Raw genomic sequence first — 57671 nt, forward strand, 5'->3', positions numbered from 1 at the left:
CGGAATGCGCGGATCAGCTGGTAGCGCCCAAGGCCGGCTTCGCGGGCCAGCACCTCCAGGCACAGTTGCGCGGGGTCTTGCCCTTCGAGGCGCGCGATCAACCCGCTCAACGCAGTCGCCCCCAAGGCGGGGGCTGCTGCCAGAGGGGCTTGTGCGGAAAAGTCCAGGTCACCCACAAAGGTAATCAACGCCGCATCCTTCTCACGGTTGCTGGCGCTGGAGAACAGCAACCTGTTCAGCTCGCAGAACTGCCCATACACCGCCGGCGCCCGGCAGATACGCGCCGGCTCGCCGGGCCCGGCGCCGCCCAGCCCCGACTCCAGGCGCACGTGTGCCAGCCAGTCGGCATCCACATGCAGCATCTGGTAGCTCCAGGCGTGGCCGGGCTCGGGGTTGCAGGCATGTACGCGGTGGGCTGGCACCAGCACCAGCGTGCCGGGCGTCAGCCGTTCCTGCCCATGCGCGGCGCCGCTGAAATGGCTGTGGCCGGCATCCACCGCACCGATGGAAAATGTCGGGTGACTGTGGGCCTTGTAACAGGCCCGGCTATGACAGGCGCGGCGGCTTTCCACATGCGGGAGTGCCGGGTCGCGCCACAGCGCGGCGTGGGAGCGGGGCATCACAAGGTCCTCTATTTCGCCGGCAGCGTAACAGGTGCCGCGTACCCATACAGTTTTTATCGCTGGCTGTAACTTGACCGCAAGGCCGGGCACACGCCGAAATAGACGCCTGTTGCCAAAGGAAAACAACAATGGACCTTTCAAGCCTGCTGCTTTTCATCCCCGCCTGCTTTGCCCTGAACATGGCGCCGGGGCCGAACAACCTGCTGTCGCTGCACAACGCCAGCCGCTATGGCCTGCGCACGGCCTGCGTGGCCGGGGGTGGTCGCATCGTCGCCTTCAGCGGCATGATCGCCCTGGCGGCCATGGGCCTGGCCGTGGTGCTGCATACCAGTGAATACCTGTTCCTGGCCATCAAGGTAGTGGGTGCGGCCTACCTGTTCTACATCGCCTGGCAACTGTGGCGTGCACCGGTAGGCGAGGCAGTGGTGGCAGCGGACCACCCGTGTGGCACCTGGCGCCTGACGCGCCAGGAGTTCTGGGTGGCGGCCGGCAACCCCAAGGCCATCCTGATCTTCACCGCATTCCTGCCGCAGTTCGTTACGGTCGGCAGCGCCACCCCGGTGAGCGAGCAGTTTCTTTGGCTAGGGGTGTTGTTCCTGCTGTTGGAATGGGCGGCCATTGCCCTCTATGCAGGCCTGGGCGCCTACATGCAGCGCTGGTTCAGCCAGCCTGGCCCGCGCCGCGTGTTCAACCGGGTCAGCGCCTCCCTGCTGGGCTGCGCCGGCCTCGGCTTGCTGGCGGCGCGCCGCTAGAACTGCCAGCGCACCCCCAGGTTGACGCCGCTGGCTTCCTGCTGGCGGCTGTCCAGGTTGGCGGTGTACTGCACGCCGCCATGCAGGCTCAGCGCTTGGCTGACCTGCGCCACCACGCCGCTTTCCAGTTGCACTGAGGTATAGCGGTAGTCGGTCTTGACCTTGTCGACACCATCGAAGGTCAAGGTGTCGCGGCCACCGTCGTCGTGCCACAGGTTAACCTGCGCATAGGGCTGCAGCAGGCGCCCGCTGCTTCCCGTGAACGCACCTTCCAGGCGCACACCCAAGCGCCCGGTAAGCTCGACCTGAGCGTCATGGCTGATGTGCGAGACACTATCGTTTGCGCTGTCGAGCGAGACTTTTTGTGCAATCAGCTGGGCTTGCGGCTCCAGCGTCCAGCGTTCGGACAGGGCGATGGGGTAGCCGGATTCCAGCGACGCCGTCCAGGCGTGGCCATCGATGTCCAGCTTGTCGCCGCGGTGCGAGCGGGCACGTCCATCTAGACGGGTGTACTGCAACACTGCATCCAGATACGCGCCTTGTGGCCCGACCAGCGTCCAGTAAGTGCCGACGCTGTCACCATCAAGTTTCAGGTCACCCACGCTGCGATCTTGCTCGGCCAGGGCGAAACCTTTGACGTCGGCGTCCAGGCGGCTGTGGCTGACGTAGATACCGACATGCTGACGGTAACCGTTGTCGCCGACCTTGGCATACAGGTCCTGGCCCACCTTGAAACCGTACAGGTCGCCATCCAGGCTCGGGCTGACCGTACCGCTCCATTGCTGGCGCAGGGTGCCGCCGTAGGCCTGCCCCCAACTGGCAGGCAGGGCGCCTTCGCCTTTGAGCAACTGTTGGTCGCCCTGGCGTTGATGGAAGGTGCCCAGGGCCTGGCGGGCGATAATCGCAGCGCCTCTTGGGGCGGCAGCGTAAACCGGCACCTCCGGGCGATACAGCGGCAGGCTTTCGCCTTGCACGGGGGCGGGCAGGTCAACCTGGCCAGGTGCCGGTGCGGCAACAGGTGGTGTCTGGGCCGGTGCTATCACAGGTGGCTCGCCCGGCTGTGAAGGTTGTGTGGGTTGTTCGGGCTCGGGTACCGGTGCTGGAGCGGGTGGCGCGACCAGCGTCGAGCGCAGGTACCAGCTGTTTTCGCTGCCAGCGGTTACACCGCCTTTGAACAACCGGTAGTCATAGGCACCCACCGATAGCGTTTGCGTCTGCACGAATGCAGTGGCCGTGCTGGTGGCGCCGTCACGGGCTTCGACAACCTGGATGCCGTTCTGTGCAGTTGCTGCCCCCGCGCCATTGAGGTTGTTGACGAGCAATTGCGTGGAGCCGCTAATGGCGCCACGGCTGACCACCAGGCGGTCGGAGGCAGCGCCATCGCCTGCCAGCACGCTATTCAGGCGCAGGGTGCCGTTGTTACCGGTGTAATCGCCCTGAACGGTCAGGCGGCCTTGAGCGTCGTTGCCACGACTCAGGTCGATGGTGCCGGCGTTGACTACCGATACCTTGCTGTCACTCTGGATGCTGACGATGCTGCCCTGACGGCTGTTCAGCGTGCTGCTTGCATCGATTTGCAGGGTCCCGGTCCCAGTGGCCGGGATCACGCGCGGCTGATCGCTGCCCAGGTCTCCCAGCGTAAGGGTGTCGTTGAGGGTGAGCCGGCTGCCTTGCTGGAGGTTGATGGACTCCCAGTTTATGTACGACGCACCTTGGCCGACCTGACTCTGCTCGAATGTCAGTGTGTCCGTGCCGGTACCGCCGTCCAGGATAACGGCAGAGTTGCCCAGGTCGAGGGCGCGGACGATGGCGGTGTCATCGTCATTCTCCATGATGACCCGCTTACCGATCTGGCCACCCGTCCAGGTAAATTCATCCTTGCCGTTGCCAGTGCGTATTTCGCCTTTGAGCGTGCCGCCGCTGATGGTTATCTTGTCAACGCCGCTACTGGTACTGATATCACCGCCGACGGTGCCGCCCGTCATGATGATCGTGTCGTTGCCAAGCCCGCTGACCACGTTGCCAACAACAACGGTTTCGACACCGAGCCCTTGGGAAATCTCGAGGAAGTTGTCAGCGAGCTTGAGATCGATTCGGCCAATGCTGCCGCCTTTGAACCACGCCGTGTCACCATCTTCAAAAGCGCCCGTGATGGTGCCGCCGGTCATGGTGAACGTGTCCATGTCACCACCTTGGTTCAATGACCCGAGCGTGCCGCCAGACATGGTGAAGGTGTCTTGGCCATTGCCTTGTTGCAATGACTGGACCGTTCCGCCGCTGAGGGTGAACTCATCAGCGGCATCGGTTTGCACGAGGGCGCCAAGGGTCTCACCGGGGGTAACCGTCAGGGATTGGGAATGAGCCAGTAATGGCAGTGCCAGCAGGGGGATGGGCAGCAGCAAGCGGGGGCATCGCATAGGCAGGTCTCCGGGTCCATTCAAGGGTCCACTACCTGAAGCGACGCCAGCAGGACGGCTTCGGCCCTGCCGGAGTTGTATGCAATGTAAGGTGACGGGACAACTGGCAAAAATGTCAGGTGGCCCGCTGCCATCAATCGCGGTAGAACGTTTGCACCAGGTGGTAGCCGAACTTGCTCTTGATCGGCCCGTGCACCACACGCAAAGGTTTCTTGAAAATTACCTGGTCGATAGCGCCGACCATCTGGCCCGGGCGGACTTCGCCCAGATCGCCGCCGCGCTTGCCCGAAGGGCAGATAGAAAACTTTTTGGCGAGCACGTCGAAAGCCTCGCCGTTGGCGATGCGCTGTTTGAGCTTTTCGGCTTCGTCAGCGGTCTTGACCAGGATGTGGCGGGCTTGGGCTTTCATGAGGTACCTGTGCTTCGGGCGCGAAAAAAGGGGCGCATTATGCCTGATAGATTCGCCTTGTAGGAGCGGCACAAGGCCGCTCCTGCAGGGACCGCGGTATTACTCTGCTTTGGCCTTTTGCACGTCCTGCGACGCCGACCAGATGCGGTAGCGCACCTCGACATCCTTGGGCACATACACCACCACCGGCAGCTTGCTGTTGTAGCGCAGCATGAAGCCGTCACCGATTACCGGCACGAAGGCCTTGGTCTTCTTGCCATCCGGGCAGGCCATCAGGGTGCTGGCTGGGCCGCTGACTTTGTCCAGGCGGTAGTAGTTGTAACCCCAGCCTTCCAGGGTGCGTTCTTCCAGGCTGCCGCCCAGGCGCTGGCGATTGCAGTCGACCTGCAACGTCTTGCCGGCGAGGATTTCCAGTTTGTAGGCCGATTCATCGGCCTGTGCCGGCAGGTGGATAACCTGCCGGGTAAAGCCTTTTTCCGCTGCGGGGTAAGGCGCGACGTCCTTCAGGCTGGCCGCCATCACAGGCGTGGCGGCAGCCAGGGTGAGGGCCAGAATTGCGGTCATCGGGGTAGGGCGCATAGGGCCTCCTTGCAGATAAACGAATGCGAACCCGCCGCCAGGCCCGGGCTGCCCGTCACTGGGCCAACCAGCCACCATCGACGTTCCAGGCGGCGCCGCGAACCTGGCTTGCGGCCTCGCTGCACAGGAATAGTACCAGTTCACCCAGGTGCTCGGGGGTGACAAACGCCAGCGACGGTTGCTTTTCGGCCAGCAGATCATGCTGTGCTTGCAGCAGATCGCCACCGTTGGCAGCACGATCGTCAATCTGCTTTTGCACCAGCGGGGTCAGCACCCAGCCGGGGCAGATGGCGTTGCAGGTGACATTGCTGGTCGCGGTTTCCAGCCCTACCACCTTGGTCAGGCCGATCATACCATGCTTGGCTGCCACGTAGGCCGCCTTGCCGGTCGAGCCGACCAGGCCATGCACCGAGGCAATGTTGATGATGCGCCCCCAGTTGCGCGTGCGCATGCCCGGCAGGGCCAGGCGCGTGCCATGGAACACGGCTGACAGGTTCAGGGCAATGATCTTGTCCCAGCTTTCCAGCGGAAACTGCTCCACCGGCGCTACATGCTGGATGCCGGCGTTGTTGACCAGGATGTCGACGCCACCGAATTGGCGTTCGGCCAGGGCGAACAGCGCTTCAATCTGGGCCACGTCCGACAGGTCGGCCGGGTGGTGAACCACCTTCACGCCATGGCGGGCGATGTCGGCAATAGCCGGTGCCGGGTCGCCAAAGCCGTTGAGCACGATATTGGCGCCAGCGCGGGCCAGCACTTGGGCGATACCCAGGCCGATGCCGCTGGTGGAACCGGTGACGAGTGCAGTCTTGCCTTTGAGGGTCATGCAAAGCTCCTTGTCATGTAAAAGCCGAGCGTGAAAATTCATCCTCGGGGATCAAACGCTTCGCGCAAGCCATCCCCGATAAACACCAGCAATGACAAGATCACCGCCAGCGCAAAAAACGCCGTAAAGCCCAGCCACGGCGCTTCCAGATGTTGCTTGCCCTGGGTCACCAGCTCACCCAGCGAGGCACTCCCGGCCGGCATGCCGAAACCGAGAAAATCCAGTGCAGTCAGGGTGGTGATTGCCCCGGTCAGCATGAACGGTACATAGGTCAGCGTGGCGTTCATGGCATTGGGCAAGATATGCCGCAGCATCACCTGGCTGTCCGGCAACCCCAGCGCGCGAGCGGCTTTCACGTACTCCAGGTTGCGCCCACGCAGGAACTCGGCGCGCACGACATCGACCAGGGCAAGCCAGGAGAATAGCGCCATGATGCCCAGCAGCCACCAGAAATCCGGCTCGACAAAACCGCTGAGAATGATCAGCAGGTACAGCACCGGCAACCCCGACCACACCTCCAGCAGGCGTTGCCCGAGCAGGTCCACCCAGCCGCCGTGGTAGCCCTGCAACGCGCCGGCCACTACGCCGATAAACACGCTGACCACGGTCAGTGCAAAGGCAAACAGCAGCGATACCCGCGTGCCATACAGCACCCGAGCCAGCACATCGCGGCCCTGGTCGTCGGTGCCTAGCCAGTTGCTCGCGCTGGGCGGGCTGGGGGTGGGTACCAGCAAGTCGTAGTTGGGGGTGTCGGCGCTGAACGGGATGGGCGCGAACAGCATCCAGCCGCCCTGGCCTGCGATCAATTGCCGTACATAGGCACTGCGATAGTCGGGCTGGAATGGCAGCTGGCCGCCGAATTCCTGTTCGGTGTAGCGCTTGAGCGCCGGTACGTACAGGTCGCCCTTGTAGCCCAACAGCAGCGGCTTGTCGTTGGCCACCAGCTCAGCGCACAGGCACAACAGCAGAAGGCCGGCGAACAGCCACAGCGAGACCCAGCCGAGGCGGTTGCGGCGAAAGCGTTGCAGGCGGCGGCGCGAGACGGGCGAAAGCATCAGTGCGCCCTCGTGTCGAAGTCGATACGCGGGTCGAGCAGGGTGTACGACAGGTCACCGATCAGGCGGATTAACAGGCCTGCCAGGGTGAAGATGAATAGGGTGCCGAACACCACCGGGTAATCTCGCGACACGGCGGCCTCGTAGCTCAGGCGGCCCAGGCCATCGAGGGAGAAGATCACCTCGATCAGCAACGAACCGGCGAAAAACACCGTGATCAGTGCCTGCGGTAACCCGGCCACCACCAGCAGCATGGCATTGCGCAGCACATGGCCGTACAGCACCCGGCGCTCACTCAAGCCTTTGGCGCGGGCGGTGACCACGTACTGGCGGGAAATCTCGTCCAGGAAGGCGTTCTTGGTCAGCAACGTAAGGGTTGCGAAACCGCCAATCACCAAGGCCCCGACCGGCAGCACCAGGTGCCAGAAGTAGTCGGCCACCTTGCCCACCAGGCTGAGTTCGTCGAAGTTTTCCGAGACCAGGCCACGTACCGGGAACCAGTTGAGCGAGGTGCCGCCGGCGAACAGCACGATCAGCAGCAAGGCGAACAGGAACGAGGGCAGGGCGTAGCCGATCACGATCAGTGCGCTGCTCCAGGCATCGAAACGGCTGCCGTGGCGCACCGCCTTGCGGATACCCAGCGGGATCGATACCAGGTAGGTGATCAGGGTGGCCCAGAAGCCCAGCGACAGGGTGACCGGTAACTTGTCGAGGATCAGGTCGGTGACTTTGGCACCACGGAAGAAACTGCTGCCAAAGTCCAGGCGGGCATACTGGCCGAGCATCAACCACAGGCGTTCGGGGGCGGACTTGTCAAAGCCGTACTGGCGCTTGATCTCTTCGATCAGTTTCGGGTCCAGGCCGCGGGCGGCCCGCGACTCGCTGTGCACCACTTCCGCCCGGGCGCCGGGTGCGCCGCCACCCAGGCCTTGCAGCCGCGCCACGGCCTGTTCCACCGGGCCACCCGGGGCGGCCTGGACGATGGCGAAATTCACCAGCAGGATCGCCAGCAGCGTCGGGATGATCAACAACAGGCGGCGCAGGATATAGGTGGTCATGGCGAGGTCTTCCGGCGTTCGGCCATTTGCGCGTTGGTCAACGGGGTGGGGCTAACCTCCCACCAGGTGTCCAGGCCTTCGTCAAAGGCGGCCTGGACTTTGGGCAGGCCGAAACGGTTCCACCAGACGGTGGAGCTGCCCGGCGGGTAATAGTTGGGGATCCAGTAATAGTTCCATTGCAGCACCCGGTCCAGGGCATGGGCGTGCTGCAGCATGTGGGCCTGGGTGTCGGCGCGCACCAGGCCGTCGATCAGCTGGTCCACGGCCGGGTCCTGCAACACCATCAGGTTGTTCGAGCCGGGGTCGTGGGCGGCTGCCGAGCCAAAATAGTTGTACAGCTCGGCACCGGGCGACAGGGTGACCGGGTAGCCGGTGACGATCATGTCGTAGTCGCGTGCCATCAGGCGGTTGACGTACTGGGCTGAATCGACATTGCGAATGTTCAAGGTGACGCCGATCTGTGCCAGGTTGCGTTTCCACGGCAGCAGCAGGCGCTCCAGGCCGGACTGGCCGTTGAGGAAGGTGAATGCCAGCGGCGTGCCCTGGTTGTTCACCAGGCGGTCACCTTCGGGGTGCCAGCCGGCTTGTTCGAGCAGCGCCAGGGCCTGCAACTGCTGCTTGCGGATAACCCCCGAGCCATCGGTGACCGGTGCGGTAAACACGGTGGTGAAGACTTCGTCCGGTACTTTGCCACGCAGCGGATCGAGCAGCTTGAGTTCGCCGGCATCCGGCAGCTTGCGGGCTGCCAGCGGGGTGTTGGAGAACACGCTCTGCTGGCGGATGTACAGGTTGCGCATCATCTGCCGGTTGCTCCACTCGTAGTCCCACAGCATGCCCAGCGCCTGGCGCACGCGGCGGTCCTTGAACTGCGGCTGGTCGAGGTTGAACACGAAACCCTGGGCAACCTGCGGTTTGGCCGGGCCCAGGTGGGCGCGGTGCAGGCGGCCGTCGTCCAGTTGCGCGCCGTTGTAGCCCAGGGTGTAGGCGGTGGCGGAGAACTCGCGGTTATAGTCGTAGCCACCGCCTTTGAGCACCTGCCGCGCCACTTCGGTGTCGCCGAAGTACTCGATGCGCAGCTGGTCGAAATTGTAGCGGCCACGGCTGGCCGGCAGGTTGCGCGCCCACCAGGTCGGGTTGCGCTCGAAGGTGATGCTGCGGCCGTTGTCGATGCGCCCGATGCGGTATGGCCCGCTGCCGACCGGCTTGTCGAAGCCGGCACCATTGGCGAAGTCGCGCTGCTGCCAGTCATGTTCGGGCAGCACCGGCAGGCTGGCGAGGTCCAGCGCCAGGGTGCGGCCGTGGTCGGGCTTGAAGTCGAAGCGCACGTGCTGCGGGCCTTCCACGGTGACGCCGGTCACGTCGGCGAACTGGGTTCGGTATTTAAGGCTGCCTTTGATCATCAACAGTTCGAAGGTGAACCGTACGTCCTCGGCGCGCACCGGTTTGCCATCGGCGAAGGTGGCACGCGGATCAATCTCGAAACGCAGCCAGGCATCCTCTGGGCCACGCTCCATGTTCCGGGCGATCAGGCCGTAGACGGTGTAGGGTTCATCGAACGAGCGTACCGCCAGTGGCGCGTACAGCAGGCCGTCGACCTCGCTGACGCCGATGCCCTTGTCGATGTACGGCAGGATATGGTCGAACTGGCCGATCTCGATGGCCGAGCGGCGCAGGATGCCGCCTTTGGGGGCGTCGGGGTTTACGTAGTCGAAATGCTGGAAGTTGGGGGTGTAGCGGGGGGCTTCGTCGTAGACGGTGAGGGCGTGGGTTGGGGCCGCCTGTGTATTGAAGACAAGACTAAGCAGGAGCAGGCCACACAATCCCTGTGGGAGCGGGCATGCCCGCGAATAGGCCAGACCAGACAACCTCGTTGACTGCTCCGACGCATTCGCGGGCACGCCCGCTCCCACAGGGAGTTTCATCGGCTGCGAGGACTTAGTCCTGGCGGCTGGTCACTTCCAGCAGGTGGTAGCCGAACTGGGTCTTCACCGGGCCTTGCACGGTGTTGACCGGGGCGCTGAACACCACGGTGTCGAATTCCTTGACCATCTGGCCCGGGCCGAACGAGCCCAGGTCACCGCCCTGACGGCTGGACGGGCAGGTGGAGTTGGCTTTGGCGATTTCGGCGAAGTCGGCGCCTGCTTCGATCTGGGCTTTCAGTTCGTTGCACTTGTCTTCGCTGCTGACCAGGATGTGGCGGGCGGTTGCACGGGCCATGGGTACTGCTCCTTGGGGTAAAAAGGCAAGCCTAGCGCACTTGCTTGGGGTATGTCTCGCCAGGCTCGCAACCTTGGGCTTACAGTTTTTGTGCCGCCTCACGCAACAGGGTGTCAGTCGAGGCCCAGCCCAGGCAGCCGTCGGTGATCGACACGCCGTATTTCAGTGCCCCCTTGCCCAGCGCTTGGCAGCCATCGAACAGGTGCCCCTCTATCATCACGCCAACGATCGAGCGGTCACCGGCCAGGCGTTGTTCCAGCACTTCGTTGAACACCGCTGGCTGGCGTGCCGGGTCTTTGCCGCTGTTGGCGTGGCTGCAATCGACCATGATCCGCGCCTGCAACCCCACCTTGGCCAGGGCCTGGCGGGCCATGGCGATGCTGTTGGCATCGTAGTTGGGGCCTTTGTGGCCGCCGCGCAGTACCAGGTGCGTGTCCGGGTTGCCCAAGGTTTCGATGATTGCCGGGTGGCCCTGCGCATCCATGCCGAAGTGGCGGTGCGGGTGGGCAGCGCTGCGCATGGCGTCGCTGGCGATGGTGATGCCGCCGTCGGTGCCGTTCTTGAAACCGACCGGCAGCTCCAGGCCACTGACCATTTCGCGGTGAATCTGCGATTCGGTGGTGCGTGCGCCAATCGCGGCCCAGGCCAGCAGGTCGTCGAAGTAGCCGGCGGCCATCGGTTGCAGCAGCTCGGTGGCAACCGGCAGGCCCCGCTCGATCATGCTCAGCATCAGCCCGCGGGACAAGGCGATACCCGAGTGCATGTCGTCGCTGCCATCAAGGTGCGGGTCGTAGGCCAGGCCTTTCCAGCCCACGGTAGTACGCGGTTTTTCGACGTAGGCGCGCATCACCAGCAGCAGCTTGTCATCCACTTCGCGGCTGAGCGCGGCCAGGCGGTCGGCGTATTCCAGGGCCGAGCGTGGGTCGTGGATCGAGCATGGGCCGACGATGACCAGCAGGCGCTCGTCGCGGCCTTCGAGGATGTTGCGGATGGCCTGGCGGTGGGCCTGGACTTGCTGGGCCAGTTCACTGGACAGTGGCATCTGCTGCTTGAGCAGGTGCGGGCTGGGCAGGCGCTTGCTGACGGTGGTGTTGGCTGCTTGCGGCTGGGTCAGGGGCAGGGCGAGGTTGGAAGCTTGCATGGCGTTTTTCCCTGGGCGGACGGCGGGTTCAGGCCCGCGTCGTCGGCCCTATCGAGGTGTTCGACAGATCGTTGAATTCGTATTGGCTGCTGCATTGCCACCGGTAGAGGACCGATCGGAGGCGGCAGGCTGGCCCGAACGGGATTGGCTAAATCGCCAGGCAGAGGTGTTTGCGTAGTAATAAGTGGCGTAGTTCATGAATCTGTCCTCAATGTGAATCGGTGTTGTTCAAAGGCCTGAAAAGCAAAACCCCCGGTCGGGGAGCCGACCGGGGGTTTGAGTATTCTCATGTTCGGCGGCCCCTCGAAGGTGGGCGCCGTGTGGGTATCGGCGCCTAGTGGCTAAACCAATACCCAAAGTAATAGCTGGCAGGTGCCACGCAGCCGGCAACGGCCAGCACAGGGCGCAGGTTGCGGCCGGTGTGGTTGGCGTGGTTGCGGGTGTGTTTTGGCATGTTGCTCTCCAGTGAATGAGCCCGAGCTTACTTCAGTTTTACCGGGCCATTCAATGGATAAATGCTATGGGGCCGATCATTTGTTTTTGTACTGATTGGTTCAATGACCATAACGACCGACCAGACTCTGCGCCCCCAATGCGTGGCCTTGTAGCAACTGCAGCAGGCCATTGCGGTCCAGGCCTTCGGGCAAGGTGCCCAACGGCAGGTCGGTGGCGATCAGGGTCAGTGCGTAATGGTGCGGGTTGTCACCAGCGGGTGGGCAGGGGCCCCGGTAGCTGAGGGTGCCCCGCGAGTTGCGCCCCACAGTCACGTATTGCCCACTGAGCCCCGCCATGCCTTCCTTGAGCCCATCGTGTTCCGGGTCGATGTTGTAGGCGACCCAGTGCACCACGCCGATACCCTTGCCGCCGTCCGGATCGAACATGATCAGCGCGAGCGACCGGGTACCTGCGGGCAGGTTTTCCCAGCTCAGTTGCGGGGTGCGCTCTTCACCGGCGCCGCAGGCCGGGTCTGGGCCGACCTGCTGCAGGGCGATCACGCCACCATCGGTGAACGACGAGGAACTGATCGACAGCGCACCTTGGTTACTGCTGTTGGCCAACGCCGTGCAAGGCAGCAGGGCGGCGAGCAGCCACAGTTTGAAGTTCATGACGAATCCTTGGCAGGGCTTTGGGGCGCAGTGTAGCCGAGGCGAGCCTTAGTGGCTGTCCTGGTCCTCGGCGGTGCCGCCGGTGTGCCCGGCCCCAGAACCGGTCGCCTCGCCCGTGCTGTTGGAACCCCCACTGGCCCCGTCGGCGGCATCGCTGTTGCTGCCGGTGTCGCTGCTGTCGTTGTCTTGGCCACTGCCGGGGCTGTTGACGCTGCTGTCGTCACCGGCGGTCTTGCCGCCAGACTGGTCGGTTTGCGGACGGCTGTCGGTGTTGGTGTCGGTGGCGGCGAAGCTGATGCCGGTGAGGCTGGTCAAGGCCAGCGCCAGGCACAGCGAAAGCGGGCGAATGCGGATCATGGGAATGCTCCTTTGCGGATGATCTGTCATTCGTTTGGCTGGCGACGGGTGGCGGGGTGCCTTCTGGGCGACGGGTGGTCATTTTCGGGGCTGCTTTGCAGCCCAATCGCGACGCAAGGCCGCTCCCACAAGGAAATGCGATTGCCTGTGAGAGCGGCCCTGGAATCAATGAGATTCTGAGCGCTGTGCTGGCGCCGGGGTTTCCGCCGGCTCCAGCGGTGGATGCTCCTGCGCCGCATGCATCAGGTCTTCGGTGACCCGCAGCTCGGCGCCGGTTGGCGAGAAGGTGGTCGAGGCGGTGAACGGCGCCGGGTGCTCTGCGGCCGGGCGCTTGCCACGGCGCCACATGAAGAAGCACACCATGGCCAGGTTGACCACGGCAAAGGCCCAGAACAACCCGGCCTCGCCAAACTCGGTCATCATCGGCGAAATCGCCACCGGCGCCATGGCCGAACCCAGCGAGTTGATCAGCAGCAAGCCTTGAATCATCGGTACCAGCGCATCGGAAGGCGCCCGGTCGGCCGCGTGGCTGACTGCCACCGGGTACAGCGTGAACACGCCACCACCCAGCAGGAACAGCATGGCCGGTAGCAGGAAAGAGTCCGACGGCAGGAATACCGTGATCAGCGAAAGCACCACGCACAGCGCGGCCAGGGCGATCAAGACGTCCTGACGGTCCTTGCGGTCGGACCAGCGGCCCACCGGGTATTGCAGCAGCATGGCGCCGAGGATCACCCAGGCCATCATGTTGCCGACCTCGCCCACCGCCAGGCCGATGCGCTGCAGGTACAACGGCAGCAGGGCATAGATGCCGGCAATCGCCACGCCCGAACCGAAGCAGCCAACCAGGCCAGACGGCGCCACACCCAGCAATTGGCGGGGTTTGAGGGGTTCGACCTGGTCCAGCAGGGGCGATACCCGCGGCAGGATCACGATAGGCAGCACCGACAGGGCAGCCAGCACGCCAGCCAGCATGAAGGGTGCGGTGTCGCCAAGCTGGGTGATTTCGCCCAGGCCTGCCTGGGCAATCACCCCGGCGCCGTAGAAGGCAATCATGTACAGCGCCAGCAGGCGGCCGCGGATTTTCGCGTCACCGGCCAGCAGCAGCCAGCTTTCGATCACCAGGAATACGCCGACTGCTGCCCAGCCGTTGATCAGGCGCAGCACCGACCACCAGGTAACATCGTAGAACAGCCCCTGAAGCAGGATGGTCGCGGCGATCAGCGAAGCAAAGCTTGTGTAGGCGCGAATATGGCCGATGCGCAAGATCAGCCGGTCGTTGAAGATGGCGCCCAGGGTCAGGCCGATGAAGTAGGTCGACGAGACGACACCGATGGTGGTGGCCGATTCACCGGCAGCGCCCAGGCGCAGGGTGGTCAGCGAAGACATGAAGCCGTTGCCCAGGGCAATGATGAACAGCCCGAGCAGGGGCGCCAGCGCCATGGCCAGCAAACGCGGAGACATACGAACCTCTAGTTGGATGAGCGGAATGAGCGCCTTCTCGGACGCGCACACCGGCTCGACCCGACAAGGGGGCGAGTGGCGACACGGATGCGACCTGGGCAAGACTCAACCGCTGGCCCCTTTGGGAATGGGCCGGGCGGGGAAGGTTGAGCCTATTTCACATGTGCGTTCATGTGTTCAGGCACGGACTCTGTCATTGCTGCGGGTTGCCACCGTTCAAGGCGACGGGCGAAAAGGAAGCGGGATTCTACGGGCTTGGAAGCTTTTGCCCAAGGGGCACGGGTATGCGACGAGACGCCGCAGTCCAAGGGCGACATGAAAGTGTCTTGGGCAGACATCTTGGGGCCCCTGTGCGGCCCCGGCCCTCTCACGGACTGCTGCATAATACTGAACCCACACCAAGGAAGGCCCATCATGTTCGCGTCGCTGTTCGCAGTCCTGGCCCCGGTTTTCATCGTCGCCGGCATCGGCTATGCCTGGGCCCGCAAGGGCCTGGACTACCCCACCGACTTCATCGCCCGGGTTGTGATGACTGTTGGCACCCCGTCGCTGGTGCTGTCCACCCTCAGCCGCACCGAGCTGAACCCGGATGCCTTCACCAGCATGGCTTTGGCTTGCCTGCTGTGCACCTTGGGCATGGCCCTGGCCGCTTTGCTGGTGTGTCGCGCTTCGGGCATGCATTGGCGAGTACTGCTGCCGGCGTTCATGTTCCCCAACACCGGCAACATGGGCCTGCCGATCAGCCTGTACGCCTTCGGTGAGCACGGCCTGGCACTGGCCGTGGCGTTTTTCCTGACCCTGTCGATCGTGCAGTTCACCATCGGCATGGCCATTTCCGGCACGGCGGCTTCGCTCAAGGCGCTGCTGCGCAACCCGATCGTCATCAGTCTGGCGGGTGCCATGCCCATCATCTTTCTCGATTTCGAACTGCCGCGCTGGCTTGCCAACACCGCAGACCTGCTGGGCGGCATGACCATCCCGCTGATGCTGCTGACCCTAGGGGTATCGCTGGCCAGCATTCGCCTGCGCCACGTGGGCAGCGGCCTGTTGCTGGGCGGTTTGCGCATTGGCCTGGGGGCTGCGATGGGCTGGGCAGTGGGGGCGGCGCTGGGCATGGACAACCTTGAGCGAGCGGTGCTGGTGGTGCAGTCGGCGATGCCGGTGGCCGTGTTCAACTACCTGATGGCGGTGCGAGCCAACCGTGAACCAGAGCAGGTGGCGAACCTGGTGATGTGTTCCACGGTGCTTTCGTTCGCCTGGCTGCCGGTGGTGCTGGCCTGGTGGATGTAGGTCGGCAGCAAGCACATCAATCCTGGTTACGGGTATCGATACTGACCACCACTGACATCCCCGGCCGCAGGTGTCTGGCATCTGGCTGGTCGGCATCCACGGTAATGCGCACCGGAATCCGCTGGGCAATCTTGACGAAGTTGCCGGTGGCATTGTCCGCTTGCAACAAGGCGAACTCCGAGCCGGTTGCTGGCGAGATCTGCTGTACATGCCCCTGAAGCTTCAGGTGGTTGAGCGCATCCACGGTGAAGCTCACCGGTTGGCCGATGCGTACATTGGCCATCTGGGTTTCCTTCATATTGGCGATCACCCACAAGGTGTCGGGCACCAGCGCCATCAATTGCGCGCCGGAATTCACGTAAGCCCCCAGGCGTGTACCGATCTGCCCAAGCTGGCCGTCGCGCGGGGCGGTGACCCGGGTGTTGTCGAGGTCGATGCGCGCCAGCTCCACAGCCGCCTTGGCGTTCTCCACCGAGGCCTGCAGCGCGGCCCGGTTGACCACCACCGTTTCCCGGTCCTGGCGGGCGATTTCCAGCGCCGCTCTGGCTTGGGCCAGGCTGGCGACGGCAGCGGCTTCACTGGCACGGGCCAGGTCAAGTTCACGGCGTGACACAGAGCCGTCATTGACCAGCGCCTGGTTGCGGCCAAGGTCGGCTTTGGCCTTGGCTGCCTGGGCCATGGCATCGCCAATGGCTGCCTGACGCTGGGCAATGGTGGCTTCGGCGCTTTTACGCTGCTGCAGGTTGTTGGCCAGGGCCGCCTGCTGTTGCTGCAGCTGGGCGATGGACTGGGCCAGGCGCTGCTTGTAGATGCGATCGTCCAGTTGCACCAGCAGGTCGCCGGCCCTGACGAACTGGAAGTCGTGCACCGGCACGTCGACGATGTAGCCACTGAGTTGCGGGCCGATGATGGTCACCTGGCCGCGTATCAAGGCATTTTCGGTACTTTCGATAGCGCTGCCGAATGGGGGCAGGCGCCAGGCATACAGCACCAGCAGGATGCCGGCCAGGGCCACGCAGGCGAAGCTGATCGTTGACAGGATACGCACCCGCCGCGAGCGCCCCGGGCTGGTCGGCTCGCTGGGCGGTGTGGTGCCTTCCGGGGTTTCGGCGATGGCGTTGGTGGTCGTGGTGCGGGTGTCGTCGGTCATCGGGTGGGCGCGCCGGGGGTGGAGTCGGTGGAGGTGGTCTGGCGTCCTGCGTACCAGAGCCAGGTGCTACGGATGCAGATCCAGATCATGGTCAGGATAGCGATGCTGCCGATCAGCACGAATACATCGTTGTAGGCCATGACATTCGCTTCACGGGTGGCGGCATTGGCCAGCACACGCATGCCGGCCTCGTTGCGCAGGGCCGGGTCGGCGATGATGCCAGCGTAACCGGCGCCGCCGCTTTGGACTCGGGCAGTCACCAACGGTTCGAGGTAGCTGAGGCGGTCCATCAGGTGGCTGGAGTGGAACTTTTCGCGCCAGGTCTGGAAAGTGCCCAGCAGTGCCGCGCCAATCAGGCCGCCAAGGTTGTTACAGATACCGAACAACACCGAAAAACTCACCAGGTTGCGCGGGTTGGCGCGTACATGGCTGATGCCCAGGGCCATCGACGGGCCGAGAAAAAAGGTACTCCCGAACGCCAGCAGGAACTGGCTGAAGTACATCTGTGCCGGGCGTGTGAGGTTGCTTGAGCTGCTGTCCATGAACGCACCTGTGGCCATGGCCAGTAGCGAGACCAGCAGCGGGATCACCAGGTGGTTGGGGTTGATGGTCAGGGCACTGCTGGCCAGGCCCGCCACGGCACCCAACAGCATGATCCAGTACAGCGTGCGCATCTGCTCGCTGCCCATGTTCAGCACCTGCAGGAAACCGACCGCACCGGTGGACTGTTCGGAGGTGACCATGCGGATCAGCACCACACACAGTGCCAGGCGAATGATCGCACCGCTGCCCAGCCAGTGGGTCATCAGCAACGGGTTGCGCCGGTTGTGCTCGATGGCCAGGCCAGCGAAGATCAGGGCGATCGATGCCGCCAGTGCCACGCCGATCCACGGCGCCTCCAGCCACCATTCGATGCGCCCCAGCGACAGCGCGGCGCAGAGCAGGGCGGTGCCGCTGGCCATCAGGGTGAAGGTCAGGAAATCCAAGGGCTCGAACGTCTTGAAGCGGTCACCTGGCGGCAGCTTGAGCATCAGTACGCACCCCAGCGCTGCCAGTGCCAGCCCCAGTTCGAACAGGTACAGGCCACGCCATTCGGCGATCTGCAGCAGGTCTTCGGAAAAGATCCGCGCCAGCGGCAGCGCCAGTTGCGAGGCGCCCAGGCCCAGCACCATCGCCTTCAGCCGCCATTGCGCGGGGAATGCCTGGATCGTGTAGTACAGCCCCAGCGAGCTGAGCGCTGCGCCAACCATGCCGTGGGCTGCGCGCACGGCGATGGCCGAGTTGAGATCGTTGACCAGCAGGTGGGCGAAGGTGACCAAGGCATACAGCACCAGGAACACTTCGGTGAACGCGCGCAGGCCGAACTGCTGGCGGAACTTTACCAGCAGCAGGTTGATGGACACGTTGGTCATGACGTAGGCGGCGGGCAGCCAGGCCATTTCTGCGGTAGTCGCGCCCAGGGCGCCCTGCAGGAACACCAGGTTGGCGGTGACCAGCGCGTTGCCCAGGCCACCGGTGATGGCTACCAGCAGGCCGACCATCCCGTAGGCCAGGCGTTTGGCTGGCGAATGCAGGGGCGTGGAGGGCGAGCCCGGCAGGCTGGGTTTTTCGTGGGGGAGCCACTGGCGGGGGGCGTATTTGTCCATGGGGCAGACTGTACTTGAGCGGCAACTGCAAAGAAAAGTGTTACAGCCTGCTCCGGCCTCCAGGCTCAGAAATCCACGCTGGCCGATAAGCGCAAAACCCGCGGTGTACCTTGGGTCAGATAGTTGTTCGAGGTCGACGCCGATGCCCAGTACGCCTTGTTCGCCACGTTCTCCACATTGGCCCGCAACGTCACCTGCTTGTCATCGACCTTGAAACGGTAGCGCCCGCCCAGGTCCACCCGGGTCCAGGCCGGAATGCTCAGGCTGTTGGCCGCGTTCACATACTGGCCGCCGGTGCGCAGCACCCGGGCGCTGAGGGCGGCGCCCTGAATGCCGGGCACGTCCCAGTCGGCTCCCAGGTTGTACTGGAAACGCGGCACGCCAGCAGCGCGGTTGCCGTCGTTGCTGCCATTGGCGGTGTTCTTCTGCTCGGTGTGCATGAACACGGCACCGGTCAACAGGCGCAGGCCGTCCACCGGCTCACCGAACAGGTTCAGCTCCACCCCCTTGTTGACCTGCTCGCCGTCCATGCTGAACGTATCCAGCGCTGCCCCGGGAGCGCGGTAGGTGACGCTGTTGGGCTGCTCGATACGGTACACGCCCAAGGTGGCGCCAACGTTGTTCCAGTCCAGCTTCACCCCGGCCTCCACCTGCTTGCTGCGCTTGGGCGGGAATACTTCGTTGGCATTGCTGACACTCGACGGTGCCGTCGGGCCCTGGGCCAGGCCCTCGATGCGGTTGGCATAGAACGACACGTGCTCCCAAGGCTTGATCACCAGGCCATACACCGGGGTGGTGATGGACTCGTCGTACGGCGTGTTACGCACACCTGTGGCCGTCGCCCAACTGTCGACGCTGATCGATTGCCGGCGCACGCCCACGGTCAACAGCACGCGGTCATCAAGAAAACCCAGGGTGTCGGACAACGCAACGCTCTTGTTGCGGTTCTTGCCGACGATGCGCGGGTCGTGCAGGTCGCTGCCGAAATAGGTATCGGTCGGGCGCGGCACCTTCACCGGGTTGTACAGGTTGCTGTCGTAGCGCTTGCTGGCGGCCAGCGCCTCGTAGGCCGAGCGCTGTTCACCCCACATGCCCGACAGGCCAAAATTGACCCGGTGGCTGACCGGGCCGGTGGCGAAGCGGCCATTCAGCCCGGCAACGGCGCTCTTGTTGTCTTCGTCGTGGGGCGAGTAAAGGAAACCACCACGCGCGGTGCCGTTGGCGTCGCTGACGTACAGCGAGGAATACTCGCCATTTTCGCGGGTGTGCTTGGCGCCGGCGCCGGCGTACAGCATCCAGTTGTCGTTCAGGTCATACTCGGCGTTCACCATGCCGTAGGTGTCTTCCAGCTGCGACCAGCTCCAGGGCTGCGAGTAGTTGTCACGTGCAGATGGCGCGTGGGGCACCTTGCTGCCGGTGGGGTAGATCACTGCGCGGCCCTGGTTGATCCGCTCTTTCTGGTACCCCAGGTCGGTGGACAGGCGCAGCCGTTCGCCACGGTAATCAAGGGCCACGGCCACCAGAGTAGAGTGCTGGGCCTCGTCGTCGACGCCGGTGCCGCCGTCATGCTGGGCCAGGTTGATGCGAGCGCCGAAACGGTTGTCTTCACCAAAACGCTTGCCCAGGTCGAGGTGGCCGCCAACGTTGTCGCCAGTGGCGTAGTCGAGGGTGATATGCCGAGTGGGGGTGTCTTCGGCGCGCTTGGGCACCAGGTTGATGGCACCCCCAATGCCACTGCCCTGTGGCGCGACCCCATTGAGGAAGGCGCTAGAACCCTTGAATACCTCCACCCGTTCCAGCGCCTCGGTGGTCACTATCTGGCGCGGCAGCACCCCGTACAGGCCGTTGTAGCTGATGTCGTCGGTATTCAACGGCAAACCGCGGATGGTGAACACCTGCGAAAAGTTGCCGAAGCCCGCCGACTGGCGCACCGACGCGTCATTGAGCAACACGTCACCCAACGTGCGGGCCTGCTGGTCGGCGATGGTTTTGGCGGTATAGCTGGTAACGCTGAACGGCACGTCGCTGATTGCCTGGTCGCCGAGCACGCCCAGGCGGGCGCTACGGGCCACCTGGCCCCCTTGCCAGGTGTCGCTGCTGGCGGCCAGGTCGCTGTTGATGGTGGTTGCGCCTAGCTCCAAAGCATTGCCCAGGTCTACCGTCGGCGCCAGGGTGTAGCCGCCACTGTCGGTGGTTATCAGGCTGTAGCCACTGCCGGCCAGCAAGCGGGCGAAGCCTTCCGGCACGCTGTAGTTGCCGTCCAGCCCTTGGCTTTGCGCGCCCTTGAGCAGCGCCGGGTCGAACGACAGCGGTACCCCGGCGCTGGCGGCAAAGCGCGCCAGCACGTCGGCCAGTGGCCCGGCAGCCAGGTGGTAACTGCGCGAGGTGGCATCGGCGGCCATCGCTGTGGGGGCCAGGGCGGCCATGGCGATGGCGAGGCTCAGGGCCTTCAAAGGCAAGCGGTACGTCTGGCGGGGCGTCATGCGAGGGTCCTGTGGGTGCAGAAAATAAAGGTTCTGCACTCATCACCGGACGACGCAGGAAAAGGTATCAACGAAATATTCACGGCCCCTGTAGGAGCACCTTGCGTCGCGATGGAGCGCGTAGCGGTCCGAGGTTCTCTGCCTTCTTGCAAGACTGCCGGGGCCGCTTTGCGGCCCATCGCGGCGCAAGGCCGCTCCTACAGGGGACTGCGTTAGCCGAGAGGTTCTACGGTTACCCAGTAACGGGTCAGGCCCTGGATTGTCACCGGCAGGGTGTCGCTCAGCAGCCGCAGGCTGGCATCGGTATCGGCCAGCGGGAAGGCGCCGGACACCTTCAACTCGCGTACTGCAGGGTGGCAGCGCAGCACGCCGGGGCGATAGCGGGCCAACGCTTGCAGCAGATCGGCCAGGCGCATGTCACGGGCAAGCAGCATGCCGTGCTCCCAGGCCAGGTCACCGGTTTCCAGCGCAGCGGCGGGCAGTACCCGGTCGGCATCGAAAGCGCTGCGCTCGCCGGCCCGGAGCAGCAGGCCGCTGGTGGCGTGCACCGGGCGGGCCTCGACCGCGCCTTCGAGCACGGCTACCCGGGTCAACGGGCCATCGAGGTGCACGCTGAAACGGGTGCCCAGTGCAGTCGCCTGGCCATGCAGGGTACGCACCAGCAGTGGCCGAGCCGGGGTAGCAGGGTCCTTGGCGCTGGTAAGCAGGATTTCGCCCGCCAGCAAGTCGATGCGGCGCTGTCGGGCGTCGAACGTGATATCGATGGCTGTGTCGGTGTTCAGCAGCACCTGGCTGCCATCGGCCAGCGTCAACGCGCGTTGCTCGCCGACCGCTGTGCGCGCATCGGCGGTCCATTGCTGCCAGGGTGTTTCTCGCCACGCCAGCCAGGCCGCCGGTGCTGCCAGCAGCCACAGCCCCAGGCGATGCAGGGCCTGGCGGCGGCTGACTGCACCGTTACGGCTGAGCCGGCGCAGGGTTTCACCGGTAACGGGTGTGGGCAGGCGGCGGAAATCACCCAGGATGGCCTCTGCACGCTGCCAGGCCTGGGCGTGCTGGGCGCTGCGCTGGCACCAGGCCTGCACGGCACGCTGATCGTCTTCGGTGGCCGTGCCCGATTGCAGCTGCACCAGCCAGTCAGCGGCTTCGCCAAGGATAAGCGGGTCGATACGCTGCACCATCACTCGATGCTCAGGCAGGCAAGGAAAGCCGTGCGCATGTCGCGCTTGATCGTGATCAGTGAAACCTGCAGCTGCTCGGCGATTTGCGCATAGGTCAGCCCGTCCAGCTGCGACAGCAGGAACACTTGGCGGACCCGGGCCGGCATGTCGCGCAGCATGGCGTCGATGCGGTACAGGGTTTCCAGGATCAGCCAGCGCGTTTCCGGGGAGGGCACCTCGGGTTGCGGCAAATGGGCGATGGCCTCCAGATAGGCCCGCTCGACATCCTGACGGCGCCAGCGGTCGACCACCAGGCCCTTGGCGATGTGGGTCAGCAAGGCCCGGGGTTCGTTGCCAAAGCAGTGATTGCCCTGGCGGCTGAGCAGGCGCACGAATGTGTCGTGCGCCAGGTCGGCGGCATCGCAGGCGTTGCCCAGTTTGCGCCCCAGCCAGCCCTGCAGCCAGCCATGGTGCTCGGTGTACAGCGTTTGGACCTGCAGGTTGAGGGTAGGGTCGGCGGGCGGCATGGCGTGCGCAAGGTTCCGGCAAAAGGGGTGCAATTAAGAATTGATCGCATTCTAAGCGCCGTTCGTGGAACCTGGCAATGCGCAGGCGCTACAAGGCCTTGGCCAAAAACGCCGCTGTGCGGCTGTCGGCACACCCGGCCACCTCCTGCGGCGTGCCACTGACCACCACCTTGCCCCCGGCATCCCCGGCCCCTGGCCCGATATCGATCACCCAGTCGCTTTGCGCCACAACGCGCATGTCATGCTCGACCACCACCACGCTGTGCCCGCCCTCGACCAGTCGGTTCAACTGCACCAGCAGCCGGTCGATGTCTTGCGGGTGCAAGCCGTTGGTGGGCTCATCCAGCACATACAGGGTTGCCCCGCGGGCCTGGCGTTGCAGTTCGGTAGCCAACTTGATCCGCTGCGCTTCGCCACCGGACAGTTCGGTGGCCGGTTGGCCCAGGCGCAGGTAACCCAGGCCGATATCCTGCAGCACTTGCAGGCACCGGCGTGCCGGTGGCTGTTCAGCAAATACCTGCAGGGCCTGGTCGACGGTCAGTTGCAGCACTTGCGCGATGTTCATGCCTTGCCAGCTCACCGCCAGGGTTTCGGGGTTGTAGCGGGCGCCATGGCAGGTCGGGCAGGGCGCGTAGACGCTGGGCATGAACAGCAGCTCGACGCTGACAAACCCTTCACCTTCACAGTTGGCGCAACGGCCCTTGGCGACGTTGAAGGAAAAGCGCCCGGCGTCAAAGCCCTGGGCCTTGGCCTGTTCGGTGGCGGCGAACAGCTTGCGCACATGGTCGAACAGGCCGGTGTAGGTGGCCAGGTTGGAGCGCGGCGTGCGGCCAATCGGCTTCTGGTCGACCTGCACCAGGCGCTTGATGCTGCCAAGGCCCGCACTCACATGGCCGCTGCTGGCCTGTTCAGGTTCGTCTTCCAGGTTTTGTTCTTCGGGTTCGCTACGTTGCTCGGCATGGCCCAGGTGCGCGCCCACCAGGTCCAGCAGGGCCTGGCTGACCAGGCTGGACTTGCCCGAGCCGGAAATACCGGTAACGGCGGTAAAGCAGCCAAGCGGGAAGGCGGCGCTGACGTTGTGCAGGTTGTTGCGGGTGATGCCTTCAAGCTTCAGCCAGTCGCGGGCCTGCCGGGGTTCACGCGTGGTCCGGGCCGGGGCACTGAACAGGTAGGCGCGAGTGCGCGACGGCTCGACCTCGGCCAGGCCTGCGGGCGGGCCGCTGTAGAGAATGGTGCCGCCATGCTCGCCGGCATCTGGCCCTACATCCACCAGCCAGTCGGCGCGGCGCATGGTGTCCAGGTCGTGCTCCACCACATACACCGAGTTGCCAGCCTGCTTCAGGCGTTGCAGGGCTTCGAACAGCGCTTCGCTGTCGGCAGGGTGCAGGCCGGCCGACGGCTCGTCGAGCACGTAGATCACGCCGAACAGCTGCGAATTCAGCTGGGTGGCCAGGCGCAGGCGTTGCAGCTCACCGAAGGACAAGGTCGGGGTGCTGCGCTCCAGGGCCAGGTAACCGAGGCCAAGGGCGAGCAGGGTATCGATGCGTTCGAGCAACTCGTTGGCGATGCGTTGGGCAGCCAGGCGCTTTTCTACCGTCAGCGCATCCTGTTTTTGGGTCAGGTAATCCGCTGCCGCCACCTTGCGCAACACCTCGGCCAGCGCCTGCAGCGACAGGTGCGACAGCTCGGCGATGTCCAGGCCGGCGAACGTCACGCCCAGTGCCTCGCGCTTCAGGCGCTTGCCCTGGCACAGCGGGCAGGGGCTGGGGCGCATGTACTGGGCCACGCGCTTGCGCATCTGCGCGCTTTGCGAGTGCATGAAGGTATGCAGCACGTATCGCCGGGCGCCCATGAACGTACCCTGGTAGCTGGGCTCCTGTTTGCGCTTGAGTGCTTCGCGGGTTTGTGCCGGGGTCAGGCCGGCATACACCGGTGCGGTGGGCGTGTCCTCGGTGAACAGGATCCAGTCGCGCTGCGCTTGCGGCAGGTCGCGCCAGGGAAGGTCGACGTCATAGCCCAGCGTTACCAGGATGTCGCGCTGGTTCTGCCCCTGCCAGGCCATCGGCCACGCCGCCACCGCGCGCTCGCGGATGGTCAGCGACGGGTCGGGGACCATGGTCGCTTCGGTCACCTCGTAGACCCGACCCAGGCCGTGGCACTCCGGGCAGGCGCCCTGGGGCGTGTTCGGTGAAAAGTCTTCGGCGTACAGCATCGCCTGCCCGGCCGGGTAGTGGCCGGCCCGCGAGTAGAGCATGCGGATCGAGCTGGACAGGGTGGTCACGCTACCCACCGAGGAACGTGCGCTTGGCGTGCCGCGTTGCTGCTGCAGCGCCACCGCCGGCGGCAAGCCGTCGATGGCATCCACGTCTGGCACGCCAACCTGGTCGATCAGCCGTCGGGCGTAGGGTGCCACCGATTCGAAATAGCGACGCTGGGCTTCGGCATACAGCGTGGAAAAAGCCAGTGAAGACTTGCCCGAGCCGGACACGCCAGTGAATACCACCAAGGCATCGCGGGGCACATCCACATCGATGTTCTTCAGGTTGTGCTCGCGGGCGCCACGGACTCGAACAAAACCCGTTGGCGAGGTAGGGCGCTGACGCATGCGGCGATCCTTGAACGTTGGGGGAGTGGCCGTCAAAGTAACAGCATTCTAGCGGGTGCCTAGCACATCACGGATGTTGTCCACGACATTGTTGTCTTTGATCACATCACTGAGCCAGCCTTCCAGCGGCATGTTGCCCCACTTTATTGCACGTTCTATCAGGTAGGGTACCGGGCTTTGCGGTTCGCTCTGCTTGAAGTACTGGGCAATGCCCGCAAGCATGGTGAACGCCTCGTCGCGGGTCAGCGGCGTGGTGCGCATGGCGGCTGGCACAGTCGCCGGTGGGCGTGTATCCATTTGTTCACCTGCTGATTGGGGGTTGGCCGTGACGGCCTCTGGCTCCTGCTCCTCGAGGAGGGTGGGGTGCAGTTCGACACCGCGGTCCTTGAGCAGTTTCTCCGCCAGCTGGCTTGCACGCGAGAGCATGTCGGCAAGGCTGGCAAAGCTGGGTGCCTCGCGCTCGAACAGGCGGTCTACCGTAGCCTGCAGGCGCTTGCATGCATTGAGACTGGTGGCAATCTCCAAGGCCTTGGCGCGCAGGTGATCGGTGTCGCTAAGTGCTACCGAGCGCTGGAAAATCTCGGCGTTGATCTTGCCTTCGTTAAGCGCTGTCTGCATTGCCTTGGGGTTTTGCAAGGCGAGGTTTTCTACGTGGCGTGATTCGTCATAACGCAACACGCCAAAATTCTGCCCTTGGGTAATAGGCAAACCACCGGCAATGTCGCTGAGTGTGGTCTTGAGCCAGGACAGCCGCGCTGCGCGCTCATCCAGGCCGTCTTCCAGGGTTGGGTACAGCGTCTCCCAAAACGCGTCCAGAACCCGTTCGGTCAGCTCAAGGCCAAAGGTGATACCTTTGAAGTGCTCGCGCTGCGCCAGCCCTTCACTGAGCCAGGCCGCCAGCATCAAGTCTTTGCTTTGCTCCGCCAGCCCTTGCGCCGACAGGTCGATCACCTGCTCCCAGTTGGCAGTCTTCAGGTCGGTTTGCCAGTCGCCCTGTGTCAGGTAGTCAGGGTCGGCCCGGCGTGCCTCCTTGATCTGGTCGAACAAGGCAGAGAAGCTCAAGTCTTCGCCACTGCCACCCTCGATGGGGGCGGCCAGCGTGGCCAGCGAAAGGTCATTGAGGATTTCAGGCATATAACACTCTGGACATGGCTAATGAACAGCGCGCCAGAAGACCTGGCGGCGCTGCTGGTTCAGGCCGCCGAAGCGGCCCATGGTTTGTCACCTGCTTAGGCAAACACTTTGTTCGCGGTGCGGTCCCAGCCACCGACGATGTTGCCGCCGGCCTGACCGTCGGTGCGGTTCTGCTGGGTGTAGGTGGTCTTGATACGGGCAAAGTTGAAGCTGATTTCTTCAATTGGCAGGTCGCTGACGGCCTTGTCTTCACCCCCTTGGCTGCCACCGGCAACGAACTTCACCGACGAGACCACGACTTCTTCCATGTCGATGGTCAGGTAGGTGACTTTATCGCCACCTGCACGGTTCACGTTCAGCTTCAGCTTGGCGATGTGCTTGCCGGTGCAGCAGTGCTCGAACAGCTTGGCCGAAGCCTTGTCGACGGCTTTGCGGATCTTGAAGTCGCTCAGGGCAACACGCTCGGACGACGCACCACCCGAGGAGCTGGCAGTTGCCGAGGTAGCCTGGGTGGCGCCGTACTCGTAGCCCAGCACTTCGATCCAGTCCTTGTGTTTGTCATCCAGTACTTCGCCCGGGATGCCGTCGATTTGGATATACGCGTCAAATGCCATTGTGAAACTCTCCATTAACTACATGTAAAGGGTTGCTCATGCGCCCCTTGGTTTTGACCTCGCCGGGCACGCCGGCAGAGGTAGCTTGCCGCCCCCCGGGCCTCCTCCTGTGAGGCCCGGGCGACCGGTTCTTGCGGCATGGCTCAGTTGAGACCACGCACTTCGATTTCTACCCGGCGGTTGGGCTCAAGACACTTGATCAATTGCGCGCGCGGTTGCTGCATGTCGCAATTGACCAATGGCTTGCGGCTCCCTTCGCCTTGTGCAACCACCAGTTCGGCAGGCACGCCCTTGCCGACCAGATAGGTGCGTATGGTTTGCGCCCGTTGTTTCGAAACCTGCAAGTTGCCCTGGCTGTCGCCCAACTGGTCGGCGTGGCCCGAGATGACGATCTTGCCGATGTTGGGGGTGTTCAGCAGCTTGCTGGCAATCGCACTAAGCTGGCCCTGGCCTTCGTTTCTAAGGCTCTGGAAGTCGGCGCGGCCGAAAGCGAACAGGGTGTCGGATTCCAGTGTGATGGTCTCGATCGAGCGCAGCGACTGGGCCCGCAGGCTGTCGATGTAGTTACGCGAACTGGACATCAGGAAGGCGTTGTCGAGGATGCGTGGCGCATCCGGCTCACGGATCTGGTCGCTATAGAAAGTGATCTGCCGGCTTGCGTACAGGTAGTCCTGGTTGCTGTCTGCTTCGCTACCGGCTGCGGTCATGCGCTGGCCGGTGTGGCGGGCGATAGCCGGGTACCAGTAGTCCGGCAGGTGCGCCTTGAGGAACGCCGGGTCGGCCTTTTCGCGCTGGGCCGGGGACAGCATCACATAGGTGTCCAGGGTGGCCTTGCCGAAATCTGCGATCGACTGGGCGCGGTTGTCATGCGGCAGTGCCTCGGCCTCGACGCTGTCAACACCGCTCACCGGCTGCAACTCGCGGGTGTTGCGCTGGTAGACCTTGAGCGTGGTCAACAGGTAAAGGGTTCGCGTGAGGTTGTCGGCCGTGGGTTTGAGCATCACGTTCTGCAACGTGGCGAAGTAGCGGCTGCGCAGCAGCGGCTCGACTTCATGGCCCTGGTAAAGGCCCAGGCGCATGCCGAGCGGCACGCCCTGCTCATGGTGTTGCTGATAGTAGTGCGCGGCCCAGAAGCGCAAGCGATCCAGGCTACGCCAGGCGGTGTACTGGCCGCTGGCAGCCTGGTCGTCGGCCTTGGCCTGGGCCAGTTCGCCGGCAATGCTGGCCAGGGTGGCGCGGTTGTTCAGGTACGACCAGCCCCACAGGCTGCACAGCACAATGGCTACCAGGCCGGCGGCGCCGACCCAGCCAGCCTTGCGCCGGCGTTCGCGGTGGTTGCTGGTGTACAGCGCAACCAGGTGTTGGTCGGGGATGATGACCTTGCGGAACAGGCTATTGATGAATAGCGGCGCCGGCTGGCTGCCAGCTTCGGCAGCACCTGCGGCGTGTTCGAGTGCGAAGCGCTCGGCCACATGCTGGCCGTGGCTGCCCCACTGGGCTTCGTCGGCTTGCAGCGCGGCGGTGAAATAGAAACCGCGCAGCATTTCGGCACTCTGGTACGGGTTGGCACGCAACAGGCTGTCGACGAACTGCTGCAAGCGCGGCTTGAGGGCGGCGAGCTCCAGCGGGAACCGATAAGCAGCGTTGTTCTGCCGAGTTACCTGAATGTCCTGTTGCACCAACTGCTGGCCTGCCACCTGCCGCCAGTAACCGGTCAGCTCGTCCATGGCCTTGCCGAAGCGCTGGCCCCAGTCGGCCTGTTCGTAACCCTTGTGCGAGAAGGTTTTGCCCATCACTTCGCCACGTGAGGCGTCGTCCAGCTGGCGATAGAACGCTGTAAACCCGGGTATCAGGTCGCACTTGGTGAACACCAGGTAGATGGGCAGGCGCACTTCGAGCAGGGCGCAGCTTTCCTGGATGCGTTCGCGCAGGCGCTTGGCCACGCGCTCCTGGTCCTCGGCCGAGCCATGCAGGATGTCGTCGATGCTGACGCTGACGATCAACCCGTTGAGGGGACGGCGCTGGCGATGCTGGCGCAGCAGCTGCAGGAAGCCGCGCCATTTGCCGGCTTCTTCCGGGCTGTTCATGTAGCGCCCGGCGGTGTCCAGCAGCACCGCTTCGGAACTGAAAAACCAGTCGCAGTTGCGCGTGCCGCCCAAGCCCGCCACCCTTGCGCCTTCGCGCTCGGCATAGGGGAAGTTCAGGCCCGACTGCAGGATCATGGTGCTCTTGCCCGCGGCCGGCTGGCCTATCACCAGGTACCAGGGCAGCGCATACAGCGCGTCTTTGGCCGAGGCGCCGCGGGGCTTGTTGCTGTGCAGGCGCTCGATGCTCTGCAGCAGGCGCTCGCGCAACAGGCTGACTTCTTCGCGGTCGGCCGGGGTGGCGCTGAGTACGGCCTGGTCAGCGTCGTCACGCAGCAAGCCTTCGAGGTTGTGGTGCTGGCCGACACCGCGGTACAGCAGCAGTACATAGCCCGCTGACAGCAACAGAAACACGCCGATACCTGCGAGCAAGCTGTGCAGCGAGGCGAAGCCGAAGGCACGGCCAATGGCCCAGACCAGGAAAATCGCCAGGAAGAACGCCACCCCCAGCAGGTAGGGTTGGTAGCGCAGGCAGTAGTACTTGATCTTGTTCATACAGGCGTCGCATCCAGTGCATCGACGAACTGGTCGATGACGTGTTCAAGAGGTCGGTCGTAATCGTGCAGCTGTGGTGCACCTGTCAGCGGGCTCAGCAATTTCAGGTGCTCACCCTTGTCAGCGCAGCCACTGAGCAGTCGGTAGGCGCAGTTGGCATGGCGCGACGGGAAGCAGTAGAGGCGCGGGTGCATGAAGTCATCGGCCAGCAGGCTTACCGCCGGCACGCCATGGCTACCGCTCATGCGTGTCAGCCAGGTCAGCCACAGATCGGCAACAGGATTTTTAAGGCCGCGTTCTGCCGGCAGTGGCAATTCAATGCCGCCCGCAAAGTCGCCGTGCAGCGAGCCCCTGCTGTTTTTCAGGTGAGCGAGCGCGGTGGCGCTGTCGAAGCCCGGCCACGAACCGTGCAGGGCGCGGGCGACATCAGCAAAGCTGAAGTCGTGCAGGAACTTGGCATGGACCCGGCGGAACAGGTCCAGGTCCTGGCCCTGCAGCGGGCGCAAGGCCTTGATCCGTTCGAACAGACTGGCGCAATCGGCGCCTTGCACGGCCTGATGCAGCAAAGGCTTGATCTGCGCGCTGAACAGTTCGCCAAGGGTGAACGGGTTGCCCCCTGCAATGCCTTCCTCGCCCTTGATCAGCTGGAAGATGAAGAACGGGTAGCGCCGTTGGCTGGCATCGCGCGAGCTGAGCAGGCCGCCCAGCAGCCAGTTGCCGTTGCGTGCGCGGTAGTTGAAGAAACACATCGGCAGCGTGTCGAACAACGCTTGCCAGTCATCGCGGTGGCGCATGGCCACCAGCGATGATTGCAACCAGGCGTCGAACTCGCAGGCTTCCTCCGTCGCGCCGTGCAGGCTGACGAAGTCCGCGCTCGTCGGTAGCTTGCCGAAGCAACCGATCATTGCGCGCCCCTGTCGTTGAGGGCGCTCAGGGCCTTGACGTTGCCCAGATCGGTCAGCTTGACCCCACCGAAGTTGCGTACAACAAGGCTCACGCGGCCACTGGCGGTGTTCCAGCTAAAGCGTTGCTGAATGCCGTCCAGGTCGTCGACGCGGGCGCTTTCGTTCATGCGCAGAAGGCCCCATCGGCCCGGGAAGTCGAACACGGTAAGCCGTGCGCCGCTCAGGGTAACCACGTCCAGGCGTGCGCCGGGAGCGTTGCTGGTGGCCGGCCAGGCAAAGCGGTTCCAGCTACTGCGGCCGTTGCGGTAGTGCTGTTCCTGGCCATCGAGCGTGAACACGATGTCGGTGAAGTTGGCCGAAGGCTCCAGCATGATCTCAAAGCCGTTGTCACGGTCCGAGAGGCTGGCGATCACCTGGCCCACCGAGCTGGCCTTGTCGATGCTGTGGAGCATGCCGGGGTTGACCAGCGCTGGCCCCTTGCTGTCGCCCACGCCCAGGCCTTCACCGCCGGCCAGGTTGCCGATTTCGTTACGCTTGAACGCCGGGAGCAGGCCGCTTTGCGGGTCGACGAAGCGCTGCAGGTCTTTCACCGACGCTTCGTTGTTGCTGCCACCGGCAATGGGGTAACGGTGCGCCATGACCTGTTCCCACGGTTTGGCGATCTGCTGTGCCCAGGCCTTGGCGATTTGCTGGCCGGCCGGGTCGCGCAGGGTGGCCCAGGCGTACTGGATGGGCAGGCTGAACAGCCCCTGCAAGGAGCGGGACAGGCCGTCCTGGCTGGTATCGACGCTGCCTTCCACATAATTGCGTACGGTAGTGACTTCGCTCGGCTGGCCTTCCAGGGTCTCGCTGATCAACTGCTTGCTGCCCTTGCCCACATCCTGCGAGCGCTGGATGTTGTTCATGCGCACCTTGAGCTTGCGCAGCGCAGCCAGGTAGCGGTCCATGATGGTGCTGTCGGCGCCTTCTGCGTTGTTCTCGGCGAACACCCGCGCCACCGGCTCGAAACGCTTGGCCAGGCTGCCGTCATCCACCGCCGGTAGGGCCGGGGCGACGTTGGCGGGCAGGGCGTCATTGGCATCGAACAGGCCGGTGACCTTGCTCCAGAAGCCGTCATCGCGGGCGGCACCTGGGCTCGGGATCGCATGGTTGATCGGCAGGTCCCACCGGGTATTGTCATTGACCGCAGCCAGCAGGTTCTTCACCGGCGAGTTCTGCACGTCGCTGAGCAGGCCCAGTTGATCGGTGGCCGAGGCCAGGTCGGCGAAATGGCGCATACCGACGCTGCTGACCATCTTGTACCAGGCTTGGGTGTAGTCGCGCTTGTAGCGGGCCATGAACTCACGCACGAAGTTGGCTTTTTGCACGACGGCATCACCGCCTTCGCCGTCCAGCACCCAATCCGACTCGTTGCGCAGGTTGCCCGACACCAGCTTGATCAGCTCGGGCTTGACGAACGTGTCCCAGCCCTGGCGCGTGTAGATTGCCGGTACCCCAGCGGAGCTGTACAGCAGCGCGCGGCCCGGTTGCGGGACCAGGTCGTTGAGGCTCAGTGCCGGGAACTGGCGGCTCGACTCAAGTTGCAGGCGCAGGTATTCGCGATCGACCAGGGAGCTGGAGATCATGAATGCCTTGAGGTTCTGCCGGGTTTCGTTGATCAACTGCTCGTTGCGCGGCAGCGCGGGCGCCTGGCCTTGCTCCAGCAGTTGCACGTACAGCGGCACGTTTTCTTCGATTACCCTGGTGTCGGCCGGGGACCCTTCAGCTGCTGCACCGGCCCAGGCCTGGGGCAGGCTCGCAGCGACGAAGGCCGGGTCCGGGTGAGCCTGGGGTTCGGTCAGCAGCAGGTACAGCTTGAGTGTGTTGTAGGCCTCGATGATCGAGGCCACCTGTTGTTCGTTCAACCGGCCAAGCATTTCTTCGGACAACGACAGGCCGCCGGTAGTGGCAGACAGCTCGGCAGCATCGCTGGCCGTGGCCAGGTTGACCTTGGCGGCGTAAGCGCCCAGGCGGGTGTTGACTGCTGCGGCCTTGGCGGCCACGGCAGCGGTGATTGCCTTGGCGCTGCGTTTTTTAGGCTGCGGCGCCGGGGTGAACTCCAGGGCCTGGTTGATGCCGTTGGCAAAGGTGTTGAACGCGCGCATCTGCACTTGCAGGCTGCGGGCGATCGGCTCCAGCGCCTGGCTGCGCAATTGTGCCAGGTAAGCGGCGCTGCTCACCTGGTGGATCGCTTCGCCATGGTAGAGGCCGGCAGCCAATTGCAGCGGGACACCTTGCAGGCGATGGGCTTCGACGATCGACATCTGTTCGCGCAGCACTTCCAACCCCTTGCCGGCAGCCAGCAGTTGCTCGCGCTCCTGCGCTTGTTCGATCTGCGCCAGTTGCCCGCGCAGGCCTTCGAGCCATTGCCGGTTGTTGATGAACGACAGAGCCTGCCAGCCGATGAACGCAACCCCCGTGGCGACGGCCAGGCCTAGTAACAGAGGGCTGAACGCGGCCTGCCTGCCCTGGCGCGACTGGTACAAAGTCAGGTCGCGGTCCGGGAAGATCACCCGGCGGAAGGTGTCGGTGATGAAGTAGCTGCGGTTACCGACGGCCTTGGTGGTGCTTTCGACGCGCTCGTCGTAGGCCGCCTGCAGGGCGAACTCATCGGCGATGACGTCTTCATAAACCTGCCCCAGCTGCTGCCCGGTCTGCAGCGCACTGGTGAAGTACAGGCCCCGCAGCAATAGCGGATTACCACCGCGATGGCCCTGGGTGAAGTGGTCAAGGAAGGGTTCGAGCACTTCACTGAGGGCGGCGAAATACTGCGGGAAGTTCAACAGGGTGCTATCGGCTTCGGCACCGAGGGCGATCATCTGTGCGTCGACGTGCTGGCGAATACGGCCTTGCAGGTTTTTCAGCCGCGTTTGCAGCACGGCGTGCAGGCCATTGTTGCGGATTTCCGACAGGCCAAAGGTCATGCCCAGCGGCTGCTGGCGTTCGTGCAGGTCGAGGCCCTCAAATGCCTGGCTGAACCCCGGCAACTGGTCGGTCTTGCTCAGCATCAGGTAGATCGGCGGGTTGGCGCCCAGGCATTCGGCGTACTCTTCGACCCGTGCCACCAACTGGTTGGCCAGTGCATTGCGCTCATCGCTGTTGGCCGCCAGTAACTCGGGCAGGCTGACCACCAGGACCAGGCCATTGATCGCCGCCTTGCCGCGCTGCTTGCGCAGCATCCGCAGAAAGGCCGAGAACTCGCTGGCCGACTGGTCGTCGCGCAGGTAGCGCCCGGCGGTATCGATCATCACGGCATCGGGGCTGAAGTACCAGTCGCAGTGCTGGGTACCGCTTTCACTGTCGTTTGCCGTGGCAATGCTGGCCGACAGGCCGGAATGGGTCAGCAGCGAAGTCTTGCCCGCAGCCGACATGCCAACCACCAGGTACCAGGGCAGATCGGACAGCGCGGCCTTGCCGCCGCCTCCGGCAGAGCGGTCGGTGCGCAGCATGGCGATGGCGTGCTTCAGGCGCTCGCGCAGCACCTGCTGGTCACGGAACTCGCCGGTGGCATTCCACGAGCGGTCGACCTCGATTTGCAGCAGGTTCTCGAGGTTGTGTTCGGCACGGATGCGCTGATATTGGCGCAGCACAATCACCAGCAGGAAGCAGGCACTGATGATTGCCAGCGCTTCCGGCACGTGATGACGCAGCCACGGCACCAGCGGCGCGGCCAGCCAGCAAATCAACAGGCTGGCCAGCCACAGCAATGGCAGCAGCACCCAGAAACTCTTCAACAGACGCAGTAATGTTTTCATGTCTTCCTGACTCGGCTACCTAACGTGTGCTCAGGCACTGAACAGCTGGCGGATTTGTTCGGACAGGGCGGCGACGTCCTTGTCCAGCAACCAGTCGAGCGTGAGGTACACGGCGATGCAGACCAGCGCGATCAGCGCCAGATACACCCACAGCGGCACTTCATGGCGCAGCATCTGCGACACCTGGTCGGGCAGGGCCCAGTCCGGTGACAGGGCTTTGGGCGCCTTGCGGTAACGGGCGATATCCTGGCCCAAGGTATTGGCCAGGTAACGCAGCTGGTCTTTCTGGCCGAGGCTGAACTTGCCCTCGAAGCCCAGGGCCAGGCACAGGTGGTAGACCTCGAGCACGTCGATGTTCTGCTTGACGTCGGCACGTAGCGCATCCACTTTCTCGAAGAAGCCTTCACCGGCCAGGTGCACGCCGAAATAGCGGAACTGCAACGGCTGCAGTTCAAAGTGCCGGCGCAGTTCGTTGTCGCCTGAGCGCAGTACGCTTTCGTCGAGGAAAGCGCACAGTGCGTATTGGGTGTCCTTGACCTGCTCGACGCTGTAGTTGGCGGCGCGGGCATCACGCTCCAGGTTGTTGAAAAAGCGCTCGACGCTGCCCTCGAAAGCCTGCACCGAGGTGACCTGCCGCCCGCGACGCACGATCAGCGCCATGCTGATGAAGTCCTGGACCAGGTCCTTGAGTGTCGGTTTGTCATTGGCGGCCGCGACGGCGCCCTGTTGCAATACGGCTTCGGTCATTTGAGCACCGCCATCAGTTCGAGCTTGAGGTTGGTAAAGGCGCTGGGCGCATAGAAGCAGATAGCCTGGGCATTGATCATTCGCTCATACACATTGCCGTGCGGCTCGATGGCGAAGTACTGGTTGTCCAGGCGTACCGGAATCGCGTTCGGCAGCCGGGCGGCATGATTGAGGGTGACACCAGGCATGGCGCTGTTGACCACCACTTCGATGTCTTCCGGTGAGCCGACCTTGAACGCCCGGGGCACCAGCTCCAGCAGGCTGGCGCCGGGCATGTCGGCGTGCACGGCAATATAGAAGTCCGCCTCGGCCAGGCGTGGATCATGCAACTGGCCTTGCCAATGCGACGGTTTGGTCTGGGTAAGGTTGATGACGATACATTGGTTGGGCACGACGTTGTCGAGCATTACCCGGATCATCTCGTCCAGTTTCACCAATGATGCTGCAGGGTCTTGATGGTCGTACTCAGGGATATCGCTTAACTGAGTGTCCAGGGTGAAGGTCAGCAGCCCGCCAGCCAGGTCGGCGAGGAACAGGTACAGGCGCTCCGGGTGCAGGCGCGGGTGAGCCAGCAGATGAGCTAACTGCGGGTGGGCACGGTTGACCGTGTTCAACAACCAGAACAGGGTGACGTCGCTGGACCCGAACTCGGCGATCTGGTCGGCGCGCTCACGTCGCCGGCCGGACAGTGCCTTGCTTTTGGCCTGCAGGGCGCCGAGCAGGCGCTTGCCGAGGCCGACGATGGTTTCGTGGCTACCCAGGTGCAGGGTAGGGTGGACGAAATGCGGGTCAATATTGAAGCCGCCCATGCTGTTGCGGGTCAGCTTGGCCAATGGACAATGGGTGTAACCGTCGAGGCTGTCACCGTCGACCAGCATTACCACGTTCAGGCGCAGGCTGGTGATTTCGTTCTCCAGTTCGCCTTCGTTAAGGTCTGGCAGGGTGTCGAACTGTTTGCGAAAACGCCGCGCAGCCTTGTGTTCGTGGCCATCTTCGACGTAATTGAGGCCAAAGGGCTCAGGCAGCTTGAGTGCAGCATAGACTTTGAGGTCATTGGCCTTGAGCAGGTCTTTGAGGTCGCGTGCGGCAGGCAGCGGGTCGTGCTGCGGAGCGTCGTACAGGCTGCCATCTGGGAACACCAGCTTCAGGCGTTTGAGCTGCAGCGTACCGTTGGCCAGGGCGTCCTCGTCGACCTGCAGCGCCTGTACCCCCCAATGGAAAGGGGTACTGCGCAGGGTCGCCTCAGCCAACTGGTGCTGGTGGAACTCGTCCTGGTACTGGAAGTGCTGGGGCAGCAGGAACATGCCTTCCGACCACATCACCCGGCTCTGCTTGCTCATTTGACGCTATCCACTAAAGAGTTGAAGGTTGAATCCATGGCGTTGCTGGCCGACTGGCCTGCGGCGTCGGAGGCTTTTTCGATAACTGCGCCCTGCACCTTGTCCGTCAGGGTCGGGTCAGCGTCGTTGGCCTTTTGCGCAGCCGCGAGCTGGTCGGCGGTGGGTGGTTTGTTCAGCACATCCACGCCACGCATGGCGCTGATTTCAGTCTTGTCCACCAGTACCCGCAGGCCGTCGGAGGAGAACCAGATGCCGTCCTTGCGCAGCGAGTTGGCGTCGAAAGCGACTTTCCAGCGCGCGCCTTGTTCATCGCGGAAGAACGCCGCCACACCAACGTAGCGAGCATTCTTGGCCAGCGGCCATTGGTCGATCTGGCCGATGCCCGGCAGCAGGGTGATCTCGCGTGCTTCCACCAGGGTGTTGCCCAGTGCCTTTTGCGGGGTATCCCACAGGGTCTCGGCATCGGTCGCGGCGAAGCGCTCGAGGTCCGTCAGCTGGTACACGCGCATCACCACCGACAGTGGCTTGCCCTCGGCATCAGGGTTGAGCTGGTTGCCGCCGTCAGAGGTCAGGATGACCTTTTCGCTGTCGGCCAGCATGTCGGCAGCCCAGCTGTCCTCCATGCGTTTGCCGATTCGGTCGGTAACCCCACACCCGGCCAGCGCCAGCAGCAGGGCGGCGGTGGTCAGGCGTTTGAGGGCTGTGTGCTTGCGTTGCATGACGGCTAAACCTCCGGTCGTTGATCAGGCCAGGCGATAGGCGAAGTCGCCATCGCTGCCCAATTCGATCACCAGGCGTTCGATGGGCGTGTCCTGGGCCATGCGTTCGAGCACGCGCTGGGCGAGTTCGGGCATCAAGGTCTGGGACAGAATGTTGTCGATATTGCGCGCACCGCTGTCGACCTCGGTGCAGCGCGCAGCAATGGCTTTGACCAGCGCCTCGTCGTAGCTCAGTTCGGCCTGGTGGTTGCGGGCGAAGCGCTTGGCGATGCGCGCGAGCTTGAGGGCGACGATGCGCTCCAGGATCTGGTCCTGCACCGGGTAGAACGGCACGATGCTCAGGCGGCCAAGGAAGGCCGGCTTGAACACATGATTGAGTTCGTCGCGCAGGCCTTCGACGATGGCCTGCGGCGTGGGCAGCTCGGTGGCATTCAGGCAGGTCTGCATGATGCGCTCGGTGCCAGTGTTGGAGGTGAGGATGATCACCGTGTTGCGGAAATTGATTTCGCGGCCTTCACCGTCGTCCAGTACGCCCTTGTCGAATACCTGGAAGAACAGTTCGAGCACGTCCGGGTGGGCTTTTTCAACCTCGTCGAGCAGCACCACGCTGTACGGTTTGCGGCGCACCGCCTCGGTCAGCACGCCGCCTTCGCCATAGCCGACGTAGCCGGGTGGCGAGCCCTTGAGGCTCGACACGGTGTGAGCCTCCTGGTATTCGGACATGTTGATGGTGATCAGGTTGCGCTCGCCGCCGTACAGGGTATCGGCCAGGGCCAGGGCGGTTTCGGTCTTGCCGACGCCGCTGGGGCCGAGCAGCAGGAACACACCGATCGGCTTGTTCGGGTCTTCCATGCGCGCCCGGGAAATCTTGATGCGCTTGCCGATTTCGTGCAGGGCATGGTCCTGGCCCAGCACGCGCTCGCCGAGCAGGGCGGGCAGGCGCTGTACGGTGTCGATTTCGTCACGCAGCATCTTGCCCAGCGGGATGCCGGTCCAGCCGCTGATGACCTGGGCGATGGCGCCGCTGTCGACCAGCGCGTGCACCAGTGGCTGGTCGCCTTGTACGCGAACCAGTTCGGCGCGCAGGCTATTGAGCTGCCCGGCATCGGCGTCGTTGGCGGCATCCAGCGCCTTGAGCTGTTCGACCAGCGCCAGCTCTTGCTGCCACTGCTCGTTCAATTGCTGTTCCTGCTGCTGTTTGGCCTGCAGGCTGGCCTGCAGCTCACCCAGGCGGCGGGCATGGTCGTGGCCCTTGCCGGCTTCGTGGCCAAGCACGTCAATTTCTGCCTGCAGGTTGTCGATCTGTCGACGGCAGTCTTCCAGCAAGCCAGGCTGCGACGATTGTGCCAGGGCAATGCGCGCACAGGCGGTGTCGAGCACGCTGACCGCTTTGTCAGGCAGTTGGCGCCCGGTGATGTAGCGGCTGGACAGGCGCACCGCCTGCACCAGCGCTTCGTCCATCACCGCCACCTTGTGGTGCTCGCGCATCTTGCCCAGCAGCCCGCGCAACATGTGAATGGCCTTGTCCTCGTCAGGCTCTTCGACCTTTACCACCTGGAAGCGGCGGGCGAGGGCGGCGTCCTTCTCGAAGTACTTCTTGTATTCGGCCCAGGTGGTGGCGGCGATGGTGCGCAGTTCGCCACGCGCCAACGCCGGCTTGAGCAGGTTGGCAGCGTCGTTCTGCCCGGCCTGGCCGCCAGAGCCGATCAGGGTGTGGGCTTCGTCGATGAACAGGATGATCGGGTGCAGGCTGCGTTTGACCTCTTCGATGACCGCCTTCAGGCGGTTTTCGAACTCACCCTTTACCCCGGCGCCGGCTTGCAGCAGGCCAAGGTCGAGGGTATGCACGGCAACGTTCTTGAGCACAGCTGGCACGTCGCCCTGGGCGATGCGCAGGGCCAGGCCTTCGACCACGGCGGTTTTGCCCACGCCGGCTTCACCGGTGAGAATCGGGTTGTTCTGCCGGCGGCGGGTGAGGATGTCGACCATCTGCCGCACTTCGAACTCACGGCCCAGCACTGGGTCGATGCGGCCTTCGCGTGCACTTTGGGTGAGGTTGACGGTGTACTGGTCCAGCGCAGGGGTCTTGCCGCCTGCCTTGCTGCTGTTGGCCACCGGTGCCGCCGGGCTGGCCAGGGCGCTTGCCTGGCGGGATTCGGCGCTGCCTTCGACGAGCGCGGCGAGGTTCAGGCGCAAGTCGTTGGCATTGATTTTTTCCAGCTCCGGCGCCGAGGCAACGACCACCCGGCGCAGTTCGGCGTCGTCGAGCAGGGCTTGCAGCAGGTGGCCGCTGCGCACCTGGCCGACGCCATACTCGATCGACGCCAGCAGCCAGGCCTGCTCGATCATGCGGGTAATGTGCGGCGACAGCGCCGGGGTGCGGGTATTGCCTTTCTTGAACGTGCCCAGGGCGGTGACCAGCTGCGCCTGCAGGCGCTCGGCGACCACCTCATAGTGGCGCAGGATCGGGGCCAGGTCATTGTCACCGGTGTCGAGCAACTGCAGCAGCAGGTGTTCCACCTCGACATCGTAGTGGTGCTCTGACAGGCAAAGGGCCGCTGCGCTTTCGGTGGCCGTGCGGCTGGTTTCGTTGAGCTTGGCGAACAGCGACTTCAGGTTCACAAGGCGACCCCATCGTAAGGAATTTGGAAAACGGCGCAACGCGAAGGCTCCGCGTCACGGCCAGGGCGTTTGAGCCAGCCGAGCCAGCCCAACGCGACATTGCCGTTGCGGCCGAGCCGGGCGCACGGTACCGCCTCGCGCTTGAGGCGCGGGGCGATTTCAAAGTCCAGGCCGGCACCTATATAGAAGCGCACCAGCTCGACCAGTTTGCGATAGCACTCGGTACCAGGCTGGAAGCGCTGGTAATCGGCCAGGCTCAGTGGGCCCAGCTCAATGCGAATGCACGATTGGTAGTCCCACACCCGCTTGCCAGCAACGGCGCTGTGGCCAAGCTGGGCGTTGCGCCGGCCAAGCTGGGTGCGCTGCTCAGGCGGCAGGTGCAACCAGCGCCCGGCAAACTGCTTGACGTGGATCGGCAGCGAGAAATAGAAGCCGAGCATGCGCTCGAGGTTCAGCGCATTGCGCGGCTTCTGGCTGAGCAGGCCGGCAAAATAGCTGAACAGCTCCCGACGCAATGCTGACGGTTGTTCTTCAAACTTGAGCTTCTGCGCCCGCGGGCCGAGGCCCACCAGGTTGAGCAGGTAGCCATCGAAGCCCGAGCTGCCAGTGCGCTCGTGCTCGATATGGAATTTGTATTTTTGCCAGGCCTCGTAGAACAGCGTGGTCATGCGGTGCGAGAAAATGTCGAGAAAGGCATGAGCGGCATCGTCTCGAAACTGCACATGGCGCTCAAGCAGCAACTCGGTGTACGGACGCGGCAGCACGCCTGAAGGCCCGACCAGGCCCATGAAGGTAACCTGCACTTCCGACAGTGGCAGGCCGGCCGGCGAGACCTTGCCTGCGTGCTCGAAGTGCAGGTCGCTGACTTCGCTGGCCGGAAACGCCAGCGACAGCTGGGTGCGGAAACGCAGCGGATCTTCGTGGGGCCGGGTTGCCAGGTCCATGCGCCCGGTGCGGCTGTAGTGCAGGCGGAGCAGGCGCACCAATTGAAAGAATTCGAATCGGTGCGGCTCGGCTCGGGCCTGATCGATCAGACCAGGGGCTGATCGCCAGTACGTGCTGGCCATTGGACGACTCTCTTTTCTCGTTGTTGGGTGCGCAGGGTCAGTTGCGTGAAGCTGTTCATCGAGCAGTACTGGCCGAAGAAGTGGTCCAGCACCATGCCGAACAGGAACACGCCACTGCCGGTGAATTGGTGCTCGTCGAGGGTGAGGGTAATGCCCACGCCCCGCACGAAGTTCGGCCGCGGATGGCCGATACGCGCAACTACCGGCTCGCTGTTGATGGCCTTGATGCCGTTGATCTGTTTGCGGATGGCCGAGACGTTGCGGTAGTTGTAAAGCGACAACAGCTCCAGCAGCACTTCACGGCCTTGGCTGACCAGTGACATATGGTTCAGCGACAGGTGCGCGATCAGGCGCCATATCAAGCCTTTGCCCAATGGCACGCGCACCGTGGCGGTGGGCTTGCGCAGGCAACGGATATCCTTGATTACCGAGTTGGCGGGAATGTTGAAATCGCCACGCTCGCCGCCGAACGGGAGCATGAGCGGCACATCGCGGTTGCTGCAGGTGAGGGCGATGCTGAGGGTGTCGCTGCTGGCGCTGATCAGCTCCAGGTCGCGGTCGACCACGCGAATGCTCATGGCAGTGGCGTCACCCTGGGCGCGCCGCCGGGCAACCCAGAAGCTGCTGTGCGGGTCTTGCTCGCCTCGCGGCTCGAAAAACGGCTGGCAAGTGGCAACCTGGTCGGTGCCCCCCAGTTTACGAACCCGACGCACACGGTCTATGGATACCACTTCTGCTGCGTTGTGCAGCCGGGTGTCCGGGGTGACCGGATACTCGTGCTGGGTGTGGGTCAGTTTGATCGGCTCGGCTTGCTGGCGGAACAGGTTGATGATGGGCGTGCAGTTGAGCTTGAAGTTGTTGCGCCCGATATTCTGGGTCAACCGCGCCAGTCGCTCGCCAAGGTCGTAGTCGGAAAAATAGAAATTGATGTCGACCTGCTCGATGGCCTTGCCCTGCAGAATGCGGGCAAAGCCACTGAGGTCGAAGAACATGAACTTGTCGGGGAACGTGAAATATTCGTGCAGCAGCCGGTAACCAAGGAACGAGCGCTCCGAGTAGTCAACCAGCCCTTCGTCGCGGGCATAGCCTACGGCCTTGAGGGCATCGACGGGCAGTGCGACCTCACGGCTGCGGCCCTCGTCGTTGAAGCTCAAGGTCGCCTTGGCCAGGTTATTGAACAGCAATTCGTAAAGGTGCAGCATGAGCGTTGCTTCGCCGTCGAGGAAAAACCGCAGGCGGTCCATTTGCATCTGCCCGAACAGAGCATCGCCGGTGGCTGCAAGGCGGATACGCAGGTGTGCGACCAGGTCGGCACTGTGGCCGTTGAAGGCCGAACGTTCCATTTCGACGAACGAGGCCTGTTGCACGGCAATCGGCCACAGCTCTACCGGGTAGCACGTGCGGAACTTGCACACCACGCCCTCTATGGCGTTGGCATGCATCTCGGTATGGCGCGCCACCCGGTACGCTTCGGAGACTTTCTCGTGCCTGCCCAGGCTCAGCTCGGCAATCGACATCGAGGGGGTAGGGCGCAGGTAATGCGGGTACAGCACCTCAAGGAAGGATTCGACGATTTCCGGAAACTCGTCATCGAGCTTCTTGTGCACCCGCGCAGAAAGGAACGAGAACGCCTCGATCAGGCGCTCGGTGTGCGGGTCTTCGCAGTTGTCGCCCTCGATCAGCAAGCGCGAAGCGATTTTCGGGTACTGCGCGGCAAACTCCTGGCCGAGGAAGCGCAGGTGCGACAGTTCCTTTTCATAGTAGGGCAGCAGTTCGTCGAGCATCAGTTGAGGTTCTGCACTTTGTATTCCTGGGTGTTGACCTGCAGCACGGCGTCGAAAGAGACCTGGCGGCTGATGTCCTGCAGACGCAATACGGCGTCCACGCGGAAGGTCAACATGCGGTGGCCATTCTGCTGGGCCAACAGCTGCACACGGACCCGGCGGAAACGCCGGTCTCCGGTACTGATCGCCCGCTCCAGCTGTTGCTGGATCAGGCGGCGGTCATGTGGGTCGAGCACGCTGCGGCTGATGAAGTCGGGCATGCCGTATTCAAGGATGGAACCACCGAGCTGGCTGAAGCCGTCGAGCTCTTCGGCGACCAGGGACTGGCGGGTATTCACCAGCACCTCAAGGTCACGGACGATGCTGGCCTTGTACTCGGCCAGCGAGCAGGTGCGCTGCGCGGCCGGCTCGGCCGACTGGAACGGACGGTCGTCCAGCAGTCGGTCGAGCAGCGAGGGCAGCAGGCGGGCCTGGTTACTCATGTGTCATCCCTGTACACACCGGCTTGTCAGCCGCGCGCCCCTTGAGGCAGTTCGGCGACCAGGCGCAGCGAGGCGGTCAGTTCGTCGAGCTGGTAGTGCGGGCGCAGGTAGGTTACAGCCTTGTACACGCCTGGCTTGCCTGGTACCTCGAACACCTCGGCGCGGGCTTCGCGCAGCGGGAACTTGGCCTTGGCCTCCTGGCTGGCGGTGTCGTCCAGCAGCACATAGCTGGCCAGCCACTGGTTGAGGAAACGCTCCACGTCCATGCGCGAGGCGAAGCTGCCGATCTTGTCGCGCATTATTGCCTTCATGTAATGGGCGATGCGCGACGTGGCGAAGATGTACTGCAGCTGGGCCGACAGGCGTGCGTTGGCGTTGGCGATGTCGGTGTTGTATTGCTTTTGCTTCTGCGCCGACTGGGTGCCGAAGAACGCGGCGTAGTCGGTGCCCTTGCAGTGCACCAGGGGAATGAAGCCCAGGTCCGACAGCTCTTTTTCGCGGCGGTCGGTGATGGCGATCTCGGTCGGGCACTTGAGGGCGATTTCGCCGTCGTCGGTCTTGAAGGTATGGGTTGGCAAGCCTTCGACCAGGCCGCCACCTTCTACGCCGCGGATGGCCACGCACCAGCCGTAGCGGGCGAAAGCATCGGTGACGCGGGTGCCGAGGGCATAGGCGGCGTTCATCCACAGGTACTTGTTGTGGTCGCGGCCGTCGACGCTTTCGACGAAGTTGAATTCTTCCACCGGCGTGGTATCAGGGCCATATGGCAGGCGGCCGAGCACGTGGGGCAGGGTGAGGCCGACGTAGCGTGAGTCTTCCGAGGCGCGGAACGACTTCCACTTGGCGTATTCGACGGTGTCGAAGAGATTTGCCAGGTCACGCGGGGCGGACATCTCGGTGAACGAGTCCCAGCCAAACAGCTCGGGGGAGGCGGCGGAGATGAACGGTGCATGCGCCGACGCTGCCACGTGCGAGATCTCTTCCAGCAGGTACATGTCTTCGGGGTTGCGGTTGAACTCGTAGTCACCGATCAGCATACCGAACGGCGCGCCACCGAAAGTGCCGTATTCTTCTTCGTAGACTTTCTTGAACAGCGCGCTCTGGTCGAATTCGCTGGCGGCCTTCAGGTCGCGTACCAGGTCCTTCTTCGAGGCGTTGAGCAGGTGGATCTTCAGCGTGGTGCTGGTTTCGGTCTGGTCTACCTGGTATTTCAGGCCGCGCCAGGAGGCTTCCAGCTGCTGGAACTCGCGGGCGTGCATGATCTCGTTCATCTGCTCGGAGAGCATCGAATCGATCTCGGCGATACGCGAGTCGAGCACGGCGATCAGGTCTTTGCTCGGCGTCATCTCACCTTCGAGCACCTGGTTCACCAATTCGCCAATCAGGTCGCGGGTGCGGTTGCGCTCGGTGTCGGAACGGGCCACGCGGCTTTGCGAAATGATGCTGTCCAGCAGTGAGGGCTGTGGCGCGAAGTTTTCTACTTCGACCAGTTCGCCGGCCTGTTGCGGTGCGGTTTGCTTGTCGGTCATGTTCGGGCTCCTGCTCAGGCGCGATCGCTGCTGGATGGGTCTTTCACTTCGGCTTCACGGCCGAATTCCTTGCCCAGGGTCTTGAGTTTTTCGGTGTTCTGCAGCACGTCCATCAGCAGCTCTTCGAGCTTGTCGTTGCCGCCCATCTTGTTGCGCAGGTCGGCCAGTTTGTTGCGCACTTCAAGCAGCTTGCGCAGCGGCTCGACCTGCTTGACCACGTTCTGTGGCTCGAAGTCTTCAAGGCTGTTGAAGTTCAGCTCCACGCCCAGCTGGGTGCCGTTCTTGGCCAGGGTGTTGTCGACCCGGTAGGTCAGGCGTGGCTTGATGCCCTTGAGCACACCGTTGAAGTTGTCCCGGTCGATGAAGACGAACTTGCGGTCCTTGAGCTTGGGCAGCGGCTCCAGCGGGTTGCCGGAAAAGTCGCCCAGTACGCCGACGACGAAGGGCAGCTCCTTTTTCTCGATGGCATCGCCGATGTCCACGTCGTAGGTGATATGGACCCGCGGCGCGCGGACGCGGTCGAGTTTGTGCTGGGTGCTTTCCTTCTTCGCCATCGTGTTCTCCAGTGCTAGCAGTTCGCTGCGAATCATTGCGCGGCCCGGTGTGGGGCCCTGCGGGTTACAGTCCTTCGATCGTCAGCAGCAGGCGCTGACGGATGTCGTCGTTCATTTCCAGAATGTTGTCGCGGCCCACCAGTTCTTCGAAGCTGGTGTTGCCGGCAATTTGCGTGCTGCTACGGATGACCGAATCGTCGGGAAGTTCCGAGCGCACCGGCGAGCTGATGACGCAGAACGGCAGGTCGCCAAAGCCTTTGAGGCGTTCGAAGCTCAGCCCGTAGCGCAGGCCTTCGAACAGCCGGCCCAGGCCAGGCGACTTGCTCAGGCAGTAGAACAGCACGAGGTAGTGCACCACGAAGCGGTACAGCTCGGCGCTGCTGCGGTTGTGGTCTTTGATGACATTGCGAAACCGCGCCAGGTCGAAGGCGTGGAAGCCCACTACCCAGCGGGTTGGGCTGGTGATACGGATGGTCTGGCCGCTCTGTTCGAGGACCTTGTCGTATTCCAGCGGGAACAGTTCGGGGGTGGTGCTGATCAGGTTCAGCGGTACTTCCAGCTCGGTGACCAGCTGGAACGGCGCGGCCGAGCCGATACGCTCGTAGAGTTCGACCAGGGCCTGGAAGTGGCCCTGGGTTTCGCGCCCGCTGCTGCGCTGGGCGCCTTGCAGGTATTCGCCAAACAGGGTTTGCGGACGGATCAGCGGTGCCACGGTGGCAAGGTAATCCGCCGCCTGCGCCTTCAGCGCATCGGAGATCGCCCGCGTCTGGCTACGCAGCTTGATCAGTGCTTCGACATCGAATGATTGTGTCATCGGTACATCGCGTCCATGTGCCTGCTTGATCGTCCTGAACGCCAGTGGCGTCGACCTGAAATTGAGCCATCGGCTACGGCAAATCTGAGTGCTGGCACATGAATATTGTGTTGCCAGCAATGCCGAGTAGGGCACCTCGCTGGGGAAGAAGTTCCGGCGAGCGGGGCGATTTTTTCAATGTTGTACGACGCTACGCAATAATGGCGCTGTGATATTGACAGTGGTCTTGGTCGCAGGAATTGGGGGGTTAAGCCCTAAAGACTGGGTGCGAAAGGGGCTGGGAAGAGATGAAAATCTTTGGCAAAAGTTTTTTTCAAAAAGTGAATCAGTTCTCATTTTGTGCGCTGGCCGCCTGCCCGTTGCGGGGTTGGGGAAGCGCGTCAGGATGATGGCCCTGCGACGAGTTTCGTCGCATCCAGCGGGGTAACTGTATTGTGCAAAAGCGATAGCTAGCGCGATGCTAGTAGGTGCGGGTAGGTGCGGGTAGGTGCGGGATTGCCCGCGAACACCGGCGCAGCCGGTTGCATCCAACTCAGCGACCATCGACCTGTACGCAAACGTCTCTGCCATTGATTGCCTTACATGGCCAATTGTCGTTGATGTAATGATCCGGCTTGAAGCACACGCGTTCATCGTTAACCCAGAACATCTGCCAACCGGAGCCCGAGATCCTGAGCTTCGGGCACGACCAGTAGCCCTTTGCCGAAAGCGTTGCTGTGGTCAGCGTAATCATTGTCGGTGCGACGATAACCATCAGCACAACCGTCAGTTGCAGCGAGCGTAGCTGGAACCCATGCAGCCAAGAGGTTTTCAGTGGGTCAAACTTTCGACCGGTCCATGCGGCGATCAGGCTACCAACGATCAGGCAAGGCCCTAGGGGAATGAATGCAATCATGAAGAAAGCTTTGAGCGGGGTTTCCACGACCGGCGCATTACGGTAGATCCCGCCGTAGAGGGGTACGATATCCGTCCATAAGGCGTACACCGCCAGTGCTCCCATGGCGAGCATGGACAGCATCAGACCGATGGCCGTAAGTCGGAAAAGAACAGGGGACCTTACGTAGAGTTCGGGATGGTCTTTCATGTGTGCCTGAGCATTCCCTGGCTGCCGCGGATCAAACCAGCATGGCTGGACAACAGATCCTGGACGTTATCACAGGACCAGGCACTGGACCGCGCCAAGGGCGCGCTGCTTGGCCTGGCCATCGGCGATGCGGTCGGCACCACGCTCGAGTTCCAGGCCCGCGACAGGGGCCAGGTGAGCGACATGGTCGGGGGTGGCCCGTTCAACCTTGTTGCGGGTGAGTGGACTGATGACACCAGCATGGCGCTGTGCCTGGCAGACACGTATGTGAGCAAGGGCAAGTTCGATTACGCCACCTACGCAGATGCCTTGGTCCGCTGGTACCGGCGCGGGGAAAACAGTGCCAACGGTCGTTGTTTCGATTTCGGCAATGCCACGCGCAATGCCCTTGAAGGCTGGCTGCGCGAGGGCATTACCTGGCAGGGCAACTATGACCCCTCGACGGCTGGCAATGGCTCCATCATCCGCCTTGCGCCTACGGCAATCTTCCGCCGGCACTCGCTGTCGGCAAGCTGGTGGGAAAGCGTCACGCAAAGCAGCGTGACCCACAACGCCGACGAGGCAGTGAACTGCTGTCTGCTGTTTGCGGCACAGCTGCATCTGGCGCTCAACGGTGCAGACAAGGAAGAGGCCCTGGCCCCAGCGGTGCGTTCGTTGCGGCCTCGCCCGATGATCATCAATGCGGGCGAGTACAAGCAAAAGAGCCGCGAACAGATCCGCTACTCCGGCTACGTCATTGATACCTTGGAAGCAGCACTGTGGGCCGTATGGAACACCGACAACTTCAAGGACGCGATCCTCCTGGCCGCCAACCTTGCCGATGATGCCGACAGTGTCGCTGCAACGGCAGGGCAGATTGCGGGGGCGCTCTACGGGGTATCGGGCATGCCGTCGGAGTGGGTGGCCAAGGTGGCCTGGTCGCAGCATATTCGTAGGTTGGCGAGCCGGCTGTTCGAGCTGTCGCCGCTGAGCGATGAGCTCGATGACCTTCTCTACGGCAGGCACGGATAGGGTTCAGTGATCGTCAGCGCGAGCGCTTTGTCTACATACTTGAGTGGTGTAGTAGGTTTCATGTTAATTACCTGACCTTGGTGGCTAAGGTCTCGGTTTTGTAAAGCTTCCCGATGGGGTTGATCCCTAAGTGTGTGTTTGTCCATTTAATGCCTGAGTGTGCGCAGACCGGAGGGGCGCCGCTGTACATCCCCGTCGCCCCGTCTCCAGGTCACTGCGGCTTATCAACTGCTACCTTTTCGGTTTTTCCGCCGTACTCGCTTTGAGCCTGGCCAAGGTAGGCAACTTACCGCCCATCGACCTGGACGCAAACGTCCTTGCCGTCGATAACCTTGCACGGCCAGTTGTCGTTGATGTAGTGATCCGGCTTGAAGCACACCCGGTCATCGTTGACCCAGAACAACTGCCAGGCAGAACCTGATATCAACAGTTTCGGGCAGGGCGAATAGCCTCTGGCCAGCAACGCCACGGTTGTCAGTATCATCACTGCTGGAACGACATAAATCAGTGTCTTCAGTGACAACCCGAACATCTGAGTCTGGAAACGGTGTAGCCGTGAGGCAGGAGGAGGGTCGAACTTTTTACCCGTCCAGGCGCAAATCGCGCTGCCAACCAGCAGAATGGCCAGTGCCGGCGGAGCCATGAGCAGGCCAAATGCGAGATACGGCGTCTCGACCACTGGGGCCCCGCGCAGTAGCCTGCCGTAGAGCGGGAACAGGTAGTTGAGGTACGCATAAACGGAAATGGCGCCCACCAGCAGCATTGCGGCAATCATGCCAACAGCCAGCAACCTGATCTTGAGAGGCGATAGCCCGGGGGATATCTGCGAAGAGTGTGTAGTCATTTTCAGAACTTGGGCAGGTTGAACGTGGGCAGCGAAGGCAATGAAGGCATCGATGGCAGGCGGGGTGCGCTTGGCCAGTTTGGCAGGTCGATCCCGTCGGGGCGCACTTTGCGGATTATCCACGACTTGGCTTCATCGTAAAGCTCGTCGGCAATTCTGCCTGCGATGTTGGTAGCCGTTTCTTCAGCATAGCGACGCAGGTCGGCTGGCTTGATCTCGGTGATGGTTTTGTGGATTGCCTCGATATGATCCACGGCATAGCGCAGGCCGGCCTTCACTGCGCTCTTGATGCCGAAGTGGTTGTCCAGTGCATTAAGCCCAAGGCCCACTGCAAAAACGACGAGCGCACCGGCGATGACCGGTGCTGCGGCTGCCGTGAACAGTGCGCCAGCAGCCAGCGCTGCGGCGTAGCCGAGCGCCGAAGCGATGCCAGCCTTGATCAACTCCACCCCAATGCCGCCAAACAGGTCGCTCATGATGTGCTCGTCGCCAAACACCCACTCTGCGACTTCGATGGCTACCGCCACATAGCACGAGAGCTTGAAACCCTTGATGGAGGAGCCGCGCACGCCGTATTTGCCGATGCCCATGCTGACCAACTTGGCGTTCTGAACACCATAGCGTGTTGCATTGAGCGTTTTGCGCAGGCCTGGGTAGCCGGTGAGAATCACGTACTGCTTACCATTGCGCACGGTGTAGCGTACTTTCGTGCCCATCCCGTTCATGTCACGAATGAAACCGACGATGTTTTTCGCGTCCCAGGCCGCCATGGCCGTAGGCACGCCCCAAGTAGTGTTGACGAAGGTGTGGGGCAGGCCATTGTAGGTGGATTTCACGCCGTTCCAGGTACCGGTCAGAAGGTCACCCTGCGTGCGAGTACACACTTGCGGAGGCTGCGTGGCGCCATGTGCCTGCTGGGCTAACTGGGCCTGTGCGTGGAAGTCTTCTATCGACATGATCACCATTTCCCGGTGATTCTGGTCCATCTCCCGGTCCAGTTGGCTGAGTTGGCTTTCGCTCACGCTCATGGCGATTCTCCCTGATAGTCGCGATCTACTGCCTCATGGCTAGGCGTAGGGAGCCTACACTCCAGACCTCCAGCAGATCAAACGGGAGGACATATTTCGATGTAATTAATCAAGAAAGTGTCGACTGATACACCGGCCCATGATGCACCAGTTGCACGCGGCTTTTGTCCTCGATGTGAGGTGTTCTGGCTTATCGCCATCATTTGACAGCCTCAGCCAAGCGCGTTTTCATTGTGAGATTTCCAGCTTGATGCAGGATGCATTGATATGATTACGGATGCCCTCGAGTCGATGCTCACCCAGCATCAACGCCTGTTCACCTTCGATTCTCCACTGCCTCCCGAGCAAGAACTGCAACTCCTAAGCTTCAGCGGCCGCGAGGCGATTTCGGAGTTGTTCAGTTTCCAGGCACACCTCATTTCGCAAGACGCTCGCATCGAACTGAAGAAGCTTATCGGCAAGAAAGTCACGTTGGGGATTGCCTTGGCCGACGGCACCACTAGGTACATCAGTGCGCACGTGTCGGACTTCGTGCACACCGGTGCTGATGGCGGCATTGCCAACTACACCGCTGAACTGGTGCCTTGGATCTGGATTCTCAGCCGTCGCCGCGACTCGCGCATCTTCCAGGACAAGACCACCGAGCAGATCGTCAAGGAAGTTTTCGATTACTACCTGTCCCTGGCCGAGCATGAGTTCCGCCTGAGCCAGCCGCTCAAGCCAATCAGCTACTGCACGCAGTATCAGGAATCGGACCTGAATTTCGTGCTGCGCCTGCTCGAGCAGGAAGGGCTGTTCTTCACCTTCGAGCACTCCCAGGAAGGCCATCGCATGATCATCAGCGATGACAGCAGCATGCTTCCGCAGCTGGAGCGCCAGCCGCTGATCCGCTACCACAGTGCTTCGGTCACCGAAACCGCCGACTCGATCACGGCGTGGTCTTCGGCGCGACGGATGCAGCCAACCCGCCTGACCCTCAAGTCCTTCGACTACAAGCAACCCGGTAACCCGCATCTGGTGCAGCTGAACTCGGTCAATCAGCAGGGCGAGGTTGGCCAGTACGAGGTCTTTGAATATGAAGGCCTCTACGGCTATGCCGATTCCGATGAAGGCATGCGCAAGGCACGTCGTCGGCTGGAGGCGATGGAGGTCGACGGCAAGACCTTCCATGGCGAGAGTAATTGCCGCGCCATGGAACCTGGCCATTACTTCGAGCTGAGCCAGCATTACGATCACGACAACGACGCCCCGGACGATCGCCAGTTTCTGCTGCTTTCCGTCACCCATTGGGGACAGAACAACTACGCCAACGATGGCGAAGCGGGCTACCGCAACAGCTTTAGCTGCATCCGCCGTAAAATCCCGTTCCGCCCCGCATTGCGCACCCCAAGGGCGGGTATCAGCGGCCCGCAGACTGCCATTGTGGTCGGTCCACACGGCGAAGAGATCTACACCGATGAGCTGGGGCGGGTGAAGTTACAGTTCCACTGGGATCGTAACGGTGAATTCAATGATCAGAGCTCCTGCTGGGTACGCGTCACCCAGTCTGGCGCCAGCGGCGGCTTCGGCAGCATCCAGATCCCACGCATAGGCGACGAAGTGGTTGTGGTGTTCCTTGACGGCAACCCCGACCGGCCGCTGATCATGGGCAGCCTGTACAACAGCACCAACACCCCGCCATGGTCGCTGCCGGCGAACAAGACCCAGAGTGGGTTCCTGACGCGTTCGATGAAGGGCGACGGCGGTACCGCCAACTTCTTCCGCTTCGAAGACAAGGCCGGCGCCGAGCAGATCATCATGCATGCCGAGCGCAACATGGATACCGAAATCGAGCTGGATGAGACCCATGATGTAGGGAACAACCGCTCGATTACGGTTGGCGGTACGCACACCGAAACGGTCAAGAAAGACACCGTGGTGCAAGTGACCGAAGGTTCTTACACCCTGCAGGTCGACAACCAGTTCATCCAGGTGGCCGCCAAGCAGCACATCATCCTGCAGGTGGGCGACAGCAGCATCACGCTGACCCCGGAAGGCATCGAGATCAAAGGCAAGGTCATCGTGACCACCAGTACCGATACTACCCAAATCACTGGCGCCGCAGTGCGGATCAACGACTGAGGCAAGGTACATGTACAAGCCCTCGATCTACGACCGCATCTCCGCCAGGCGCGAAGCGCAAGAGGAGGCAGCGCGCCTGGCCAAGCTGGCAGAAGCTGCTCATGTGCCCGAACCTGTGCCCACACCGGAACCCTTGCCGGCAGTGCTGCAGGATGTGGCCAGCGGTTTCACCTTTGCGGGTTTCAACCTGCAATTTCCAGTCGGCTTTCGTTTCCGCGATATCCAGACCACCCTCGAGCATGAAGGCGAGCCAGTCAGCCTCAGCATCCGCCGCCGTGATGTACGCGCCAGGCAGCCGCTGGAGCAACTCTTCGAGCGTGCAATCGAGGCCTTGCGCGAAATGAGCCCGCAACTGCGCGTGATTCGCAAACGTGACTGCCACTTGGCCGGTAACCCCGCCAAAGTGGTGGATTTTCACTTCAATGCCGGCCACGAGCCCCGCCATGGTCGCTTGGTCGGCGCGCTGGTGCCCATCGCCGGCAGCGAGTCACTGCAATGGCTGGATATCTCATGCGTAATCGACCCCAGCAAGCCGGGCCTGAGCCAGTGGCTGGCCGAGTTTGACCGCATGCTCGATGGCTTCGCGCTGAGCTGACCCCCATTTTTTGTTATCAGGAATTTTTATCGCATGGATTACGAGTTGCAGGAAGGCGGCATAGCGCTGCCAGCAGGGTTCGAGGACCGCACGGTCAACATGTTCGTCTTGGGTGCCAGTGTTCCCGCGCCGTTGAGCATCACCATCTCGCGTGACACCTTGCTGCCAGACGAAGCACTGCAGGCCTATGTCGATCGCCAGGTCAAGATGCTGACCTCCAAGCTGCGTGGCTACACCCGTTTGGGCAACAAGGCCGTCGCGCTTTCTGCTACTGCACCCATTGCCGGTATTCAGATCGACGCCTATTACATGAACCAAGGCCGCCCGCTTTACCAGCGCCAGGCGGCCTTCATCATCAGCCCTGGCCGTGCGCTGATCTTCTCCACCACGGCACAGGCAGATTTCAGTGCCCAACAGAACCAGGACTGGGACAACCTGCTGGCGAGCTTCATTCCGCGCACGCCCGTAAGCCGTTCCGAGCCCGGCGAACAGGAGTAACCCCTCATGTTCGAAGCGGCCAGGTTCGGCGACGAGATATCGCACACCAGCGCGTTGGGGGGCTTCCTGATTGGCGCCGCCCTGGGTATCGCACTGGTTGCCACGGTGGCCATCGCCACGTTCACCTGCGGGTTCGGCGTGGCGTTGCTGGCCGGCCTCGCAGCTGGTATTGGAGGCAGCTTGCTGACCGCTGCCGGAGAGGCGATAGGCAGTATGTTCTCGTCCCCTTCAGGGACGATAACCACTGCCTCACCCAACGTCTTCATCAACAGCCGCAAGGCTGCGCGTGTTGAAAAAAGCATTGGCGCCTGCGACAAACACCCGGGGCCGGTGCAAATTGCCGAAGGCTCGACCAATGTATTCATCAACAGCGTGGCCGCTGCGCGCAAGGGCGACAAGCTGACCTGCGGCGCGACCATTTCCGGTGGTTCGGACAACGTCATCATCGGCGGCGGCACCCACCGCTACCTGCCCGTGGACGATGAAGTCCCGGAGTGGCTGCGCACCACCGTGGATGTGCTGATGGCCATCGCCGGTGCCGCAGGCGGTATTGCCCAGCTGATCAAGGCCGGTACCCAAGCCGGCATGAAAGCCATCATGCCTTGCGCGCTGAAGTTCACTGCCGGCTTCGTCGCCGGTGAAGTGGCCAGCCGCTACGTGGTCGAACCCGTGGCCCGCAAGGCGATCGGCGGCCTGGTCGGCAACCCGGTCGACCTCACCACGGGCCGCAAGCTGATCCCCGATGAAATCGACTTCAGCCTGCCGGGCTTGATGCCGATCGAGTGGTCGCGCTTCTACGCCAGCGACCTCACGGTCGACAGCGTACTCGGCCGCGGCTGGGTGCTGCCCTGGGAGCAGAGCCTGCGCCGCGAGGGTGCATTCATCTACCTCACCGACAACCAAGGCCGCGAAGTCCCGTTCGTGACCCTGCAACCGGGCGAACGGATCTACAACCCGCATGAGCAGGTGTACCTGGTGTGCACCGAGGGTGGCCACTACATCCTGCAGACCCTCGACAACCTGTTCTTCTACTTCGGCGAAGTGCCCGACACCAATACCGAAGTGCCGCTGCAACGCATCGAGAACGCCCTCGGCCACTTCCTGCACTTCACCCGCACGCCCGACGGCACGCTGACCGACATCAGCGCCACCGGCGGCACCCGCGTGCACCTGCACTACGACAACCCGCTGGGCCGCCTGACCGACATCAAGCGCGTGGTCAACAATGAGGCGGTGGAAACGCTCACCCAGTACCGCTACGACGAACACGGCCAACTGAGCGCGGTGATCAACCGCAACGGCGACACCGTGCGCAGCTTCAGTTACGCCGACGGCCTGATGGTGACCCACAGCAACGCCCTGGGCCTGGGCTGCCACTACCGTTGGCAAACCCTGGGCGACAAGCCGCGCGTGGTCGAACACTGGACCAGTGACGGCGAGCATTACCACTTCCGCTACGACCTCGACAGCCGCACCAGCTGGGCCACCGACGTGCTCGGCCGTGAGCTGCAAGTGCAGTACAACGCCGACCACCGCGTGGTCGCCAGCCGCGACTACGGTGGCGAACGTTACGCCATCGAGCTGGACGAGCACGGCAACATGGTCGGCCTGGGCCTGCCAGACGGTAACCGGCTCGCCTTCAAGTACGATGAATACGCCCGCCTGCTGGAAGAAACCGATCCACTGGGGCGCAAGATCCAGTACGAGTACCACCACCTGACCACGCTGGTGACCAAAGTCAGCTACCCGGATGGCAGCACCTGGCAGGCGCGCTACGACGACAAGGGCAACCTGCTCGCCGAAATCGATGCCCTCGGCCAGATGACCGAGTACCTGAACAGCGATGACGGCCTGCCGCACACCATCATTGATGCGACCTACAAGTCCAAGTACCTGTGGTGGAACACCCTGGCCCAGGTCGAGCGTTATCAGGACTGCTCGGGCAAGAGCACGTACTACCGCTATGACGAGCGCCAGCACCTGGTCGCGGTAACGGACGCGCTGAACCAGACCACCACGCTGGAACGCAAGCCCGATGGCGAAGTGCAGCGCATCAGCCACCCGGACGGCACCACCGAAACCTTTACCTACAACGTCTACGGCCAGGTGCTCAGCCACACCGACGGCAAGGGCCAGACCACCCGCCTGATGCGCACCGCCCGCGGTCTGCCGGGCAGCCGCCAGGATGCCAAGGGCCAGCGGGTTCGCTACGAGTACGACAAGGCCATTCGCCTGACCGCGCTGGTCAACGAGAACAACGCCACGTACAGCTTTGCCTACGACGTGTCGGACCGGCTGAGCGAAGAAGTGCGGGTGGATAACCTGACCCGGCGCTTCAGCTACAACGTCGGTGGCCATCTCACGCGACTGGAGGAGATTGGCTATGGCGAGAATGCCGAACGGCCAGAGCGCCATACGCTGTTCGAGCGTGATGCCATTGGTCGCCTGATCGCCAAACTGAATAGCGACGCACAACAGCGATTCACCTATGACGACGGTGACCGGTTGCTGAGCATCGCGCGGCAACCGACCGGGATCGGCAAGCAGCTTGGGATCACGGAAGAAAAGCTTGAGTACGCCTACGATCTGCTCGGTCGGCTGACCAAAGAAATCAGCCCTGACGGCACGCTCGGCTACGAGTACGACCCACTCAGCAACCTGACCACGCTTACCCTGCCAGATGGGCGCAAGGTCAATCACCTGTATTACGGCAGCGGCCACCTGCACCAGTTGAACCTGGACGGGCTGGTGATCAGTGACATGGAGCGCGATGACCTGCACCGCGAGGTGTACCGCACCCAAGGCAAGCTCACCAGTTGCTTCGGTTATGACGCCATGGGGCGCAAGGCCTGGCAGTTTGCGTCAACCTTGTCGGCCGACAAGCTTTCGCAGGTGCACAACACTGGCGTGAATACGTCGCTGCTGGTGGAGCACGCCTACAACCCGATCCACCGGCGTTACCAGTACGACCCAGCCGGTGAACTGGTGCGCACCCTCGACAAGCTGCGTGGCGAGATCAAGTACGAATATGAAGCCAACGGCCAGTTGCGCAGTCGCGATACCGGCTCGCTGATCGGCAGCGAGGAGTTCCGCTACGACGCGGCGGCGAACCGTCTGGACTTCAATGCGCGGCAATTCGACAAGGTCAAGGACAACCGGATCAAACAGTGGCGGGACCAGGAGTACCGCTACGACCCGTGGGGCAACCTGATCGAGAAGCGCTCGGGGCACAGCAAGCTGCAGAGCTTTAGCTATGACTGCGAGAACCGGCTGGTGCGGGCGGAGACGTTGGTCAATGGCAAGCTGGAAAGCCGAGGCGAGTACCGGTACGACAGCCTTGGGCGGCGGGTGGCCAAGCGGGCTGAGATCAACGGTGAGGTCGAACAGAAGCGCTTCCTCTGGCAGGGGCTGAGGATGCTGCGTGAGGAGACGCCTGGGCAGAGCATCTTGTACCTGTACGAGCCGGGTAGCTATGCGCCGTTAGCGCGGGTCGATCAGGTGGAAGGGGAGGAGCAGAAGGTTTACTACTTCCATACGGATCAGATTGGGACGCCGTTGGAGCTGACGGACAGCGAGGGCAAGATTGTTTGGCAGGCGACGTATCGCTCGTGGGGGGCGGTAGAGCAACTGCTTGTTAGTAAGGTTGAGCAGAATCTACGCTTCCAAGGGCAATACTTTGATCGCGAAACAGGGCTGCATTATAGTCTATTCAGATATTATGATCCTGAGACAGGGCGATTTATTACGCAGGATCCGATAAGCCTTCAAGGCGGGTATAATCTTTATGAGTATGCACCAAATGCGTTGACCTGGATTGATCCATTAGGCTTGTGCAAAAGCGCCGCAAGTGGTGAGAAGGGACGATCAAAGGCGATGCACGACTTAGAGCGTAACGGCTTTAAGATCGTTGCCGAAGAAGTTACCATGAAGGTTAATGGAAGTAGGGTTAGAGCGGATTTCGTTGCTAGAGATGCTCAGGGGAATTTGCATGTGTTCGAAGTAAAGCATGGCGCAGGTTCGCTTACTAAAAACCAAAAAGCCGCAGGTGTATTTGACATGAACAATCCTGCAAATACTACGCAACACCTTGGGGGTGGGACTATTAAGCCATCCAACGGTACTGCGGCTAAGCTGAAAGTTGATACTAAAAGTGCGCGCGGCAAATTGCTTGGTGGTAAAGGAGCCGTGCATGATGCGATATTTAACGTCCTTAAATATGGGTGAATTATGGGTTCAGAGAATCGGTTGTATTTTGAAGCTGCTTTGCTTAAAGAGCTAAAGGTCGTTGCCTCAAGGTTTGATGGCGTGATGGCCGTAAAGAATAAATTAAAATTTAAGTATAATAAAAGAAATGTGGCTGAACTTTTCTTGGACCACCTCGCGCGCGTAGATTCTTATGTGCTTGCCGGGATAGTTTCTGGGGGGGAGCTTTTTGAGTGTGCGTCAAAATTCAGCCCTCCTTACAAAAGTAATTTATTTAATGATGGCTGTTTTTCTTTCATTTCGTCAGGTGAGCACAGTAAGCGGTTTAGTGGCGGGGGGGATGGGGCTATAAAAACACCCCCTCCTGCTCTGGCGGATGAGGTTTGTAGTCATATTCGGATTGTTCTGGAGGAGTTTTATGTTCCCAAAATGCTAGCTGCTATCGTGCCAACTGATAGGACTATAAGTGATGTTGTTATGTCTCCAGATGAATATTCTTATCCTGCTGTATTGATACATTGTGCTGCTAAGTTGGGGGGCGTGGCTGGGAATGATGTTAAAATAAAAGAAGCGATGACCTCAAAGAAAATTGTAAAGGACAAGGCCTACGATATTCCGCTGCTCGACGGACTCCTGTAATGCTTTTGTAGCGGATGTTTTGAAGTGTGCTGGTTACGTATT

At 62.6% G+C, this 57671-nt stretch carries 45 protein-coding genes (1 of these 45 running past the window's edge); 8 read left to right on the forward strand and 37 right to left on the reverse strand.

The window, feature by feature from the left end:
• Positions 1-620, reverse strand: partial view of an AraC family transcriptional regulator gene (locus MRBLPB4O_RS13035; RefSeq protein ID WP_341798757.1) — the 5' portion only. It extends 199 nt beyond the left edge of the window; only the first 620 of its 819 coding nucleotides appear in the window; the start codon lies at positions 618-620; its stop codon lies beyond the left edge, outside the window.
• 131 nt (positions 621-751) lie between these two features.
• On the opposite strand from MRBLPB4O_RS13035, the gene MRBLPB4O_RS13040 reads away from it, so the two are divergent.
• Positions 752-1375: a LysE family translocator gene (locus MRBLPB4O_RS13040; RefSeq protein ID WP_341798758.1), complete on the forward strand. Its 624-nt coding sequence runs from the start codon at positions 752-754 to the stop codon at positions 1373-1375.
• Here the strand turns inward: MRBLPB4O_RS13040 and MRBLPB4O_RS13045 are convergent.
• From MRBLPB4O_RS13045 to MRBLPB4O_RS13100, 12 genes are all read right to left on the reverse strand, one after another.
• Positions 1372-3792, reverse strand: a complete 2421-nt coding sequence (locus MRBLPB4O_RS13045) for an autotransporter outer membrane beta-barrel domain-containing protein (protein ID WP_341798759.1) — start codon at positions 3790-3792, stop codon at positions 1372-1374. The genes MRBLPB4O_RS13040 and MRBLPB4O_RS13045 overlap by 4 nt on opposite strands.
• A 133-nt stretch (positions 3793-3925) precedes the next feature.
• A complete protein-coding gene (locus MRBLPB4O_RS13050; RefSeq protein ID WP_016499499.1) occupies positions 3926-4201 on the reverse strand; it encodes a peptidylprolyl isomerase in 276 nt (91 codons plus the stop codon).
• A gap of 99 nt (positions 4202-4300) precedes the next feature.
• Positions 4301-4780, reverse strand: coding sequence for a serine protease inhibitor ecotin (gene eco, locus MRBLPB4O_RS13055; RefSeq protein WP_341798760.1), 480 nt, complete (start codon positions 4778-4780; stop codon positions 4301-4303).
• Positions 4781-4835: 55 nt separating this feature from the next.
• Positions 4836-5606 (reverse strand): 3-hydroxybutyrate dehydrogenase, encoded by a 771-nt coding sequence (hbdH, locus tag MRBLPB4O_RS13060; RefSeq protein WP_341798761.1) that lies wholly within the window; start codon positions 5604-5606, stop codon positions 4836-4838.
• Between the two features lie 38 nt (positions 5607-5644).
• Positions 5645-6661: an ABC transporter permease gene (locus tag MRBLPB4O_RS13065; RefSeq protein ID WP_341798762.1), complete on the reverse strand. Its 1017-nt coding sequence runs from the start codon at positions 6659-6661 to the stop codon at positions 5645-5647.
• Positions 6661-7719, reverse strand: coding sequence for a microcin C ABC transporter permease YejB (locus tag MRBLPB4O_RS13070; RefSeq protein WP_341798763.1), 1059 nt, complete (start codon positions 7717-7719; stop codon positions 6661-6663). Before MRBLPB4O_RS13070 ends, MRBLPB4O_RS13065 begins: the two co-directional genes overlap by 1 nt.
• Entirely contained in the window at positions 7716-9641 is a 1926-nt protein-coding gene (locus tag MRBLPB4O_RS13075) for an extracellular solute-binding protein (RefSeq protein ID WP_341798764.1), read from the reverse strand. The genes MRBLPB4O_RS13070 and MRBLPB4O_RS13075 overlap by 4 nt, the downstream gene beginning before the upstream one ends.
• 13 nt (positions 9642-9654) lie before the next feature.
• Positions 9655-9936 (reverse strand): peptidylprolyl isomerase, encoded by a 282-nt coding sequence (locus tag MRBLPB4O_RS13080; protein WP_003248318.1) that lies wholly within the window; start codon positions 9934-9936, stop codon positions 9655-9657.
• 79 nt (positions 9937-10015) lie between these two features.
• Entirely contained in the window at positions 10016-11077 is a 1062-nt protein-coding gene (locus MRBLPB4O_RS13085; protein ID WP_341798765.1) for a 3-deoxy-7-phosphoheptulonate synthase, read from the reverse strand.
• 554 nt (positions 11078-11631) lie between these two features.
• Entirely contained in the window at positions 11632-12183 is a 552-nt protein-coding gene (locus MRBLPB4O_RS13090) for a YbhB/YbcL family Raf kinase inhibitor-like protein (protein WP_341798766.1), read from the reverse strand.
• 48 nt (positions 12184-12231) lie between these two features.
• Entirely contained in the window at positions 12232-12540 is a 309-nt protein-coding gene (locus MRBLPB4O_RS13095; RefSeq protein WP_059395338.1) for a hypothetical protein, read from the reverse strand.
• 165 nt (positions 12541-12705) lie between these two features.
• Positions 12706-14004 carry an MFS transporter gene (locus MRBLPB4O_RS13100; RefSeq protein WP_341798767.1) on the reverse strand — a complete coding sequence of 433 codons (1299 nt, stop codon included), beginning with the start codon at positions 14002-14004 and terminating at the stop codon, positions 12706-12708.
• A 414-nt stretch (positions 14005-14418) separates the two neighbouring features.
• Between MRBLPB4O_RS13100 and MRBLPB4O_RS13105 the strand changes: the two genes are divergently transcribed.
• Positions 14419-15294 carry an AEC family transporter gene (locus MRBLPB4O_RS13105; RefSeq protein ID WP_341798768.1) on the forward strand — a complete coding sequence of 292 codons (876 nt, stop codon included), beginning with the start codon at positions 14419-14421 and terminating at the stop codon, positions 15292-15294.
• Positions 15295-15310: 16 nt separating this feature from the next.
• Here MRBLPB4O_RS13105 and MRBLPB4O_RS13110 read toward each other — a convergent pair whose 3' ends face one another.
• The 22 genes from MRBLPB4O_RS13110 to MRBLPB4O_RS13215 all read right to left on the reverse strand — a co-directional run bounded on the left by MRBLPB4O_RS13110 (position 15311) and on the right by MRBLPB4O_RS13215 (position 46690).
• The gene (locus tag MRBLPB4O_RS13110; RefSeq protein WP_341798769.1) at positions 15311-16444 is read right to left on the reverse strand and encodes an HlyD family secretion protein; all 1134 of its coding nucleotides are present in this window, start codon (positions 16442-16444) and stop codon (positions 15311-15313) included.
• A complete protein-coding gene (locus MRBLPB4O_RS13115; RefSeq protein ID WP_341798770.1) occupies positions 16441-18090 on the reverse strand; it encodes an MFS transporter in 1650 nt (549 codons plus the stop codon). The genes MRBLPB4O_RS13110 and MRBLPB4O_RS13115 overlap by 4 nt, the downstream gene beginning before the upstream one ends.
• Positions 18091-18155: 65 nt before the next feature.
• Positions 18156-20573, reverse strand: a complete 2418-nt coding sequence (locus tag MRBLPB4O_RS13120; protein ID WP_341798771.1) for a TonB-dependent receptor — start codon at positions 20571-20573, stop codon at positions 18156-18158.
• A gap of 212 nt (positions 20574-20785) precedes the next feature.
• Positions 20786-21751, reverse strand: coding sequence for a FecR domain-containing protein (locus MRBLPB4O_RS13125; RefSeq protein ID WP_341798772.1), 966 nt, complete (start codon positions 21749-21751; stop codon positions 20786-20788).
• Positions 21751-22257, reverse strand: a complete 507-nt coding sequence (locus tag MRBLPB4O_RS13130) for a sigma-70 family RNA polymerase sigma factor (RefSeq protein ID WP_028613906.1) — start codon at positions 22255-22257, stop codon at positions 21751-21753. The genes MRBLPB4O_RS13125 and MRBLPB4O_RS13130 overlap by 1 nt, the downstream gene beginning before the upstream one ends.
• 88 nt (positions 22258-22345) lie before the next feature.
• Entirely contained in the window at positions 22346-24862 is a 2517-nt protein-coding gene (locus MRBLPB4O_RS13135) for an excinuclease ABC subunit UvrA (protein WP_341798773.1), read from the reverse strand.
• A gap of 48 nt (positions 24863-24910) precedes the next feature.
• Positions 24911-25996, reverse strand: coding sequence for a type VI secretion system protein TssA (gene tssA / locus MRBLPB4O_RS13140; RefSeq protein ID WP_016499517.1), 1086 nt, complete (start codon positions 25994-25996; stop codon positions 24911-24913).
• A 95-nt stretch (positions 25997-26091) separates the two neighbouring features.
• Complete coding sequence (locus tag MRBLPB4O_RS13145; RefSeq protein ID WP_341798774.1) at positions 26092-26610, reverse strand: type VI secretion system tube protein Hcp; 519 nt, start codon at positions 26608-26610, stop codon at positions 26092-26094.
• Between the two features lie 143 nt (positions 26611-26753).
• The gene (gene tssM / locus MRBLPB4O_RS13150; RefSeq protein ID WP_341798775.1) at positions 26754-29249 is read right to left on the reverse strand and encodes a type VI secretion system membrane subunit TssM; all 2496 of its coding nucleotides are present in this window, start codon (positions 29247-29249) and stop codon (positions 26754-26756) included.
• A complete protein-coding gene (gene tagF / locus MRBLPB4O_RS13155) occupies positions 29246-30154 on the reverse strand; it encodes a type VI secretion system-associated protein TagF (RefSeq protein WP_341798776.1) in 909 nt (302 codons plus the stop codon). Before tagF ends, tssM begins: the two co-directional genes overlap by 4 nt.
• On the reverse strand, positions 30151-33948 hold the full coding sequence (locus MRBLPB4O_RS13160; RefSeq protein ID WP_341798777.1) for a type VI secretion protein IcmF/TssM N-terminal domain-containing protein: 3798 nt from the start codon (positions 33946-33948) through the stop codon (positions 30151-30153). The genes tagF and MRBLPB4O_RS13160 overlap by 4 nt, the downstream gene beginning before the upstream one ends.
• Before the next feature lie 30 nt (positions 33949-33978).
• Positions 33979-34695 carry a type IVB secretion system protein IcmH/DotU gene (gene icmH, locus MRBLPB4O_RS13165; RefSeq protein WP_341798778.1) on the reverse strand — a complete coding sequence of 239 codons (717 nt, stop codon included), beginning with the start codon at positions 34693-34695 and terminating at the stop codon, positions 33979-33981.
• The gene (tssK, locus tag MRBLPB4O_RS13170; protein ID WP_341798779.1) at positions 34692-36035 is read right to left on the reverse strand and encodes a type VI secretion system baseplate subunit TssK; all 1344 of its coding nucleotides are present in this window, start codon (positions 36033-36035) and stop codon (positions 34692-34694) included. The genes icmH and tssK overlap by 4 nt, the downstream gene beginning before the upstream one ends.
• A complete protein-coding gene (tssJ, locus tag MRBLPB4O_RS13175; RefSeq protein WP_138737720.1) occupies positions 36032-36754 on the reverse strand; it encodes a type VI secretion system lipoprotein TssJ in 723 nt (240 codons plus the stop codon). The genes tssK and tssJ overlap by 4 nt, the downstream gene beginning before the upstream one ends.
• A gap of 24 nt (positions 36755-36778) precedes the next feature.
• Positions 36779-39376, reverse strand: a complete 2598-nt coding sequence (gene tssH / locus MRBLPB4O_RS13180) for a type VI secretion system ATPase TssH (RefSeq protein WP_341798780.1) — start codon at positions 39374-39376, stop codon at positions 36779-36781.
• The gene (gene tssG, locus MRBLPB4O_RS13185; protein ID WP_341798781.1) at positions 39373-40443 is read right to left on the reverse strand and encodes a type VI secretion system baseplate subunit TssG; all 1071 of its coding nucleotides are present in this window, start codon (positions 40441-40443) and stop codon (positions 39373-39375) included. Before tssG ends, tssH begins: the two co-directional genes overlap by 4 nt.
• Positions 40407-42227, reverse strand: coding sequence for a type VI secretion system baseplate subunit TssF (gene tssF, locus MRBLPB4O_RS13190; RefSeq protein WP_341798782.1), 1821 nt, complete (start codon positions 42225-42227; stop codon positions 40407-40409). The genes tssG and tssF overlap by 37 nt, the downstream gene beginning before the upstream one ends.
• Complete coding sequence (tssE, locus tag MRBLPB4O_RS13195) at positions 42227-42709, reverse strand: type VI secretion system baseplate subunit TssE (protein WP_028613918.1); 483 nt, start codon at positions 42707-42709, stop codon at positions 42227-42229. Before tssE ends, tssF begins: the two co-directional genes overlap by 1 nt.
• 26 nt (positions 42710-42735) lie before the next feature.
• On the reverse strand, positions 42736-44238 hold the full coding sequence (gene tssC / locus MRBLPB4O_RS13200; RefSeq protein WP_341798783.1) for a type VI secretion system contractile sheath large subunit: 1503 nt from the start codon (positions 44236-44238) through the stop codon (positions 42736-42738).
• Between the two features lie 14 nt (positions 44239-44252).
• Positions 44253-44792, reverse strand: coding sequence for a type VI secretion system contractile sheath small subunit (gene tssB, locus MRBLPB4O_RS13205; RefSeq protein ID WP_012272397.1), 540 nt, complete (start codon positions 44790-44792; stop codon positions 44253-44255).
• 64 nt (positions 44793-44856) lie between these two features.
• Positions 44857-45606 carry a hypothetical protein gene (locus tag MRBLPB4O_RS13210; RefSeq protein WP_341798784.1) on the reverse strand — a complete coding sequence of 250 codons (750 nt, stop codon included), beginning with the start codon at positions 45604-45606 and terminating at the stop codon, positions 44857-44859.
• Positions 45607-46138: 532 nt separating this feature from the next.
• Positions 46139-46690 (reverse strand): hypothetical protein, encoded by a 552-nt coding sequence (locus tag MRBLPB4O_RS13215; protein WP_341798785.1) that lies wholly within the window; start codon positions 46688-46690, stop codon positions 46139-46141.
• Here MRBLPB4O_RS13215 and tri1 point away from each other — a divergent pair.
• On the forward strand, positions 46679-47701 hold the full coding sequence (gene tri1 / locus MRBLPB4O_RS13220; protein WP_341798786.1) for an ADP-ribosylarginine hydrolase Tri1: 1023 nt from the start codon (positions 46679-46681) through the stop codon (positions 47699-47701). The genes MRBLPB4O_RS13215 and tri1 overlap by 12 nt on opposite strands.
• Positions 47702-47987: 286 nt before the next feature.
• Here tri1 and MRBLPB4O_RS13225 read toward each other — a convergent pair whose 3' ends face one another.
• Positions 47988-48476: a hypothetical protein gene (locus tag MRBLPB4O_RS13225; RefSeq protein WP_341798787.1), complete on the reverse strand. Its 489-nt coding sequence runs from the start codon at positions 48474-48476 to the stop codon at positions 47988-47990.
• 71 nt (positions 48477-48547) lie between these two features.
• The gene (locus MRBLPB4O_RS13230) at positions 48548-49573 is read right to left on the reverse strand and encodes a hypothetical protein (RefSeq protein WP_341798788.1); all 1026 of its coding nucleotides are present in this window, start codon (positions 49571-49573) and stop codon (positions 48548-48550) included.
• Positions 49574-49840: 267 nt separating this feature from the next.
• Between MRBLPB4O_RS13230 and tssI the strand changes: the two genes are divergently transcribed.
• From tssI to MRBLPB4O_RS13255, 5 genes are read left to right on the forward strand one after another with little or no spacing between them, the layout of a single operon-like run.
• A complete protein-coding gene (gene tssI / locus MRBLPB4O_RS13235; RefSeq protein WP_028613922.1) occupies positions 49841-51694 on the forward strand; it encodes a type VI secretion system tip protein TssI/VgrG in 1854 nt (617 codons plus the stop codon).
• A 10-nt stretch (positions 51695-51704) separates the two neighbouring features.
• On the forward strand, positions 51705-52289 hold the full coding sequence (locus MRBLPB4O_RS13240; RefSeq protein ID WP_341798789.1) for a DcrB-related protein: 585 nt from the start codon (positions 51705-51707) through the stop codon (positions 52287-52289).
• A gap of 33 nt (positions 52290-52322) precedes the next feature.
• Positions 52323-52787 carry a DUF1795 domain-containing protein gene (locus MRBLPB4O_RS13245; protein ID WP_341798790.1) on the forward strand — a complete coding sequence of 155 codons (465 nt, stop codon included), beginning with the start codon at positions 52323-52325 and terminating at the stop codon, positions 52785-52787.
• Between the two features lie 6 nt (positions 52788-52793).
• Positions 52794-57011 (forward strand): RHS repeat-associated core domain-containing protein, encoded by a 4218-nt coding sequence (locus MRBLPB4O_RS13250; RefSeq protein WP_341798791.1) that lies wholly within the window; start codon positions 52794-52796, stop codon positions 57009-57011.
• Between the two features lie 3 nt (positions 57012-57014).
• Positions 57015-57629, forward strand: a complete 615-nt coding sequence (locus MRBLPB4O_RS13255) for a hypothetical protein (RefSeq protein ID WP_341798792.1) — start codon at positions 57015-57017, stop codon at positions 57627-57629.
• Positions 57630-57671: the final 42 nt, after the last annotated feature.

This window comes from Pseudomonas sp. LPB4.O (assembly GCF_038383825.1).
Lineage (GTDB): Bacteria > Pseudomonadota > Gammaproteobacteria > Pseudomonadales > Pseudomonadaceae > Aquipseudomonas > Aquipseudomonas putida.

Excerpts from the sequence above, each read along its gene's own strand:
- MRBLPB4O_RS13040 (WP_341798758.1), top strand. The coding sequence starts at position 752 with ATGGACCTTTCAAGCCTGCTGCTTTTCATCCCCGCCTGCTTTGCCCTG.
- MRBLPB4O_RS13045 (WP_341798759.1), bottom strand. The coding sequence starts at position 3,792 with ATGCGATGCCCCCGCTTGCTGCTGCCCATCCCCCTGCTGGCACTGCCA.
- MRBLPB4O_RS13050 (WP_016499499.1), bottom strand. The coding sequence starts at position 4,201 with ATGAAAGCCCAAGCCCGCCACATCCTGGTCAAGACCGCTGACGAAGCC.
- eco (WP_341798760.1), bottom strand. The coding sequence starts at position 4,780 with ATGCGCCCTACCCCGATGACCGCAATTCTGGCCCTCACCCTGGCTGCC.
- hbdH (WP_341798761.1), bottom strand. The coding sequence starts at position 5,606 with ATGACCCTCAAAGGCAAGACTGCACTCGTCACCGGTTCCACCAGCGGC.
- MRBLPB4O_RS13065 (WP_341798762.1), bottom strand. The coding sequence starts at position 6,661 with ATGCTTTCGCCCGTCTCGCGCCGCCGCCTGCAACGCTTTCGCCGCAAC.
- MRBLPB4O_RS13070 (WP_341798763.1), bottom strand. The coding sequence starts at position 7,719 with ATGACCACCTATATCCTGCGCCGCCTGTTGTTGATCATCCCGACGCTG.
- MRBLPB4O_RS13075 (WP_341798764.1), bottom strand. The coding sequence starts at position 9,641 with ATGAAACTCCCTGTGGGAGCGGGCGTGCCCGCGAATGCGTCGGAGCAG.
- MRBLPB4O_RS13080 (WP_003248318.1), bottom strand. The coding sequence starts at position 9,936 with ATGGCCCGTGCAACCGCCCGCCACATCCTGGTCAGCAGCGAAGACAAG.
- MRBLPB4O_RS13085 (WP_341798765.1), bottom strand. The coding sequence starts at position 11,077 with ATGCAAGCTTCCAACCTCGCCCTGCCCCTGACCCAGCCGCAAGCAGCC.
- MRBLPB4O_RS13090 (WP_341798766.1), bottom strand. The coding sequence starts at position 12,183 with ATGAACTTCAAACTGTGGCTGCTCGCCGCCCTGCTGCCTTGCACGGCG.
- MRBLPB4O_RS13095 (WP_059395338.1), bottom strand. The coding sequence starts at position 12,540 with ATGATCCGCATTCGCCCGCTTTCGCTGTGCCTGGCGCTGGCCTTGACC.
- MRBLPB4O_RS13100 (WP_341798767.1), bottom strand. The coding sequence starts at position 14,004 with ATGTCTCCGCGTTTGCTGGCCATGGCGCTGGCGCCCCTGCTCGGGCTG.
- MRBLPB4O_RS13105 (WP_341798768.1), top strand. The coding sequence starts at position 14,419 with ATGTTCGCGTCGCTGTTCGCAGTCCTGGCCCCGGTTTTCATCGTCGCC.
- MRBLPB4O_RS13110 (WP_341798769.1), bottom strand. The coding sequence starts at position 16,444 with ATGACCGACGACACCCGCACCACGACCACCAACGCCATCGCCGAAACC.
- MRBLPB4O_RS13115 (WP_341798770.1), bottom strand. The coding sequence starts at position 18,090 with ATGGACAAATACGCCCCCCGCCAGTGGCTCCCCCACGAAAAACCCAGC.
- MRBLPB4O_RS13120 (WP_341798771.1), bottom strand. The coding sequence starts at position 20,573 with ATGACGCCCCGCCAGACGTACCGCTTGCCTTTGAAGGCCCTGAGCCTC.
- MRBLPB4O_RS13125 (WP_341798772.1), bottom strand. The coding sequence starts at position 21,751 with ATGGTGCAGCGTATCGACCCGCTTATCCTTGGCGAAGCCGCTGACTGG.
- MRBLPB4O_RS13130 (WP_028613906.1), bottom strand. The coding sequence starts at position 22,257 with ATGCCGCCCGCCGACCCTACCCTCAACCTGCAGGTCCAAACGCTGTAC.
- MRBLPB4O_RS13135 (WP_341798773.1), bottom strand. The coding sequence starts at position 24,862 with ATGCGTCAGCGCCCTACCTCGCCAACGGGTTTTGTTCGAGTCCGTGGC.
- tssA (WP_016499517.1), bottom strand. The coding sequence starts at position 25,996 with ATGCCTGAAATCCTCAATGACCTTTCGCTGGCCACGCTGGCCGCCCCC.
- MRBLPB4O_RS13145 (WP_341798774.1), bottom strand. The coding sequence starts at position 26,610 with ATGGCATTTGACGCGTATATCCAAATCGACGGCATCCCGGGCGAAGTA.
- tssM (WP_341798775.1), bottom strand. The coding sequence starts at position 29,249 with ATGAACAAGATCAAGTACTACTGCCTGCGCTACCAACCCTACCTGCTG.
- tagF (WP_341798776.1), bottom strand. The coding sequence starts at position 30,154 with ATGATCGGTTGCTTCGGCAAGCTACCGACGAGCGCGGACTTCGTCAGC.
- MRBLPB4O_RS13160 (WP_341798777.1), bottom strand. The coding sequence starts at position 33,948 with ATGAAAACATTACTGCGTCTGTTGAAGAGTTTCTGGGTGCTGCTGCCA.
- icmH (WP_341798778.1), bottom strand. The coding sequence starts at position 34,695 with ATGACCGAAGCCGTATTGCAACAGGGCGCCGTCGCGGCCGCCAATGAC.
- tssK (WP_341798779.1), bottom strand. The coding sequence starts at position 36,035 with ATGAGCAAGCAGAGCCGGGTGATGTGGTCGGAAGGCATGTTCCTGCTG.
- tssJ (WP_138737720.1), bottom strand. The coding sequence starts at position 36,754 with ATGCAACGCAAGCACACAGCCCTCAAACGCCTGACCACCGCCGCCCTG.
- tssG (WP_341798781.1), bottom strand. The coding sequence starts at position 40,443 with ATGGCCAGCACGTACTGGCGATCAGCCCCTGGTCTGATCGATCAGGCC.
- tssF (WP_341798782.1), bottom strand. The coding sequence starts at position 42,227 with ATGCTCGACGAACTGCTGCCCTACTATGAAAAGGAACTGTCGCACCTG.
- tssE (WP_028613918.1), bottom strand. The coding sequence starts at position 42,709 with ATGAGTAACCAGGCCCGCCTGCTGCCCTCGCTGCTCGACCGACTGCTG.
- tssC (WP_341798783.1), bottom strand. The coding sequence starts at position 44,238 with ATGACCGACAAGCAAACCGCACCGCAACAGGCCGGCGAACTGGTCGAA.
- tssB (WP_012272397.1), bottom strand. The coding sequence starts at position 44,792 with ATGGCGAAGAAGGAAAGCACCCAGCACAAACTCGACCGCGTCCGCGCG.
- MRBLPB4O_RS13210 (WP_341798784.1), bottom strand. The coding sequence starts at position 45,606 with ATGACACAATCATTCGATGTCGAAGCACTGATCAAGCTGCGTAGCCAG.
- tri1 (WP_341798786.1), top strand. The coding sequence starts at position 46,679 with ATGGTCTTTCATGTGTGCCTGAGCATTCCCTGGCTGCCGCGGATCAAA.
- MRBLPB4O_RS13215 (WP_341798785.1), bottom strand. The coding sequence starts at position 46,690 with ATGAAAGACCATCCCGAACTCTACGTAAGGTCCCCTGTTCTTTTCCGA.
- MRBLPB4O_RS13225 (WP_341798787.1), bottom strand. The coding sequence starts at position 48,476 with ATGATTGCCGCAATGCTGCTGGTGGGCGCCATTTCCGTTTATGCGTAC.
- MRBLPB4O_RS13230 (WP_341798788.1), bottom strand. The coding sequence starts at position 49,573 with ATGAGCGTGAGCGAAAGCCAACTCAGCCAACTGGACCGGGAGATGGAC.
- tssI (WP_028613922.1), top strand. The coding sequence starts at position 49,841 with ATGATTACGGATGCCCTCGAGTCGATGCTCACCCAGCATCAACGCCTG.
- MRBLPB4O_RS13240 (WP_341798789.1), top strand. The coding sequence starts at position 51,705 with ATGTACAAGCCCTCGATCTACGACCGCATCTCCGCCAGGCGCGAAGCG.
- MRBLPB4O_RS13245 (WP_341798790.1), top strand. The coding sequence starts at position 52,323 with ATGGATTACGAGTTGCAGGAAGGCGGCATAGCGCTGCCAGCAGGGTTC.
- MRBLPB4O_RS13250 (WP_341798791.1), top strand. The coding sequence starts at position 52,794 with ATGTTCGAAGCGGCCAGGTTCGGCGACGAGATATCGCACACCAGCGCG.
- MRBLPB4O_RS13255 (WP_341798792.1), top strand. The coding sequence starts at position 57,015 with ATGGGTTCAGAGAATCGGTTGTATTTTGAAGCTGCTTTGCTTAAAGAG.